Here is a 54,143-nt window from a genome sequence, read left to right on the forward strand (position 1 = left end):
GCCGAGTTCGCCCGCGCCGAAGCCGCCATCGCCGCGCTGCCCGACGGCGCCGCCACCCGCGCGCGTATCGCTGCGCTGACCGGCGATGCCGAGGCTGCGCGCGCGGCGGTCGCCACCGCCCGGGCCGAGCGCGCGGCGCACGACCGCGCCGTCTCCGACGCGCGCGCGCGCCTCGCCGCCGCCGCGGCCGAGGCGAAGAGCTGGAAGTCACGCGCCGGCGAGGCTGCGCGCCGCATCGCCGAGATGGGCACGCGCGAGGCGAGCCTGGCGGAGGAGATCGCGGCGCTGTCCACCCGCCCCGCCGCGCTCGCCGGGGAGATCGCGCGGGTCGAGGCCGGCCATGCCGAGCTGCGCGCCGCCGCGGACCGGGCGCTCGAAGGCGAGCGCGCGGCCGAGGCCGAGGTCCGCGCGCAGGAGGCGGCCGCCCGCGTCATCGCCGAGGCCCTGGCGGAAGCGCGCGAGGCCCGTGCCGGCGCGGTGGCGCGCGCGGAGAACCAGGAGGCGCGGCGGGTCGAGATGGGCCGGCTGTCGGGCGAGCGCTTCGAATGCCCGCCGCCGCTGCTGCCGGAGCGTATCGAGTTCGCCGAGGCCGATGTCGGCGCGCCCGCCGACGAATCCGCCCGCCACGAGCGGCTGCTCGCCGAGCGCGAGCGGATCGGGCCGGTCAACCTCGTCGCCGAGAGCGAGCTCGCCGAGCTGGAGGCCGCCAGCACCACCAACGCCGCCGAGCGCGACGAGTTGATCCAGGCGGTCCATCGCCTGCGCGGCTCGATCGGCACGCTGAACCGCGAGGGGCGGCAGCGGCTGCTCGCGGCGTTCGAGGCGGTGGACGGGCACTTCCGGCGGCTGTTCACGACGCTGTTCAACGGCGGCCAGGCGCATCTCGAGCTGGTCGATTCGGACGATCCGCTCGAGGCGGGGCTGGAGATCATGGCGCAGCCGCCGGGCAAGCGGCTGCAGTCGCTGACGCTGCTGTCGGGCGGCGAGCAGGCGCTGACCGCGGTCGCGCTGATCTTCGCGCTGTTCCTCACCAATCCGGCGCCGATCTGCGTGCTCGACGAGGTCGACGCGCCGCTCGACGACGCCAACGTCGACCGCTTCTGCGACCTGCTCGACCGCATGATCGAGGAGACCGATACCCGCTACCTCATCGTCACCCACAATGCTGCGACGATGAGCCGCATGCACCGGCTGTTCGGCGTGACGATGGTGGAGAAGGGCGTGAGCCGGCTGGTGTCGGTCGACCTCGGCGGCGCGGAGCGGCTGCTGGCGGCGGAGTGATCTTGTTCACGCGAGGCGCGAAGAGTTTGTTCGCGCGGAGACGCGGAGGCGCGGAGATACGTCGCCTGCCTCACTCTCAGCCGCACCAGCGGCCTTCTTGCTTACCGCTCGCTACAGGTTGAAAGGTCTCGCTGACGCGAGATGAGCACCACAGGCGAACCACCTCCGCGTCTCCGCGCCTCCGCGTGAACCTCTTATCTTTCTCTTCTTCGCGCCTTCGCGTGAACCTCAAACCTCCCGCGCTTCCCGCGCCCGCTCATGGTGGCGGATCACCTCGTCGATGATGAAGCGCAGGAACTTCTCGGAGAATTCGGGATCGAGGTCCGCCTGCACCGCCAGCGCGCGCAGGCGGGCGATCTGCTGCTCCTCGCGGCCCGGATCGGCCGGCGGCAGCCCCGCCTCGGCCTTGTAGCGGCCGACCGCCTGGGTGACCTTGAAGCGTTCGGCGAGCAGGCACACCAGCGCCATGTCGATATTGTCGATGCTCTGGCGATAGCGTTGCAGCGTCTCGTCGCTCATGCCTGTCCTCATACGCGAATGCCCGCGCCGCTTTGAAACGCCGCGCATCCCGGCGCAAGGCTTGCGTTTCCGTCCGCGCCCCGCCATCTGCCGCCCATGAGCGCAACCGTTCATCGCCTCGACGCCAAGCGCGCGCCTTCGCTCGATCCGATGATGGCGCTGGTCGCGCACGACATGAACCTGGTGAACGCGGTCATCCTCGACCGGATGCAGTCGGACATCCCGCTGATCCCCGAGCTCGCCGGCCACCTCATCGCCGGCGGCGGCAAGCGGATGCGGCCGATGCTGACGCTCGCCGGCGCGGCGCTGCTCGGCTATACCGGCAACCGCCACCACAGGCTCGCCGCCGCGGTCGAGTTCATCCACACCGCGACCCTGCTCCACGACGACGTCGTCGACAATTCGGACCTCAGGCGCGGGCGGCGCACCGCCAACATCATCTGGGGCAACCCGGCGAGCGTGCTGGTCGGCGATTTCCTGTTCAGCCGCAGCTTCGAACTGATGGTCGAGGACGGGTCGCTCAAGGCGCTCAAGATCCTGTCGAACGCGAGCGCGGTGATCGCCGAGGGCGAGGTCAACCAGCTCACCGCCGTCCGCCAGATCGAGCTGGGCGAGGAGCGCTATCTCGACATCATCGGCGCCAAGACCGCCGCGCTGTTCGCCGCCGCCTGCCGCATCGCCGCCGTCGTGGCCGAACGGCCGGAGGCGGACGAGGTCGCGCTCGACGCCTATGGCCGCAACCTCGGCATCGCCTTCCAGCTGGTCGACGACGCGCTGGATTATGTCAGCGACGCCGGCACGATGGGCAAGGAAGCCGGCGACGACTTCCGCGAGGGCAAGGTGACGCTGCCGGTGATCCTCGCCTACGCCCGCGGCGACGAGGGTGTGCGCGACTTCTGGCGCGACGCGATCGCCGGGCGCCGCGCTACCGACGCCGATTTCGCCGAGGCGGTCGATCACATCCGGCAGACCCGCGCGGTCGACGACACGCTGGCGCGCGCGCGCCATTACGGCCAGCGCGCGATCGACGCGCTCGGCCGCTTCGCGCCGTCGACCGCCAAGGACGCGATGGTCGAGGCGGTCGAGTTCGCCGTCGCCCGCGCCTATTGAGGCGCCCCTGACGACGCTTCCGATCGAAGCCGTCCTTCCCGACCTGCTGGCGGCGCTGCGGGAACGCAGCAACGCGGTGCTGGTCGCCCCGCCGGGCGCGGGCAAGACCACGGCGGTCGCGCCCGCGCTGCTCTGCGAAGGCTGGTGCACGGGCGAGGTGCTGCTGCTGAGCCCGCGCCGGCTGGCGGCGCGCGCGGCGGCGGAGCGGATGGCCGCGCTGGCAGGCGAGCCGGCCGGCAGGACCTTCGGCTACGCGACGCGGATGGACAGCAAGCGCTCGGCGGCGACGCGGGTGACGGTCGTGACCGAGGGCATCTTCGTCAACCGCATCCAGGCCGACCCCGAGCTCGCCGGCGTGTCGGCGGTGCTGTTCGACGAGGTGCACGAGCGCAGCCTCGACAGCGATTTCGCGCTGGCGCTGGCGCTCGACGCGCAGGCGGGGCTCAGGCCGGACCTGAGGCTGGTGGCGATGTCGGCGACCCTCGACGGAGCGCGCTTCTCCGCGCTGATGGACGATGTGCCGGTGATCGAGAGCGAAGGACGCAGCCATCCACTGACGATTCGCCATCTCGGCCGCGCGCCCGAGAGCCGGATCGAGGAGGCGATGGCGGCGGCGATCCGGACGGCGCTGCGCGAGGAGGACGGCGGCGTGCTCGCCTTCCTGCCCGGCGTCGCCGAGATCGAACGGACCGCCGAGCGGCTCGGCGAGCTGCCCGGCATCGCCCTGCACCGGCTGCACGGCAGCCTCGACCCCGCTGCCCAGCGTGCCGCGATCGCGCCGTCCGGCACGCGCAAGCTGGTGCTCGCCACCTCGATCGCCGAGACGTCGCTGACGCTCGACGGCATCCGGGTGGTGGTCGATTCCGGACTCGCACGGCGGCCGCGTTACGACCGGGCGGCCGGGATGACGCGGCTGGTGACCGAGCGCGCGAGCCAGGCGGCGGCCACCCAGCGCGCCGGCCGCGCGGCACGGCAGGGGCCGGGCGTCGCCTATCGGCTGTGGGAGGAGGCGGCGACCGCCGGGCTGCCGCGCTTCGATCCGCCCGAGATCCTGGAGGCCGATCTGTCGGCGCTGACGCTCGCCGCCGCGATCTGGGGCATCGCCGATCCGCGCGCGCTGCGCTGGCTCGATCCGCCGCCGGCGGCCGCGGTCGAGGAGGCCCGATCGCGACTGAAGGCTCTGGAGGCGCTCGACACCGACCTGCGGCCGACCGCGCATGGCCGGATGATCGCGAGCCTGCCGCTGCCGCCGCGGCTCGGACACATGCTGGTGCGGGCGGGCGAGATGGGGCTGGCGAGGACCGCCGCCGAGATCGCGGTGCTGCTCGGCGAGCGCGGCCTCGGGGGCAATGACGCCGATCTGGAGGCGCGTCTCCGGCGCTGGCGGAGCGAGCGCGGGCAGCGGGCCGAGAGCGCCCGGCGTCTGGCGGAGCGGTGGGCCAAGCTTCTCCCTCTCCCCTCTGGGGAGAGGGGCCGTGCCGCGGGCGACGGTCTCGGTGAGACCTCTTCCCCTCTCCCAACCCTCTCCCCAGAGGGGAGAGGGCTAAATCCGGTCGCGACCTGCGTCGCTCTCGCCTTTCCCGATCGGGTCGCGCGGCGGCGGGATGCCTCGGGCGAGAGCTGGGCATCGGTCGGGGGGCGCGGGTTCCGGCTCGATCCGGCGTCGAACCTCGCGCGGCAGGAGTGGCTGGCGGTGGCGGAGACGGCGGGCATGGCTGCCGGCGCGCGCATCCTCTCCGCCGCGCCGATCGAGCGGACGACGATCGAGGCGCTGTTCGGCGATCGGATCGAAACACGGCGGACGGTACGCTTCGACCCCGCGACGGGCGCCGTCACGGCGCTCAGGGAAACGCGGCTGGGGGCGCTGCGGCTAGCGTCCGGGCCCGATTCGGCCGCGAGCGCCGCCGAGATCGAGGCGGCGCTGCTCGAGGGGGTGCGCGAGTACGGGCTCGACCTGCTGCCGTGGCCGGAGAGCGCCAGGGCGCTCAGGGCCCGCGCCGCCTTTGCCGGGATCGAAGGGCTGGGCGAGACGGCGGTGCTCGGCCGGCTCGACGAATGGCTGCCGCCGCTGCTCGCCGGAAAGCGGCGACTCGATGCGGTGGAGGGATTGACGTCGGCACTCGAGGGCCTGCTCGGCTGGGACGCGATGCGGACGATCGACCGCCTCGCCCCGGCGCGGTTCGAGAGCCCGGCCGGCTCCAGCCATGCGATCGACTATGAGGCCGAGGGCGGACCCAAGGTGGAGCTCAGGGTGCAGGCGCTGTTCGGCCTCGCCGAGCACCCGACCGTCGGCGCGAACCGGATGCCGCTGGTGCTGAGCCTCACCTCCCCGGCGGGACGGCCGATCCAGACCACGCGCGATCTGCCGGGATTCTGGCGCGGGAGCTGGGCGGCGGTCGCCAAGGAGATGAGGGGGCGCTACCCCAAGCATCCCTGGCCCGACGATCCGGCCGGCGCGGCGGCGACGCTCAGGACCAAAAAGGCTGATGCGCGCCGCGCCGAGTCGCGATAAGGAGGCGGCCATGTCGCAGCCAGCCCGCATCTACCAGCGCCCGAAGAACGCCATGCAGTCGGGCCGTTTCCGCACCGACCGCTGGGTGCTCGAGTTCGAGCCCGCCGAGGCGCAGCGCCCCGATCCGCTCACCGGCTGGGCCGGATCGAGCGATACCCGCAACCAGCTCCGCCTCAACTTCCCGACGCTGGAGGCGGCGGTCGATTACGCCGAGCGGGAGGGCATCGCCTATCATGTGGTGCCGGCGCCGGAGCGCAGGCTGAAGCTGCAGGCCTACGCGGATAACTTCCGGTAGCACGAAGCTCCTCCCCGGGACGGGGAGGGGGACCGCCGCGCGTAGCGCGGTGGTGGAGGGGGCTTGCCGAGACGGATTCCGATGCGGAGGGCCCCCTCCACCAAGCCGCTTCGCGTCTTGGTCCCCCTCCCCGTCCCGGGGAGGAGCTTTTCGTCACCTCAGTATCGCGCTGGCCAGCAGCAGCAGGATCTTGACGTCGACCGCCATGCCCTCTGCCCGCCGGGCGGCGACATAGGCGGGGACATCGGCCAGCGGCACGCGGTGGACGACGATGCCCTCGTCCGCCGTTCCGCCGCCATCGCCGATGCGCGTCAGGCCGTGGGCGCGGACCAGCGTGAAGCTTTCGGAGACCATGCCCGGCGAGGACCAGAACTCACCGAGCGGCTCGATCCGTTCGGCGCGGTAGCCGGTCTCTTCCTCCAGCTCGCGCGCGGCGGCGGCCTCGACGCTCTCGCCGTCCTCCTCGTCGCCGATCAGGCCGGCGGGGAGCTCGAGGCAGCGGCGGCCGAGCGGCACACGATACTGGTCGACCAGGATCACCCGCCCCTCTTCGTCGATCGCGAGGATCACCGCAGCGCGGATGCCGCGGGCGCGGCCGACATATTCCCAGCGCCCGCGCGTCTTGGCGGCGAGAAAGCGGCCCTGCCAGACGGTCTCTTCTGGCGCGTCGGCGTCGATTACCATGGAATCACAACTCGATCAGGCGGTCGGGGAGTTCGTTGACGTCGTCATCGCTGCGCGGGAAATGCTCGGCGAGCACGAGGCCGATCTGGGCGACGGCATCGGCCATGCCGTCGCCGGGTCGGCCGTCCTTCACCGCCGCGATCAGCGCCGCCATCGCCGCGCCCCAGGTCTCCTGCGGCACCTTCGAATGGATCGATTCGTCGGCGATCAGCTCGGCGCGATGCTCGTCGAGCGAGAGGTAGAGCAGCACGCCGGTCGCGGCGACGGTGCGCTTCTCGGCGCCCGTGCGAAACAGCTGGAGCGCGCGGCGGCGCACCCGGCGGGTCTTGGTCGCGGCGGGCGTGAGCAGCAGGCGCAGCGGACGCCAGGCGAGCGCCAAGCGGCAGAGCAGATAGACCAGCGTCGCGAGCACCGTCGCGATCGCGATGAGGTGGCCGACATGCGGCCCACTCCAGGCATCGAACAGCCGGGCGTTGATCGCCTCGACTACGCCGGGGAAGGTCGCGAGCAGCGCCAGCGTCAGCACCATGCCGAGCACGCTCCATTGCAGCGCGACGTCGTGATAGGCGTCGGACTGGCGCGCGACGACGGTGACGATCTCGCCGTTGGTATGGGCTTCGGCAGCGGTGACCGCGGCGGTGACCCTGTCGTGATCGGCAGCGCTCAGATGCATCACCAGCTCCCCGACGCGCCGCCGCCGCCGAACGAGCCGCCGCCGCCTCCCGTGAAGCCGCCGCCGCCCCAACCACCGCCACCGCCACCGGAACCCCAACCGCCGCCGTCGCCCCAGTCGGAGCCGCCCGAGCGGCCGGCCCCACGCGAAAGCTCGTCGGCGATCGACCACAGCACGATCGGCCACACGCTGCCGCCGCCGTCGCTGTAGCGCCGCCCGCGCCGGCTGCCGGCCGCACCCAGCACCATGAAGAACAGCACGATCCCGATCGGCAGCAGGATCGGCCACGGGAAGCCACCACGCGAGGAAGACGACTGACGGCGGTGGGTGCGATCATATTCGGCGACCGCGGCATCGACCTTGGCTTTCGCCTCCTCGTCGGGAACCGACAGGACGCCGATCAGTGCGTCGGCCCCCGCAACGATCCCGCCGGGAAGGTCGTTGGCCTTGAAGCGGGGCAGGATCACGGTGTTGACGATCACGCTCGAATAGGCGTCGGTCAGGACCGGCTCCAGGCCATAGCCGACCTCGATCCCGACCTTGCGGTCGTTGGGCGCGACCAAAAGGATCGCGCCGTTGTTGGCGCCCTGGAGACCCACGCCCCAATCGCGGCCGAGACGATAGCCATATTCGCGGATATCATAGCCTTCGAGGCTGGGGACAGTCGCGACGACGAGCTGGTTGCGGTGATCGCGCTGGAGCGCTTCCAGCTTCTGCGCGAGCTGCGCTTCTTGGTCGTCGGGGATGACATTGGCAGCATCGACGACGAGACCGGTGAATTTGGGGAAGGTCTGCGCGGATGCCGGAAGCGCGGCAAGCAGCAGGCTCAGCAGAAGCAGGATGCGATTCATGCCGCGGACCTCATCGGACTGAGTTCGCGGATGATGCCGGCTGCTCCGGCGAGGATGCCTGCGGCTATGTTGCCGGCGCGGAAGCGGGGCAGGATCGCGCGATCGATGATCGACGCCGCTTCTCGATCGGTCAGCATCTTCCTTAATCCGTCGCCGACGGCGATCCGCAGCTTGCGCTCGATGGGCGCCACGACCAGCAGCACACCGTCGTTCGCTCCTTTGCGGCCGACGCCCCAATGGTTGCCGAGCGTTCGCGCGTAATTTTCGATCGGCAGGCCGCGGAGGCTCGTCACCGTGACGATGGCGAACTGGTGACCGGTCAGCCGTTGGACAAGGCCGAGGCCCTCGTTCAGCGCCCGCTCCTGATCCGGGCTCAGCACGTCGGCGGTATCCACGACATAGTTGGTGAACCTGGGGAAGGTCTGCGCGGACGCCGGCGTCGTCAGCGCGAACAGCAGCGCGCAGAGGACCGCCACCCATCCCCACGCGTTCGCCCTGAGCCTGTCGAAAGGCTGCACTTCTCTCACCTCAAAAAGGGCTTTGACGGCCCCGGATCGCCTCCGGGACCGAACGGGTCCTTTTCCTCAGCTCGCGTTGCCGAAATCGACCTTGGGCGCGGTCTCGGCCCCCGGCGTGGTCGCCGCGAACGGCACCATCGGCTTGGCGCCATAGAAGATCTTCGCGCCGATCGCGTCGGGGAAGGTGCGGATACGCGTGTTATACGCCTGCACCGCCGAATTATAGTCGTTGCGGGCGATGGTGATGCGGTTCTCGGTGCCCTCGAGCTGGCTCATCAGCGTGGTGTAGTTGGCCTGGCTCTTGAGCTCGGGATAGGCTTCCTGCAGCCGCTGCAGCGACAGCGTCACGCCTGCCTGGGCGCGCTGATAGGCCGCCATCTTGGCGGGATCGGTGAGATCGCCCTCCGACACCTGCACCTGGGTCGCCGAGGCGCGGGCCTGGGTCACCTCGGTCAGGATGTCCTTTTCCTGCGCCCCGGCCGCGCGCACGGTGGCGACCAGGTTCGGGATCAGGTCGGCGCGGCGCTGATATTGGTTCTGGACGTCGGCCCAGCGCGCCTTGGCGTTCTCCTCGGCGGTCGGGACGCTGTTGAGGCCGCACGCCGACAGCGCCAGCGCGGCCAGCCCGGCAAAGACGAGACGAAGCTTCATGTGACTTGTCCTCCAACCCTCGCGGCGGCAACATTTAGGGGTCTCGCGCGTCCGCACAATGGCAAATCGGATGGGCAAAAGAGGGAGACCAGCGAATGTTCAAGGAATTCAAGGCGTTCATCGCACGCGGCAATGTGCTCGACCTAGCGGTCGCGGTGATCATCGGCGCCGCTTTCGGCAAGATCGTGACCTCGCTCACCGAGGATGTGCTGATGCCGGTGATCGGCCGCATCTTCGGCGGGCTCGATTTCTCGAGCTATTTCGTCGCGCTGGGGCCGGTGCCGGCCAACCTCGCCGGGTCGACCGACTATCAGGCGCTGAAGAAGGCCGGCGTGCCGCTGTTCGGCTATGGCGAGTTCATCACCCAGACGGTCAATTTCGTGATCGTCGCCTTCATCATCTTCCTGCTGGTGCGCGCAGTGAACCGCGTCGTTCCCATCACCAAAGCGGAAGATGCCGCAGAGCCAGCCGACGTGGCACTGCTGAGGGAGATCAGGGACGAGCTTCGGAAGAAATAACTGGTCCCGGGGACGACGGCCGCGGATTATGCCGCGGCCAAGTCCTCGGCGATCGCGTCGGCCAGGCTGGTGCCGTCCAGGATGCGCGCGGTCTCGTCGCGCACGCGCGCCATCGCGATGCGGATCGCGCAGGCCGCCTCGTCGCGGCAGTCGTTGCACGGGCGATAGGCGGTACGGCTGACACAGGGCACCAGCGCCAGCGGCCCCTCGATCACGCGGATGATCTCGCCCAGCGAGATGAGATGCGGCGGCCGCGACAGGCAATAGCCACCCGCCTTGCCGCGATGCGAATGAAGAAAGCCCGCCTCACGCAGGTCGGCGAGGATCAGCTCAAGGAATTTCCTCGGCACATTGGCGGCGGCGGCGATCCGGTTCATCGGCACCGGCGGTCCTCCCGCCGTTTGTTCGGCCAGAAACAGCATCGCACGGAGCGCGTAACGGGAACGCTGGGTCAACATATGAGAAATCCCCATGCCGCACCATTGTGGCGGTGTGAAGGCCATATCCTTCTTTTCTTCGGGGAATATGCCCCTATATTCATGAATGCCGGCTTGCCGGCTATGGCGATAAAATGTTGCGTTCAATAGGCGCAGCGGACCCGGGGGCAGTACCCGGCGGCTCCACCACCGGAGCTGAGGCGCTCGGCGCCACGCGGTTCAAGCGTGGCGGCAGACCTCAGCCTCGATGACGGGGCCGAACCAGGATCGACGTGTGTTGAAAAGCGCAGCTTTCGCCCGGAATGGGACCACCGCAACGGCCCATTACACAAGTGCCAACGATAACGAGGCGCTCGCGATTGCCGCGTAACTGACGGCCTAACGGCCTAGGTTATTTGGACAAAAGCGCGGTCGGGCCGCACCGGGCAACAGAAGCGGATTCCAGCGGCCGCCGGAGGGGCCGGGCAACAGAACCCTCCGGACCGATTCCATTCTCCGATATCTGTCATCCCGGCGAAAGCCGGGATCTCCGGCCGTATCGCGCCGTCCATGAGATCCCGGCTTTCGCCGGGATGACGATTGGCGCCTAAGCCTTTCGGGGACATCCTTGTTTCCCATTGCCCGGATCGGGGATCGGGGGCTCTATCCGCTCGCATAAAGAGGTTGCGGGGGAGGCGCCCGTGTCGATCATCGAACGGGCAAGCAGGCGCGTCGCGCGCGGGTTCGGCTATGAGCTGAAGCGGGTGCTCGATCCCGGCGCCGCGAGCGTCAACATGCTGGCGCACGCCCGCGATCTGATGGAGACCACCGCGCCGGAGACGCGGGCGTTCCTGTCCTTCTGCCTGACCAGGCTTTCCTTGTCGAAATCGCAGATCCTGCAGGACCTGTTCGCCCTCTACGAGACGGGCGAGAAACGCAGCGGCTATTTCGTCGAGTTCGGCGCGACCGACGGGATCGTGCGCAGCAACAGCTTCATGCTGGAGACCGAGTTCGGCTGGAGCGGCATCGTCGCCGAGCCGGCGCGCGCGTGGCACGAGGCGCTCGACCGCAGCCGCCGCTGCATCGTCGACCATCGCTGCGTCACCGATCGTAGCGGTGAGGCCGTGACCTTCACCGAAGTGGGCGAGCTCGAGCTGTCGTCGATCGAGCAATATTCCGCGAACGACGACCACGCCCTCGTCCGCCGTGGCGGCAGGCGCTATGCGGTGGAGACCGTCTCCCTGAACGACCTGCTGCGCCAGCATGGGGCGCCCGGCGACATCGACTATCTGTCGGTGGACACCGAGGGCTCCGAGCTCGCGATCCTGAGCGCGCTGGATTTCGACGCCTGGCGGCCGCGCGTCATCACGGTGGAGCATAATTTCTCGCCGATGCGCGACCGGCTGTTCGCCTTGCTCGCCGGGCACGGCTATGTCCGCAAGTTCACCGACCTGTCGCAGATGGACGACTGGTACGTGCGCGCCGACTGAAACCGTACCGAAGATTTGAAGACTCGGCCGAAGCGGCGTATCCTGCCGTCAAAGCAAGACGGAGAGGTACACCCGATGGCCACGCTCGCACGCGAACCCGAAACCCGGCCCGATACCCGGATGGCGCCCGGCGAATGGGAGGCGCGGGTCGATCTCGCCGCCGCCTACCGGCTGGTCGCGCTCTACGGCTGGGACGATCTCATCTTCACCCATCTGTCGTGCCGCGTGCCGGGGCCGGAGCACCATTTCCTGATCAACCCCTACAACATGATGTTCGAGGAGATCACCGCCTCCTCGCTGGTCAAGATCGACGTCGACGGAATGCCGGTGGGCGAGGCCAAGTCACCGGTGAACCCGGCCGGCTTCACCATCCATTCGGCGATCCACATGGCGCGCGAGGATGCCGTCGCGGTGATGCACCTCCACACGCCGCACGGCCAGGCGGTGAGCGCGATGGAGTTCGGCCTGCTGCCGCATACCCAGACCGCGATGATCGCCAAGCACAACGTCGCCTACCACGACTATGAGGGGATCGCGACCGACCTCGACGAGCGCGAGCGGCTGGTCCAGGACCTCGGCGACAAGCATGCGATGATCCTCAGGAACCACGGCACGCTGGCGGTGGGCGACAGCGTGGCGTCGTGCTTCCTGCGCCTCTATTTCCTCGAGCGCGCATGCCAGGCGCAGGTGATGATGCTCTCCGCGGGCCTGGAGAACCTCAACAACCCGCCGCAGGGGACGGAGGAGAAGGTGGCGAGCCAGTCCCCGGCCGGCGGCGTGGGGATGCTGGCGAAGGGACTGGCGTGGCCGGCGCTGCTCAGGAAGCTCGACCGCATCGACCCGAGCTATCGCGACTGACCGGCGATGGCGCTGATCCCGATCGTCCGCGTGACCGACATGGCCCGGGCGGTCGAATTCTACACGCGCGTGCTCGACTTCGAGCATGAGGGGACGTGGCCGGCGATGACCGACCCATCCTACACCGTGCTGAGGCGCGGGGGACATGAGCTGCATCTCTCCAGCCATGCCGGCGACGGTGTGGCCGGGCAGGCGGTGGGCGTGCTGGTCGGCGACGTCGACGCCTTGGCCGGGCGGCTGGCGGTGCGCGGGCTAGACCAGCGGCATCTGAGCGATTCGCCGGTGCATTGCGCGCCCGTCGACCAGAGCTGGGGCACGCGCGAGTTCTACGTGGACGATCCCGACGGCAACTCCATCCGGTTCATCCAGCGGTGAGCGCGGTCGAGATCATCGGGCTCGCCGCCAGCATCAGCCTGCTTGCCGGGTGGCGGCTGTACCTGTGCGTGTTCGCGGTGGGGATGGCGATGCACTTCGGCTGGCTGGGGCTGCCCGACCAGCTGCGCAGCCTCGACGTGCTCGCCAATCCCTGGGTGATCGGCATTGCCGGCATGGGGGCGCTCGCCGAGTTCCTGGCCGACAAGGTGATGTGGATCGACAGCGCCTGGGACGCGGTGCACACGCTGGTGCGGCCGGTGGGCGGCGCGCTGCTCGCGGTGGCGATCGTCGATCCGTCCAACCCGGCGTGGCAGGTGGCGGTGCTGCTGCTCGGCGGTGGGGCGACGCTGCTGACCCACGGCGCCAAGGCGGGGACGCGCGCGGTGGTGAACGCCAGCCCCGAGCCGGTGAGCAACGCGGTGGTGTCGACCGGGGAGGATGTCGCGACCGTGGGGCTGCTGGCGCTGGTGACGGCGTTCCCGGCGGTGGCGATCGTTGTGGCGCTGGTGCTGCTGGCGGCGGCGCTGGCGGCGCTGCTGATGGTGCGGCGCGTGCTGCGGCGGCTGTTCAGCGCCCCCGCGCCAGACGTTCTTCCCCCCGGCTGAAGCGCGACCTGCCCTTGCTGTCGTCGCGGACGGCCGTGGCGAAGAAGGCGACGCCGGTGCCGGCGACAGGATCGATCCACAGACCCGAGCGCAGCGCATAGGCTTCACCCGCGTGGCCGATGCGAGGGCGGCCGTCGCCGAACAGGTCGTCGTCGCAGCCGGGGCGTTTAGTTGGGAGCGCCGTCACGGCGAGACCGTACTGGCAGTAAAAGCCACTGGAGGTGTCGCCGTTGGCGCCGTCGAACACCCAGACGGGGGTTGCGATCGCCGCGATCGACTCCGGCTTGAGGAAGCCGTCGCCGCGCTTCAGCAGCATCTGGCCGATGCGGGCGAGGTCGCGCATCGAGATGTCCATGCCGCCTTGGGGCGAGAAGATGCCGCCGTTGTCGCCGATTCGGTAAGCAGCGAGGTCGCACGGGCCTTTCGACACGGTCGGGCAGGCGGGGCGCTGGCCGCGCAGGTCGTCGCGCGCGACGTCGCCACCCGCGCGGTAGAGCACCACCGCCCGGCCGATCGCGGCGTCGCTGCACCCTGACCAGTTGTAGCAGCCGTCCAGGCCGAGCGGGCGAAACACCTCGCGTTGCATCAGGCGATCGAAGCGCTCGCCCGACGCTTTCTCCATCACCGTCGCGACGACGGGGAAGTTGAGGTTGGTATAGCGGAAATAGGCGCCGGGAGCGTGCTCCGCGTCCCAGGCCTTGGGATCGGCCAGCGCATCCCGGATGCGGACGCCGAACGGGATGATGTAGTCGATGCCGTCGGTCAGGCTCGAGCGGTGCGAGAGCAGCAGGCGCAGCGTCACGGCCGTATCCGGATAGGCGGGATTGCGCAGGCGCCAGCCGAGATAGTCGGAGACGTCGCGGTCGAGATCGAGCGTGCCGCGCTCGACCAGCCGCATCACGCCGAGCGCCACCACCAGCTTGGAGATGCTGGCGACGCGGACGGGATCGACGGGGGTGACCCTGCGGCCGGTACGGCGGTCGGCGATGCCGCGCGCCTGCTCGGCGGTGATGCGGGTGGCGTCGAAGGCGACGCGGACCTCGGCGGGGCGCGGTGTGGTCGCGCAGCCGGCGAGGAGGACAAGGAGCGGCAGGGCGAGACGCATCGCCCGGTTATGGCGGGGGCGGAGCGTCGGGGCCAGCCCGCCCCCTCCGCGTTCCGTTCGCCCTGAGCTTGTCGAAGGGCCGTACTTCTTCTTCCTAACGTTGGAGAAAGAAGGACGGCCCTTCGACAGGCTCAGGGCGAACGGGTTTGGGGAGCAGACTAACCCAAATCGCGATGGCCGCAGATCACGCCGCCTGCTTGAGCGACGCCATGTCGATCACGAAGCGGTACTTGATGTCGCTCTTCAGCATCCGGGCATAGGCGGTCTCGATTTCCTGGATCGGGATGATCTCGATGTCCGCGGTGATGCCGTGGTCGCGGCAGAAATCGAGCATCTCCTGCGTCTCGGCGATGCCGCCGATCGGCGACCCGGCGATCGAGCGGCGGCCCATCAAAAGGTTCCAGATGCTGGGCGAGGGATGCGGATGCTCGGGCGCGCCGACCAGGGTCATCGTGCCGTCGCGGCGCAGCAGCACCATGAACTGGTCGAGGTCGTGGCTGGCCGCGACGGTGTTGAGGATGAAATCGAAGCTGCCCGCATGCGCCTCCATCGCCTCGGGATCCCTGGAGATCACCACCTCATGCGCGCCGAGCCGCTTCGCGTCCTCGACCTTGTCGGCAGAGGTGGTGAAGGCGACGACATGCGCGCCCATCGCCGCGGCGAGCTTGATGCCCATATGGCCGAGCCCGCCGATGCCGACCACGCCGACCTTCTTGCCCGGGCCGGCCTGCCAGTGGCGGAGCGGCGAGTAGGTGGTGATGCCGGCGCACAGCAGCGGAGCGACGCCGGCGAGGTCCTGCTCGTCATGGCCGACCTTCACCACGAAGCGGTCCTTGACGACGATATGGTCCGAATAGCCGCCGAAGGTGTGGCCGCCCAGGACCGTGTCCGGGCCGTTGTAGGTGCCGACGAAGCCGGTGGTCTCGCAGAACTGCTCCTCGCTCGCCTGGCACGACGGGCAATGGCCGCAGCTGTCGACCATGCAGCCGACGCCGACGAGGTCGCCGACCTGGAATTTGGTGACGTCGCCGCCGACCGCGGTCACGCGGCCGACGATCTCATGGCCGGGGACGCAGGGGTAGAGCGTGCCGTCCCACTCGCCGCGCGCGGTGTGGAGGTCGGAATGGCAGACGCCGCAGAAGAGGATGTCGATCGCGACGTCGTCCGGACGGACGTCGCGGCGCTCGAAGCTGAATGGCGCGAGCGGAGTGGTGGCCGACTGGGCGGCATAGGCCTTGGCTTGGCTGGGCATAGTGTCCTCGGTGGTTTGGGGGGAAAGGTGGTTGGGAGGGAGCCGCGGCTACATGGTGTAGCCAGGCGCCTTGAAGAGAAGCTCCCGGCGCCCGACGATCTCGCGCCGATAGACCTCCGGCCAGTCGGCCGGGTCGACGTCCTCGATCGATACCGAGATGCTGTCCGCCGACGATCCGATGCTGGCGGTCACCGCCTGGGCGAGCGCCTCAGCCAGCCGTTTCTTGTCCGCCTCGGAGCGCCCCGATTGTAGCTTGAGAGTGACGTGCGGCATCAGCGGTCCTTTCCGGGGCCGGCGAGATAATCCTCGTCGCTGACATGCTCCATCCACTCGACCATGCTGCCGTCCAGCACCTCCTGGATGGCAATATGGGTCATCGCGGTTGTCGGGCTCGCGCCGTGCCAATGGCGATGGCCGGGCGGGCACCAGACCACGTCGCCCGCGCGGATCTCGACCACGGCCTCGCCTTCACATTGCGTCCAGCCGACGCCGGAGGTCACGATCAGCGTCTGGCCGAGCGGATGGGTATGCCAGGCGGTGCGCGCGCCCGGCTCGAAGGTGACGCTGGCCACGCCGAAGCGCGGCTCCGGCGCGACGGTCAGCGGATCGATGCACACCGATCCGGTGAACCATTCCGCGGGGCCCCGCTGCGACGGCTGCGTGCCGCTGCGTTGGATTCGCATGCGATGCTCCTGTGGTTGCGGCGCGTCCTCGGCGGCGGCCGCGGGGGTGGGGAGGACCAGCGCGGCGACCAGGATCAGCAGCTTCACGTGCCCACCTCATCGTCGCTTCCGGAACGCAAGGGAGATAGGGCGGCTCCGTCCCGCGATTAGACGCTGTAATCTGAAAGCGGTTGTGAGTATTTTTCAGCAATGAACCGCCAGGACCTGCCCGACCTGTCCGCTTTCGTCATGGTCGCCCGCGAACGCAGCTTCACGCGCGCCGCGGCGCGGCTGGGCGTCACGCCGTCGGCGCTCAGCCATGGCATCAGGGGCCTGGAGGAACGGCTGGGCGTCCGGCTGCTCAACCGCACCACGCGCAGCGTCACCCCGACCGAGGCGGGCGAGCGCGTGCTGCGCTCGGTCGCCTTCCATCTTGACGAGATCGAGACCCATGTCGCGGCGCTGAGCGACCTGCGCGAGCGGCCCGCCGGCACGGTGCGGATCACCGCCGACGAGCTTTCGCTCCAGACGGTGCTGTGGCCGCGGCTACGCGGGCTGCTCGCCGACCATCCCGACATCAAGGTCGAGATCGAGGCCGATTATCGCCTGACCGACATCGTCGCCGAACGGTTCGACGCCGGCGTGCGGCTCGGCGACCTCCTCGACAAGGACATGATCGCGGTGCCGATCAGCCCGCCGATGCGGATGCTGGTCGTGGCGACGCCGGGCTATTTCGCCAACCACGACAGGCCGCGCACGCCGCAGGAGCTGACCACGCATCGCTGCATCAACCTCCGGCTGCCGACCTATGGCGGCCTCTACGCCTGGGAGTTCGAGCGGAACGGGCGGGCGCTGCGGGTGCGGGTGGACGGGCAGCTCATCTTCAACAGCATCTTCCAGGTCCGCGACGCGGCGCTCGACGGATTCGGGATCGCCTATCTGATGGAGACCATGATCCGGGACGATCTCGACAGCGGGGCGCTGGAGGCGGTGCTCGAGGACTGGTCGCCGCCGTTCTCGGGCTATCATCTCTACTATCCGAGCCGCCGGCAGCCGACGCCCGCCTTCGCGGCGATCGTCGAGGCGCTGCGCTACCGGCCGGGGCGGGAGGGGTAGGGCCACCCTTCGTCACCCCGGACTTGTTCCGGGGTCCACCGGGCAGCCCAGCGCGGGCTTCTCGGTTCCATGTGCAACCTCGACGCCTGTCCTTGCGGAGACGTGGATGCCGGAACAAGTCCGGCATGACGGTGAATGTGAAAAGGGGCCCGCGTCGCCGCGAGCCCCCTTCCGTTCCTGCGTTATCGCCGGTCTTAGTCCTCGCCGGTGAGGAAGGCCGGCAGGCCGATGTCCTCGCCGCCTTCGTCCTTCGACTCCGAGCGCTCGCGGCGCGGGCCGCGATCACCACGGTCGCCGCGGTCACGGCGCGGGCCGCGATCGCCGCCCTCACGACGCGGGCCGCGGTCACCGCCACGGTCGCCACGTGGGCCTCGATCGCCGCGCTCGCCCCGCTCCCGCGGCTCGCGCGCGGGGCGCGTGTCCTCGAGCTCGGCGCCGGTCTCTTGGTCGACGACGCGCATCGACAGGCGGACCTTGCCGCGCGGATCGATCTCGAGGACCTTGACCTTGACCTCCTGGCCCTCCTTGAGGACGTCGGAGACCTTCTCGACGCGCTCGTTCTTGATCTCCGAGACGTGGACGAGACCGTCCTTGCCGCCCATGAAGTTCACGAACGCGCCGAAGTCGACGAGGTTGACGACCTTGCCGTTGTAGATCTTGCCGACCTCGGGCTCCTCGACGATGCCCTTGATCCAGTTCATCGCCGCCTCGATCTGCGCGACGTCGGACGAACTGATCTTGATCACGCCCTCGTCGTCGATGTCGACCTTGGCACCGGTGGTGGCGACGATCTCGCGGATCACCTTGCCGCCGGTGCCGATGACGTCGCGGATCTTCGACTTGTCGATCTGCATCGTCTCGATGCGCGGCGCGTGCGCCGACAGCTCGGTGCGGGTCTCGCCCAGCGCCTTGGCCATTTCGCCGAGGATGTGCGCGCGGCCGTCCTTCGCCTGGGCGAGGGCGACCTTCATGATCTCCTCGGTGATGCCGGCGATCTTGATATCCATCTGCAGGCTGGTGATGCCCTCGGACGTGCCCGCCACCTTGAAGTCCATGTCGCCGAGGTGATCCTCGTCGCCCAGGATGTCGCTGAGCACCGCGAAGTCCTTGCCCTCCAGGATCAGGCCCATCGCGATACCCGAAACCGGGCGCTTGATCGGCACGCCGGCATCCATCAGGCTCAGCGAGCCGCCGCACACCGTCGCCATCGACGACGAGCCGTTCGACTCGGTGATGTCGCTGGTGACGCGGATCGTGTAGGGGAACTCCTCCTTGGTCGGCAGCACCGGGTGCAGCGCGCGCCAGGCGAGCTTGCCGTGACCGACCTCGCGGCGGCCCGGCGCGCCGAAGCGGCCGACCTCGCCCACCGAATAGGGCGGGAAGTTATAGTGCAGCATGAAATGCTGGTAGCTGAGGCCGTCCAGCCCATCGATCATCTGCTCGGCGTCCTTGGTGCCGAGCGTGGTGGTGGCGATGGTCTGGGTCTCGCCGCGGGTGAACAGGGCGGAGCCGTGCGCGCGCGGGAGGAAGTGGACCTCGGCCTCGATCGGGCGGACCGTCTTGGTGTCGCGGCCGTCGATGCGGCGGCCTTCCTTGAGGATCGCGGTGCGGACGATGTCCGCCTCGAGCTTCTTGACCAGCTTCGACGCGACCAGCTGCTCCTGCGGGGTCTTCTCCGCCATCGCCGCCTTGGCCTTGGCGCGGGCCTCGTTGAGCGCGTTGGAGCGCTCCGACTTGTTGGTCAGCTTGTAGGCGGCCTCGATGTCCTTGCCGATCAGCTTCTTGAGCTCGGCCTTGACCGCGGCCTGATCGTCGCTCTGCTTGAGCTCCCACGGCTCCTTGGCGGCCTGCTCGGCGAGCTTGATGATCGCCTTGATCACGTCCTGCGACGCCTTGTGCGCGAACATCACCGCGCCCAGCATCACCTCTTCCGACAGCTCCTTGGCCTCGGACTCGACCATCATCACCGCGTCGTGGGTGGCGGCGACGACGAGGTCGAGCAGGCCGGCCTCGACCTGCTCGTCGGTCGGGTTGAGGATATAGCCGCTGCCGTCATAGCCGACGCGCGCGGCGCCGATCGGGCCCATGAACGGCACGCCGGACAGCGTCATCGCGGCCGAGGCGGCGATCATCGCCAGGATGTCGGGCTCGTTCTCGCCGTCGTAGGAGAGCACCTGCGCGATGCAGTTGATCTCGTTGTAGAAGCCTTCGGGGAACAGCGGGCGGATCGGGCGGTCGATGAGGCGGGAGACCAGCGTCTCCTTCTCGGTCGCGCCGCGCTCGCGCTTGAAGAAGCCGCCCGGGATGCGACCCGCGGCGGAGAACTTCTCCTGATAATGGACGGTGAGCGGGAAGAAATCCTGCCCTTCCTTGACGGTCTTCGCGGCCGTGACGGCGCAGAGGACGACGGTCTCGCCGAGGGTCGCGATCACCGCGCCGTCGGCCTGGCGGGCAACCTTGCCCGTTTCGAGCGTGAGGGTCTTGCCGCCCCACTCGATGCTTACGGTCTTCTTGTCGAACATTTGGTTTCCTTCACTCCCCGCGCCCTATGCGCGAGGGGCCTATGAACGAGCCGTTGCGGCTCTTTCGGTATCCTCCCAACCCGTTCGGGCTGAGCCTGTCGAAGCCCCGTCCTTCTTTCGGAAGAAGAAGTGCAGCCCTTCGACAAGCTCGGGGCGAACGGTAGAGGACTTGGCGGGCGGTTCGCCGGATTGCGTGCCGCCCGAATGCGAAAAGAGCGCCCGAAGGCGCCCTTCCCTTATTTGCGAAGCCCGAGCTTCGCGATCAGTGCCAGATAGCGGTCGCCATCCGATTTGCGGAGATAGTCGAGCAGCGAGCGACGCTTGTTGACCAGCATCAGCAGGCCGCGGCGCGAATGGTTGTCCTTCGCGTGGGTCTTGAAATGCTCGGTCAGGTTCTTGATGCGCTCGGTGAGGATCGCGACCTGCACCTCGGTCGAACCGGTGTCGCCGGCGGCGCGGCCATGTTCCTTGATGAGCGCGTCCTTGCGCTCGGCAGTGATCGACATAGTATTTCCTTCGACATCGGATCAAAGATTGAAGCCTCGGACGACGCGGGCCTGCCCGCTTTCCACCTCCACCAACGCCACCGGGGTCTCGCCCAGCATCGCGAAGTGGAGGCCATCGTCTCTGGCGATCCCGGCCAGCACACGCCCCTGACGGAGCGCTCCTGCCTGGTCGGGGTCGAGGAGGAGAGCCGGGATGTCGTCCAGCCCCGCCCTCAGCGGCAGGAGAATCTGTTCAAGGCGGCGCCCATTACCGAGTTCCGCCAATTTGTCCAGCGATATCGCGGAGTCGAGGCCGAACGGGCCGGCCTTGGTGCGCCGGAGCATCGTCACATGCCCCACCGTGCCGAGGGCCCGTGCGATGTCGCGGGCCAGCGATCGGATGTAGGTGCCTTTCGAGACATGGGCGGAGAGGGTGACGGATTCAAGCTCCTCCCCGGTACGGGGAGGGGGACCGCTCGCCGAAGGCGAGTGGTGGAGGGGGAGCGCCACAAGCGAATCGTTCGTGGCTGGGCCCCCTCCACCATCGCTGCGCGATGGTCCCCCTCCCCGTGCCGGGGAGGAGCTTAGGGCGTGCACCACCACGTCCCGGCTGGTCAGCGCCACCATCTCCCCTGCGCGGGCAAGGTCATAGGCACGCTTGCCGTCGACCTTGAGCGCCGAATAGGCGGGCGGCACCTGGCTGATCGGTCCGGTGAAGCGGGGCAGCACCGCCTCGACCTCCGCATGCGTCGGACGCACCTTCGAGGTCGCCACCACCTCGCCCTCGGCATCGAGCGTGTCGGTCTCCTCGCCGAAGCGGAGCGTGAAATCGTAGGCCTTGTCGCTGTCGAGCATGCGCCCGGCGAGCTTGGTCGCCTCGCCCAGCGCGACCGGGAGCACGCCTGAGGCGAGCGGATCGAGCGTGCCGCCGTGGCCAACCTTGATCTTGCCGTAGCCGCCCGCGCGCAGCGCCCGCTTGACCGCCGATACGGCTTCGGTCGAGCCCGGTCCGACCGGCTTGTCGAGGATCACCCAGCCGTGCATCACGCTCAGGCCGGAATCCCGCCGAGCGCGAGGAAAGCGCGGATGACGGTCTCGGCGATCGGGCCGACCACGCGCGCGACGATGTTCGCCTTGGGCGCGATCATCGGCAGCACCAGCAGCAGGAAGACGAGTAGCGGGAACCCGAAGCGCGCGATCTTGCGCCACCCCGGCACCAGCGCGCGCGGTAGCGCGCCCTCGACGACGTGACCGCCGTCGAAGGGCGGCAGCGGGATCAGGTTGAAGATGGCGAGAAAGACATTGATCAGCAGGAAGTTGACCAGATTGTCGGTGAGGAATCCCGCCGCGCCCGTCTCCGGCAGCTCGCCCGCGACGGCATAGGTCGCGCCGAGCGCTAGCGTCGTCAGCAGCGCCAGCACGAAATTGCTGCCCGGCCCTGCGAGCGCGACCAGCACCATGTCGCGGCGCGGGTTGCGCAGGCGCTTGGCGCGGACCGGCACCGGCTTGGCCCAGCCGAAGATCGGCGCGTGGGCGATCGCCAGCAGCAGCGGCAGCACCACCGTGCCGATCGGATCGACATGCTTGATCGGATTGAGGGTCAGCCGCCCGAGGTTCGCCGCGGTCTGGTCCCCCAGTGCGCGCGCCACCCAGCCGTGCGCGACCTCGTGGCACACGATCGCGAACACCAACGGGATCAGCCACACCGCGACGGTGTAGACCATATTCTGTTCAGCCATGGCGCGCTTCTAGCGGGTGGAAGCCTGACCGACCATCACTGCTTCTTGCCGGATTGGCGCTTGGGCGCCGCGTCGCTCTTGGTCAGGCTCGCGATCCAGCAGGCCTGGCCGTCGACATAGATGCGGCCGCTGTTGTCGAGCCGATCGCCGGCGAAGCGCGTGTCGACTGCGATGCGGGTCGCGAAGGGCAGGTTGGTGCACGGGCCGTTCAAGCTGGCGTAATACCACTGCCGCGCGCGATTCTGGAGGTAGATGCCGCGATCGCCGTCCGCCTCGAAGTCATAGATGTTGCCGAACTGGACGAAGGGGATCGACTCCTCCTTCGGCTGGGTCGGCGCCGGCTTCTGTGCGGCGGCCGGCACGGCGGCGACGGCAAGCGCCGCCAGGGCGATAAGGGTGCGGGTCATGCCGTGCTCTCTAGCCGATGCCGCCTGAACCGGCGCTGAGCGGCGGTCCGGCGTGACGTCCGGCGACCGGAAGGCGTGACTCGGCTCTTGAAATTTTATAACAAGGCTGCGCAACGCGAATCCACGCGCTCGACCGGCGCTTGAGATGTGGATCGAACGCTGGAGAGAGCATGACCGACCCCGGCGCGCGCGCCAATCTGCCCCGACTTAGCCTGCATGTGCCGGAGCCGCGGTTCCGGCCGGGGGACGAAGCCGACTTCGCCGATGTGACGGTGCCGCCCGCCGGCGCGGCTCGTCGTCCCGACACTGCCGAGAAGGCCGACGGCTTCCACGAGCTCGCCTATGGCCTCATCCGCGTGCTCGACGAATCGGCGCAGGCGGTCGGGCCCTGGGACCCGAAGCTCGATCCCGACACGCTACGCCGGATGCTGCGCTACATGGCGCTGGTCCGCGCCTTCGACGAGCGCATGTTCCGCGCCCAGCGCCAGGGCAAGACCAGCTTCTACATGAAGTCGACCGGCGAAGAGGCGGTGGCGGTCGCGGCGACGATGGCGCTCGATCCCGACGATATGTGCTTCCCGAGCTACCGTCAGCAGGGCATCCTGATCGCGCGCGAATGGTCGCTGGTCGACATGATGAACCAGATCTATTCGAACAGCGCCGACCGCCTCGGCGGCAAGCAGCTGCCGATCATGTATTCGGTGAAGGAGCGCGGCTTCTTCTCGATCTCGGGCAACCTCGCCACCCAATATCCGCAGGCGGTGGGCTGGGCGATGGCGAGTGCGGCCAAAGGCGACAGCCGCATCGCCGCGACCTGGTGCGGCGAGGGATCGACGGCGGAGGGGGACTTCCATTCCGCCTGCACCTTCGCCAGCGTCTACCGCGCGCCGGTGATCCTCAACGTCGTCAACAACCAATGGGCGATCTCGAGCTTCTCGGGCTTCGCGGGGGCGGAGGCGACCACTTTCGCCGCGCGTGCGCTCGGCTACGGCATTGCGGGCCTGAGGGTCGACGGCAACGACGCGCTCGCGGTCTATGCCGCGACGCGCTGGGCGGCCGAGCGGGCGCGCACCAACCAGGGCGCGACGCTGATCGAGCATTTCACCTATCGCGCCGAGGGCCATTCCACCTCCGACGACCCGAGCGCCTACCGCTCCGCCCAGGAATATGGGAAGTGGCCGCTCGGCGATCCGATCGTGCGGCTGAAGCAGCACCTGATCGCGCTCGGCGAATGGGACGAGGAACGCCACGCCGTGCAGGACAGGGAGGTCGCCGAACAGGTCAAGGCCGCGCAGAAGGAGGCCGAAGCCAACGGCATCCTCGGCCACGGCCTGCACCAGCCGCTCGACACGCTGTTCGACGGCGTGTTCGAGGAGATGCCCTGGCATTTGAGGGAGCAGCAAGCGCAGATGCTGGCGGAAGAGGAAGCGAGCGGACGGCCATGGGCGCGGAAGTGACGACGATGGCCGACGAGGCGCAGAACGGCGCGGGCGAGACCGTCCGCATGAACATGATCCAGGCGATCAACTCCGCCATGGACGTGATGATGGCGCGCGATCCCGACGTGATCGTGATGGGCGAGGATGTCGGCTATTTCGGCGGGGTGTTCCGCGCGACCGCGGGGCTGCAGGCCAAATACGGCAAGACGCGCGTGTTCGACACCCCGATCACCGAGATCGGCATCGTCGGCGTCGCGATCGGCATGGGCGCCTACGGCCTGCGCCCGGTGCCCGAGATCCAGTTCGCCGATTACATCTACCCCGCGCTCGACCAGCTCGTCAGCGAGGCGGCGCGCCTGCGCTACCGCTCGGCCGGCGAGTTCACCGCGCCGATCACGGTGCGCTCGCCCTTCGGCGGCGGCATCTTCGGCGGGCAGACCCACTCGCAGTCGCCGGAGGGCATCTTCACCCATGTCTCGGGGATCAAGACGGTGATCCCGTCGACGCCCTACGACGCCAAGGGGCTGCTGATCGCCGCGATCGAGGACAATGATCCCGTCCTCTTCTTCGAGCCCAAGCGCATCTACAACGGCCCGTTCAACGGCCATTGGGACCGCCCGGCGGAGAATTGGTCGAAGCACCCAGGCGGCGAGGTGCCGACCGGCTATTACCGCATCCCGCTGGGCAAGGCCGAGATCGTCCGCCCCGGCGAAGCGCTGACGATCCTCGCCTACGGCACGATGGTCCATGTCGTGCGCGGCGTGGTCGAGGAGGCCGGCGTCGACGCCGAGATCATCGACCTGCGCACGCTCGTGCCCCTCGACATCGAGGCAATCGAGGCGTCGGTGAGAAAGACCGGCCGCTGCATGATCGTGCATGAGGCGACGCGCACCTCCGGCTTCGGCGCCGAACTGTCGGCGCTGGTGCAGGAGCGCTGCTTCTACCACCTGGAAGCGCCCATCGAGCGCGTCACCGGTTTCGACACGCCTTATCCCCACAGCCTCGAATGGGCCTATTTCCCGGGGCCCGTCCGCATCGGCGAGGCGCTCCGCAAGATCATGAAGGACTGACCAGAATGGCGCGCTTCACCTTCCGCCTGCCCGACATCGGCGAGGGCATCGCCGAGGCCGAGATCGTGGCGTGGCACGTCAAGGTCGGCGACCGGGTCGAGGAGGACCAGCAGGTCGCCGACATGATGACCGACAAGGCGACCGTCGAGATGGAATCGCCGGTCGCCGGCACCGTGGTCGAGCTCGCGGGCGAGGTCGGCGACCAGGTGCCGATCGGCTCGACGCTGATGGTGATCGAGACCGATGCGGCGGAGGAGGCGGCGCCCCCGCCTGAACCCAAGGCCGAGGAGGTCGAGGAGCAGATCGAGGCGGAGACGCCGGGGGTCGAAGAAATCCTCCCCGGCACGGGGAGGGGGACTATCGGCGAAGCCGATGGTGGAGGGGGAGCGCCACAAGCGACGCCCGTTGAGGAGAGCCCCCTCCACCAGCCTGCGGCTGGTCCCCCTCCCCGTGCCGGGGAGGAGCTTGAGCACCGCCACGTCCTCGCCTCTCCCGCCGTCCGCGCTCGTGCCAGGGACCTCGGTATCGACCTCGCTCAGGTGAAAGCCGACGGCGACCGTATCCGGCACGCCGACCTCGACGCATACCTCCGCTACGGCAGCGGCGAGGGCTACCATGCTCCCCACGCCAGCCACGCCCGCGAGGACGAGCCGGTCAAGGTCATCGGCATGCGCCGCCGCATCGCCGAGAACATGGCCGCGTCGAAGCGCCACATCCCGCACTTCACCTATGTCGAGGAGATCGACGTCACCGCGCTGGAGGATATGCGCGCGGACCTCAACGCCAACCGCGGCAATCGGCCCAAGCTGACGATGCTCCCGTTCCTGATCGTCGCGATCTGCCGGACCATCCCGGTCTTTCCGATGATCAACGCCCGCTACGACGACGAGGCGGGCGTGGTCACCCGCCACGGCCGCGTCCATCTCGGCATGGCGACGCAGACCGACGCGGGCCTGATGGTGCCGGTGATCCGCGACGCGCAGGACCGGAACGTGTGGCAGCTCGCGGCCGAGATCACCCGCCTCGCCGAGGCCGCGCGCACCGGCAAGGCCAAGAGCGAGGAGCTCAGCGGCTCCACCCTCACCGTCACCTCGCTCGGCCCGCTCGGCGGCATCGCCACCACGCCGGTGATCAACCGGCCGGAGGTGGCGATCATCGGCCCCAACAAGATCGTCGAGCGACCCGTCTTCCGGGGCGACGACATCGTCCGCGCCAAGCTGATGAACCTGTCGATCAGCTGCGACCACCGCGTCGTCGACGGCTGGGACGCGGCGAGCTATGTCCAGGCAGTGAAGAAGCTGCTCGAGACCCCCGTCCTGCTGTTCGCCGAGTGATGCGCTGGCGCGCGATGGCGGCGGGCGACCTCGACGGTGTCGTCGCGGTCGCCCGCGTCGCCTTTCCCGAGCATCCCGAAGGCCGCGCCTGCTTCGCCGAGCGGCTCGCCCTCGCGCCCGGGAGCTGCTTCGTGCTGGAGGGCGAGAACGGCATCGCCGGCTACCTGATCGCCTATCCGTGGCCGCTCGAGGCGATTCCGCCGCTCGACACGCTGCTCGGCAGCCTGCCCGAAGCGCGCGAGGCCTGGTATCTCCACGATCTCGCGCTGCTGCCGGAGGCGCGCGGCGGCGGCCATGCCCGCGCCGGGCTCGATCTGCTGTTCGGCCGTATCGATGCCCCGATCGCGCTCGTCTCGGTCAACGACTCCGCCGCCTTCTGGCGAGCGCAGGGCTTCGTGCCGCAGGACAGCCCGGCACTGCGGGCCAAGCTCGCCAGCTATGGCCCGGGAGCATGTTACATGGTGCGGCGCGTCACAAAGCCGGTGTAGAGCTGCGCCATGCACTTCGATCTCCTCCAGTCGATCAGCCTCGCCGGCGATCCCGCCACGCCCAACGACGACCGCGCCGGCATGGCGCTCCGTCATGCCTGGGTGATCGACGGCGCCACCGATCTCGGCCCGCCGGGGCTGGTCGGGTCGCAGGGCGGCGCGGCGTGGCTGGCGAGCGAGGCGCAGGCCGCCTTCACCGTCGCGGCCGACGGGGCGATCGAGACGATCTTCGCCGGCGTCGCCGACCGGCTGGTCGCCGCCTATGCGCGCGACCGCACCCGCGAGCCCGAGGGACGCTGGGAACTGCCGCTGGCGTCGGGCCTGGCGGTGCGGATCGGCGGCGATGCGCTCGAATGCGGCTGGCTCGGCGACTGTTCCGGATTATTGCGGCGCGGCGGTCAGGTGGTTCGGCTCGGCCCCGTCGCGGACGATCGCGGGAAGGAGATCGCCCATGCTGCCAGCCTGGCGCAACACGGCCTCGGCAGCATCAAGAGGAACGCGCCGATCCTCGCCGACCTGCGCGCCGGTCGCGGGCGGCCCGGAATCCGCGTGCTCGGCGTACTGCCCGAGTGGATGGCGGAGGTCGAAACGCTCCGCACCCCCTGCGCGGCCGGCGACGAGCTGCTGCTGATGACCGACGGCTTCGCCGCGCTCGTCGACAGCTATGCCGCCTATGACGCCGCCGGACTGATGGCGGCGGTGGCCGAGCGCGGCCTCGCCGCCGTCGCTGCCGAGCTGCGCGAAATCGAGCGGGCGGATATTGCCTGCGCGCGCTTCCCGCGCTTCAAGGTCTCCGACGACGCCACCGCCCTGTGGCTGCGCATCGGAGGCTGAGCATGGCGCATTGCCCGTCGACCCACGCGCTGCCCGACCGCCGGCCTTGACCCTGCTCCTCTCCCTGCTGCTGGGCGCGCTCGCCGCGACCGGATTCGCGCCGCTCGACTGGTGGGCGGTGACGCTCGTCGCCTTCGCCGGATGGATGAAGCTCGTCCATGACGCGCCGAGCCTCAGGCGCGTGCTGCTGATCGGCTGGCTGTTCGGCGTCGGCCACTTCACCGTGAACAACAACTGGATCCAGCACGCCTTCGACTTCCAGGACAAGATGCCGCCAGCGCTCGGCTATGTCGCCGTGGTCCTGCTCGCGCTCTATCTCGCGGTCTATCCGATGCTCGCCGCCGGCCTCGCCTGGCGATTGGCGAGCCCCCGCGCAGCGGGCGACGCGGCCACCGTGCCCGGCGCCGCCTTCGTCCTGGTGTTCACCGCCGCCTGGATCGCGACGGAGTGGCTCCGCGCGACGATGTTCACCGGCTATGCCTGGGATCCGCTCGGCGTCGCCTGGCTGCCGCTTCCCGGCATCGCGCGGCTGGCCGCCTGGACCGGTACCTATGTCCTGTCCGGTATCGCCATCCTGGCCGCCGGTGCATTGCTCCTGCTGTTGACGGAGAGGCGCTGGCGCTTCGCCGCGGCGGTGCTCGTCCCGATCGCGCTCGCCGCGATCCTGCTCGGCGCCCCCTATGCCCCGCCGGCCGATCCCTCCCGCCGCGTCCGCGTCGTTCAGCCCAACATCGGCCAGGACGAGGTGACCGCGCCCGACTATGCGCAACGCATCCTGCGCACCATGGTCGCGCTGTCCGGCCTGCCCGGCGCGACGCCGCGGCTGGTGGTGTGGCCGGAAGGATCGGTCGATCCCTATCTCGAGGACGGCTATCCGCATTGGTGGTACTATCGCGGACATCCCGCGGCGACGCGCGGCGCCATCGCCCGGACGCTGGGCCCCCGCGATCGCGCGCTGGTCGGCAGCACCGCGCTCATGTTCGACCGGCCGGGCGAAAAGGGCCAGCTGATCGGCGCCGGCAATTCGATCTTCCTCGTCGGCCCCGACGCGCGGCTCGGCGGGCGCTACGACAAGGCGCATCTCGTCCCCTATGGCGAATATCTGCCGATGCGCCCGCTGCTCGAGCCGATCGGCCTGTCGCGCCTGGTCGCGGGCGAGATCGACTTCCTGTCCGGCCCAGGCCCGCGCACGCTCGACGTGCCGGGCTTCGGCCCGGTGGGGATGCAGATCTGCTACGAGATCATCTTCTCAGGGCAAGTGGTCGACCGCGCGCACCGTCCGGCGCTGATCTTCAATCCCTCCAACGACGGCTGGTTCGGCAATTGGGGCCCGCCGCAGCACCTCGCCCAGGCGCGGATGCGCGCGATCGAGGAGGGGTTGCCGATCATCCGCTCGACGCCGAACGGCATCTCGGCGGTGATCGCCGCCGATGGCCGCCTGCTCGGCACGATTCCCCGGTTCACCGCTGCCGCGATCGAACTGCCGATGCCGCGCCCGCTGCCCCCGACATTGTTCTCGCGCATCGGTAACTGGAGCATCGGACTCGCGCTCGTCGTGCTGCTCGCGCTTGCAGCCGCGCTCCGCCGCCGCTAGGTCGCGAGGCAGCATATAGACACATAAGCATTTCTTTATATCGCGCTCCCGCGCTCTGGATTAAGGCTGCTTCCCATGCGCAAGAACTATCTCTTCACCTCCGAATCGGTCTCCGAAGGCCATCCCGACAAGGTCGCCGACCAGATCTCCGATGCCGTCGTCGACCTGTTCCTGTCGCGCGATCCCGTCGCGCGCGTCGCCTGCGAGACGATGGTGACGACGCAGCGCATCGTTCTGGCGGGCGAGGTCCGCTGCGACCAGGACAGCTTCCCGACGCTCGACGAGATCGAGAAGGCCGCGCGCGAGACGGTGAAGCGGATCGGTTACGAGCAGCACGGCTTCCACTGGCAGACCGCCGAGTTCGCCTGCCATCTCCACGGCCAGAGCGCGCACATCGCGCAGGGCGTCGACGAGAGCGGCAACAAGGACGAGGGCGCCGGCGACCAGGGCATCATGTTCGGCTTCGCCTGCGACGAGACGCCGGACCTGATGCCGGCGACGCTCTATTACTCGCACCGCATCCTCGAGAAGCTGGCGCAGGACCGTCACGGCAAGGTCGTCGACTTCCTCGAGCCCGACGCCAAGAGCCAAGTCACGCTGAAGTTCGAGGACGGCGTGCCGACCGGCGCCACCGCGTTGGTCGTCTCGACTCAGCACTCGAAGGCGCTGTCGAGCGACGCCGGACAGAAGCAGTTGCGCGACTATGTGATGACGGTGTTCGAGGAGGTCCTGCCCAAGGGCTGGATGCCGGCCGACCAATCGCAGATCTACGTCAACCCGACCGGTCTGTTCGAGATCGGCGGTCCCGACGGCGACGCCGGCCTCACCGGCCGCAAGATCATCGTCGACACTTATGGCGGCGCGGCCCCGCACGGCGGTGGCGCCTTCTCGGGCAAGGACCCGACCAAGGTCGACCGCTCGGCGGCGTACATCAGCCGCTACCTCGCCAAGAACATCGTCGCCGCCGGCCTCGCCAAGCGTTGCACGATCCAGCTTTCCTACGCGATCGGCATCGCCGAGCCGCTGTCGCTCTACGTCGACACCCACGGCACCGGCACCGTCGAGGAGTCGAAGATCGAGGCGGTGCTGCCCAAGCTGGTGCGCCTGACGCCAAAGGGCATCCGCACCCACCTCGGCATGAACAAGCCGATCTACCAGCCGACCGCCGCCTACGGCCATTTCGGCCGCAAGGCGGACGGCGACCTGTTCACCTGGGAGCGCACCGACCTGGTCGACGCGCTCAAGGCCGAGCTCGGCTGAGGCTTGCCGGCGTGAGCCGGAGCTGACACTCTGGCGGTCGTCCAAGGGGGAGGGCCACCGGATGTCCATCACTGCCAGGCTGTGCGCGGCGCTGCTGATCTGCGCCGCGCCGCCCGCGTTCGCGCAAGGCGCGCACAATGTCGCGATCGCCGTGCCCGAGGGGCAGCCGTTCGTCCATGCCAACAGCGGCATGACGCTGCCGTCGTCGCTGACAGGGCTGCCGCGCACTCGCGCCTCGGAGCTCGAGGCGCCCCAGCTCGACATCATCTTCGAATATGCTAATGCCGACGAGAGCGACTTCGCCTCGGTCTATGTCTATCGCACCACAGCCGGCGCGGCGCCGGTATGGTTCGACCGGGCGGTCGCCGCGGTCGAGAAGCGGCCGATGTTCGGCACGCCCCATCGGCTCGACCGCCCCGTCGCCTTCGCGCCAGCCGCCGGCGCGGCGGCGTCGGGTCTGATCGCGGTCTGGTCGCTCGAAGGCAGCAGCTTCCGCAGCACCGCGCTGGCGATCGTCCCGCTCGGCGAATGGCTGGTCAAGCTACGCTATTCCTCGAAGACCCTCGACGCGCCGGCGCTGGACGAGCGGTTGCGCCAGGCGGTGGCGGCACTCGGCTGGCCGGCGGGGCTCGCGTCCGCGCCACCGGCGGCGGCGGTCGAGCCATGCTCCGCGCCGATCGCCTTCAACGGCCGGGCCAAGCCGGCGCGGCGGGACGCCACCGGGACCCTGATGGGCGCGCTGATGGCGGCAGCGGCGGCTGACGCAGAGACGGAGGGTGCGGTGAAGACGCCTGCCGTCTGGTGCCGCGATCCGGCACCGGTGGCCGACGCCGCCATCTATCGCGCCGACGCGGGCACCGACGCCTATCTGCTCGCGCTGTCGGACGCTGGCCGCGGCGTCAGCGTCGCACCCAGCCTGGCCGGCCTGATCGAGAAGAGGCGCAAGCCGAGCTGGACGGTGAGCCTGGTCCTACCCGGCCGGACGCTGGTCTATGCCGACCAGGATCGGCTGCCGCCGCCGGATCAGCTGCTGGAGATCATCGCGGGCGAGCCGCAGTCGAGCACCGGCACCTGGGGCGGCAAGCGCGAGATCGCGCTCGATCCCAAGACGCTGGGCAAGTGACGCCGGCACCCGGAGCCGCTACCACCATCCCCGATGAAGACGCTCGCCGATCCGAACAGGGCGCTGGCCGAGGGCCTCGCCAGGCTCCGCCGTGAGTTCCAGGTTCCCGCCGAGTTCCCGCCGGAGGTCGTCGCTGCCGCCAACGATGCTGCCGCTCGCGCGCCCTCCGAGCACGTCGACCGCACCGGCACCCGCTTCGTCACGCTCGATCCGGCCACTTCGACCGATCTCGACCAGGCCTTCGCGATCGAGCGCAGCGGTGCCGACCTGCTGCTCCACTATGCCATCGCCGACGTCGCCTGGTTCGTCGATGAGGGCGGCGCGCTCGATGCCGAGGCCTGGCAGCGCGGCGAGACGCTCTACCTCCCCGACGGGAAGGCCCCGCTCTATCCGCAGGTGCTGAGCCAGGGCGCCGCCAGCCTGCTTCCCGACGGTCCACGCCCGGCGGTGGTGTTCACCGTCCGCGTGCCGGCCGATGGCATCGCCCGCCTCGACGGCGCCGAGCGCGCGGTGATCCGCTCCACCGCCAAGCTCGCCTACGACACCGTCCGCGACGAAGATCTGCCGGAAGGCTTCGCCGAGCTCGCCAGGCGCATTCAGGCGGCGGAGGACCGCCGCGGCGCCGCCCGCGTCGACCCGCCCGAACAGGAGGTGATCGCGCTCGGCGACGGGCGCTATCGGCTCGCCTTCCGCCCGCGGCTCGCTTCGGAGGATCGCAACGCCGCGCTGTCGCTCGCGGCCAACCTCGCCATCGCCGCGGCGCTGCAGGAGCATCGCACCGGGCTGTTCCGGGTGATGGCCGGGCCGAGCGAGCAGGCGATCGCTCGGCTGCGCCACACCGCCCGGGCATTCGGCCTCGACTGGCCCGCCGAAACCGAGCTCAAGCAGTTCGAGCGCACGCTCGATGCCGCCGATCCGCGCCATGCCGCCTTCATGCTCGCGATCAGGCGGGCGGGGAACGGTGCTTCCTACGCCCCCTATCGCGATGGCGTGGTGCCGTGGCACGCCGCGATGGCAGCGACCTATGCCCAGGCCACCGCGCCGCTACGCCGGCTCGCCGACCGCTATGTCGTGCAGGCGGCGCTCGCGGTGGCGAACGGCCAGCCGGTGCCGGAGGGCGTCATCGCAGCGTTCGAGCGGCTGCCCAAGGTGATGGCCCGCGCCGATTCGCTGAGCGGCCGGATCGACAATGCGGTGATCGACCTTGCGGAGGCGATCATGCTCCGCGATCGGATGGGTGAGATATTCGACGCCGTCGTCACCGACATCGACGAGCGCGGCGCCCGCATCCAGCTCGCCGACCTGCCGATCGTGGCGCGGGTCTCGGCGCATCGCGTGCATCCCGGCGATGCGGTGCGGGTGCGGCTGGAGGCGGCCGATCCCGAGCATCGCAGCCTCGCTTTCGAGCGGGTGGGGTGACAGCGGGCATCGCTGCCCCTAAGCGCGCCCACCATGGTCGATCCCGCCACCCATCGTCAGCTCTACGGCCGCCGCTCGGGCCATAAGCTCCGCGCCGGACAGGCGGCGCTGGTCGAGGAGCTGCTGCCCCGGGTGTCGGTGCCCGAAACCGGCCCGCTCGACGCCCGCACCTTGTTCGGCGATGATCGCCCGCTCGAACTTGAGATCGGCTTCGGCGCCGGCGAGCATCTCGCCGGTCAGGCGGCGGCGCGGCCCGACACCGGCTTCATCGGCTGCGAGCCTTTCCTCAATGGCGTGGTCGGCGCGCTCGGTCACATCCGCGACGGCGGCCTCGACAACGTCCGTCTCCATATGGGCGACGCGGTCGACGTCATCGATCGCCTGCCCGATGCCAGCCTGGAGCGCGTCTATCTGCTCCATCCCGATCCCTGGCCCAAGGCGCGCCACGCCAAGCGGCGCATGATCAACCACGGTCCGCTCGATCTGATCGCGGCGAAGCTCAAGCCCGGTGGCGAGTTCCGCCTCGGCACCGACGATCCCACTTATTGCCGCTGGTCGATGATGGTGATGGACCAGCGCCGCGACTTCGCTTGGCAGGCGCGTCATCCGCGCGACTTCCTGACGCGGCCCGACGACTGGCCCGAGACGCGCTACGAGCGCAAGGCACGCCGTCAGGGGCATGAGGTCTGGTACTTCCGCTACCTGCGCGTCTGACGGGGCGGAGCAATCCGTTAACCATCACCGGCTATCCTCCCGTACCGGTCCATGAGACCGGACGATCAGGAGAGCCTCGATGCTCGACAAGGAAGCCAAGACCGAACGCCGCACCGGTGACCGCCGCGTTACCGACGATCCGACCTATCCCGGTCCTGAACGCCGGGTCGCGGAGCGCCGCGCCCAGTCGCCGCGCGAGGACTAAGCTCGCCGCCGTCTAGGCCCGATTGCCGCTCCGCCGCCAGGCGAACGCCAGCGCCTTGGCGGCGAGCGCGCTCAGGCCCGGCCGCACCAGTAGCCAGTCGCGGATCGCCGGGCCCTGCTCGGCGCCGATCATGCGCTTGTAGCCGCTGTCGCCCGCACCCCAGTCGACGGTGTGGATGCCATCCTCGATCCCGCGGACGAGGTTGCGGTAGTAGAGCAGCTTGCCCGGCGAATGCTTGGCATAGGCGGGGTCGTAGCTGTTCGCGATCGCATATTTGAGTGCGCCCGCGTTCATGTCGAACGAGAAGGCCGCAGGCTTGCCGGCGACGTCGAGCACCGCGGCCCACATCATCTCCGCGATCACCGGGTCGGCGGCGGCGGCGCGCCAGAACCGGCCGTGCCCCGCGTCGGTGAACTTGGCATCGCCGCCGTCGGTCCGTGCCGTGATCCAGCTCGCCTGCTCGATGCTCGCAAGGTCGTCGAATGCCTGGGACGTCCAGTCCGCGCCGGCCACGAATCGCCATTCGAGCGCACCGTGGCCGGCGAGATGCTTCTCGTGGAAGCGGTTCTTCTTGAGCGTCGAATTGCGCGGCCAGGGCCCCTCGGCCTGGCTGGCGGCGATGTCGAGCAGGTAGCTGTCGGCGACGAATCGGTCGAGCACCGCCCAGCCGCGCGCGCGGGCGGCCTCGATCAGCGGTGCCGCGCTGGCGTCGCCGTCATAGACCGGGCCGATCCGCAGCGCCGTCACCGTCTTGGCCAACTTCGCCAGCGCAACGTCGAACGCGCCCGCTGTGACGCCGACGCGGGTCGGAAAGCTGCGGAACGGCCAATAGCAGCCCGGCACCGCGGCCATGCCGAGCCATCGCGGACCAAGGCCGACCAACGGCAGCGCCAGCACCGGCGTTCCCTCGCGCTCGACGACCAGAGTGCGCGCCTCGCCGCCATAGGCCTGGAGCGCCGCGGCATACCAGCCATAGCGCAGGAAGCGGTGGCTGGGCCGCGCCCGCTCGGCGACCGCATCGATCGCGCCGGCCAGCCCGTCGCCGAGCTGCGCGCCATGGACCGGCGGCAGCCGCGCGAAATCGGCGAGCGGCATCGGCTTGTTCATGGGAAGGGCCTAGCAGGCAGGGGTTACCAAGGCGTGAGGGGCCCACGATTCCACAACGGGGTTGGGTTTGTGCCTTCACCGCCGCTCCGCCGCCCAGCGCCGCGCTTCCTCGAGCCGATCTAGCGGAAAGGTGCGGATCTCCGACGGCATCAGCGCGCCCAGCGCCCGCGCCACCGGTCCGATCCAGCCCGAATCAGTCACCACCGCCGCGCGGGCGAAGCGGTGGATGTGGCCGAAGCTCCACTTCACGTCCTGCCACCACAGGGCCGGATCGATCCCTTCGAAGTTCCGGATCACCTCGACCACGTTCAGTTGCTTGTGCGTCTCCAGCAGCCGTTCGAGCTCGGCCACCACGCGCTCGAAGTCTGCGCGGTCGATCCGCCCGTCGACGGTCAGCTCCACCAGTCCCGTGACATCGTCGGTGGTCATCGTCAGCATGATTGCCTCCTGCGCCCCTTTCGCCATAACGTCGGGCTATGGGTTTCTCTCCCGGGCTCTCGACTGTCGCCGAAACGATCCAGGCCGCGATCGCCCCGGTGTTCCTGCTGGCGGGCCTGGGCTCGATCCTGAACGTGCTCGCCGGGCGCATGTCGCGCGTGGTCGACCGCGTCCGCGCGCTGGAGGCGCTGCATCCCCGCTCGTCCGGACCGGAGCACGACCGCCACGTCTGGGAGCTGCGTATCCTCGACCGCCGTATCGTCGTCATCAACTGGGCACTGTCCTTCTGCGTCGCGAGCGCGGTCGCGATCTGCGGAGTCGTGGCGCTGATGTTCGTCGCACGGCTGGTCAACCTCCACATCGGCAGCACGGTCGCGGTGATGTTCATCTTCGCGATGGCGATGCTGATGATCGGGCTGCTGCTGTTCCTGATCGAGGTGCGCATGTCGCTGCGCGCCGTCCACGTCCGTGCCGAGCTGTTGGAGCGGGAGCGGAGCTGATTCACCCGGGCGGGCTGCCTGACGAGAGGCAGCCACTTGGCCCTCAGTACACCCGCTTCTTCGGCTTGATGTACTCGACGTCGTCGGTGAGCGTGTAGTCGTGCACCGGGCGGTAATCGAGCGTGGTCGCGCCGCCCTTGCCGCCCCAGCCGTCGAAGGTGGCGATGGTGTGCTTCATCCAATTCTTGTCGTCACGCTCGGGATGGTCCTCGTGCATGTGCGCGCCGCGGCTCTCGGTGCGGTTGATCGCGCCGCGGATCGTCACCATCGCCTGGCCGATCAGGTTGTCGAGCTCGAGCGTCTCGACGAGGTCGGTGTTCCAGATCAGCGAGCGGTCGGTGACGGCGATGTCCTGCATCGACGCATAGACCTGCTCCATCTTCTGGATGCCCTCGGCCATCAGCTCCTCGGTGCGGAACACCGCGCAATGCTTCTGCATGGTGCGTTGCATGTCGAGGCGGATGCGCGCGGTCGGGGTGCCGCCGCTGGCATTACGGAAATGGTCGAGGCGGCCGAGCGCCAGCTCCTCCGAGCCCTTGGGCAGCGGATTGTGGGGCGTGTCGGGCTTGACGATCTCGGCGATGCGCTTGCCGGTCGCGCGGCCGAACACGACCAGATCGATCAGCGAGTTGGAGCCGAGCCGGTTGGCGCCGTGCACCGAGACGCACGCCGCCTCGCCGACCGCGAACAGGCCGGGGACGACCGCGTCGGGGTTGCCGTCGCGAAGCTGCACGACCTCGCCGTGATAGTTGGTCGGGATGCCGCCCATATTGTAGTGGACGGTCGGCACCACCGGCAGCGGCTGGCGGGTCAGATCGACGCCGGCGAAGATCTTGCCGGTCTCGGTGATGCCGGGCAGCCGCTCGTGCAGCACCTTGGGGTCGATATGGTCGAGGTGGAGGAAGATATGGTCCTTCTCCGCGCCGACACCGCGGCCCTCGCGGATCTCCATCGCCATCGAGCGCGCGACGACGTCGCGGCTGGCGAGGTCCTTGGCGCTGGGGGCATAGCGCTCCATGAAGCGCTCGCCCTCGGAGTTGGTGAGATAGCCGCCCTCGCCGCGCGCACCCTCGGTGATCAGCACGCCGGCGCCGTAGATGCCGGTCGGGTGGAACTGGACGAACTCCATGTCCTGCAGCGCCAGGCCGGCGCGCAGCACCATGCCGCCGCCGTCGCCGGTGCAGGTGTGCGCCGATGTCGCCGAGAAATAGCAGCGCCCGTAGCCGCCCGTCGCCAGCACCACCGCGTGGCTGCGGAAGCGGTGGATGCTGCCGTCCTCCAAACAGAGGGCGATCACGCCGCGGCACTCGCCATTTTCCATGATCAGGTCGATGGCGAAATATTCGACGAAGAAGTCGGCGTCGTACTTGAGGCTCTGCTGGTAGAGCGCGTGCAGCATCGCATGGCCGGTGCGGTCGGCGGCGGCGCAGGTGCGCTGCGCGGGCGGGCCCTCGCCCATGTTCTGCATCATGCCGCCGAACGGGCGCTGGTAGATCTTGCCCGCCTCGGTGCGGCTGAACGGCACGCCGGCGTGCTCGAGCTCGTAGACCGCGGCCGGCGCCTCGCGGACCATATACTCGATCGCGTCCTGGTCGCCGAGCCAGTCGGAGCCCTTGACGGTGTCGAACATGTGCCAGGTCCAGTGATCCGGGCCCATGTTGCCGAGGCTGGCGGCGATGCCGCCCTGCGCCGCGACGGTGTGGCTGCGGGTCGGGAACACCTTGGTGATGCAGGCGGTCTTGAGCCCGCTCTCGGCGATGCCCATCGTCGCGCGCAGGCCCGAGCCGCCGGCACCCACGACGACGGCGTCATAGGTGTGGTCGATGATCTTGTAGGCGTCAGGCATCAGGCGGGGGTCCCGGTGAAGGCGATCTTGAGCACCGAGAAGATGGCGATCGCCGCCGCCCCCACGGTGAAGAAGTTGAGCAGGAGGAGCAGCACGAAACGGCTTTCGTCGTGCTGATAGTCCTCGATCACCACCTGGAGGCCCAGGCGGAAGTGATAGAAGACGCTGACGATCAGCAGCACCATCGGGATCGCCGCCCAGGGCGAATGCAGCCAGCGGGTGATGCTGTCGAGGTCATAGCCCGGCAGCCGGGCGAGGCTGATCACCAGCCACAGCATCAGCACCAGGTTGGAGGCGGAGGTGATCCGCTGGTTGATCCAGTGGTGCGCGCCTTCCTTGGCGCTGCCGAGGCCGCGGACGCGGCCGAGCGCGGTGCGGTTCGCCATGGTCATTTCCCCCAGATCAGATAGGCCCAATAGGCGATGGTCGCGAGGATGCCGAACGTCAGCACCGCGATCGACGACGTCTTGTTGCCCTTGAGCTCGAAATTGGCGCCGACGTCCATGAACCAGTGGCGGATGCCGTTGGCCATGTGGATGAAGAAGCAGAGGCTGAGCCCGATGCCGAGGACATAGCCGAGACCATAGAAGCCCATCACGTCGGTGAAGGTCTGATAGGCTTCCTTGCCCGAAGCGGCGGCGGCGAGCCACCACACCAGCAGCACCGTTCCCACCGTCGCCATTCCCGAGCCGGTAACGCGATGCAGGATCGAGACCAGCATGTGCGGGCCCCATTTCCAGATCTGGAGATGCGGCGAGAGCGGGCGGTTGACGTTGCGGGCGGTGGCCAAGACGGTTCCTTTCGGCAGGCGAGAGGTTCCTTACGCCGGTCGGCTGATGATGCAAGCACCTGAACGGCTCTCAGACGGCGCGCGCCTCCTCCAGCAGTCGCCGCGCGCGCAGGTACATCTCGATCCGCTGCATCGTGAACATGCCGAGCGCGAAGGCGATCAGCATGTCGGTGACCGCCATGGCGTTGAGGTGGAAGGGATTGTCGGTGGCCATCATCGTCCGCGCGCCGGTGCGCACCACGATCAGCAGCAGGATGAACAGCACCGCCCAGGGCGAGGCGTGCTGGTTGATCTCATGCGTCCCGGGATCGACATGGATGCGCATCAGCTTGCCGCGCTGCCAGCCGAAGGCGACCCCGAGCACCAGCGCCAGCGCGCAGAACGCCCAGCCCCAGCCGGCCGGCGGGTAGCGCCACATCATATAGGCCGCGAGCGCCGCATAGAGCGCGGGGAAGATCCAGAGTTGCTCGATCCGGAGCGGCCGTACCCGGCGCATCCGCCGCCAGCGGATCAGGAACACGATGCCGATCACCGCGGCGGTGACGGCATAGCTGATCCACAGATTCGGCTGCGCGGCGTGACCTTGCATGAGACCTTCCCCCCACGTCTGCGTCGGCGTCTTAGGCGAATGGCGGCAGTGCGGCCAGCGATTCGATGCTGGCGCGACTGGGCGGGTTCGCGCTATCCGCCGCCGCCATGATCAAGCACGCTCTTCCCGTCACCCGCGCCGACGATTTCGCGCAATGGTACCAGGCCGTCATCACCGAGGCCGACATGGCCGAGGATTCCGGCGTACGCGGCTGCATGGTGATCCGGCCGTGGGGCTATGGCATCTGGGAGCGGATGCAGCGCCAGCTCGACGACCGCATCCGCGCGACGGGCCACGAGAACTGCTATTTCCCGCTGTTCATCCCGCTCTCCTATTTCGAGAAGGAGGCGGAGCATGTCGAGGGCTTCGCCAAGGAGATGGCGGTGGTCACCCACCATCGGCTGATCGCCGACGGCAAGGGCGGGCTGATGCCCGACCCCGAGGCCAAGCTGGAGGAACCGCTGGTGGTGCGGCCGACCAGCGAGACGGTGATCGGCACCGCCTTCGCCCGCTGGGTGCAGTCGTGGCGCGACCTGCCGGTGCTCATCAACCAATGGGCCAACGTCGTGCGCTGGGAGATGCGCACGCGCATGTTCCTGCGCACCGCCGAGTTCCTGTGGCAGGAGGGGCATACCGCCCACGCCTCCGCCGAGGAGGCGCGCGAGGAGACGCTCAGGATGCTCGAGGTCTATCGCAGCTTCGCCGAGGAGTGCGTGGCGCTGCCGGTGATCGCGGGCGAGAAGCCCGAGAACGAGCGCTTCCCCGGCGCGGTCGAGACCTGGTCGATCGAGGCGATGATGCAGGATGGCAAGGCGCTGCAGGCCGGCACCAGCCATTTCCTCGGCACCAATTTCGCCCATGCCCAGAACATCCGCTTCCAGAACGACGCGGGCGAGCTGGAATACGCCAACACGACGAGCTGGGGCATGTCGACCCGCATGATCGGTGGGCTGATCATGACGCACGGCGACGACGACGGCCTGCGCGTGCCGCCGCGGGTGGCACCGTGGCAGGTGGTGATCGTGCCGATGCTGCGCGACGTGCCGGAGGACGAGGCGGTCGTCGCCTATTGCCGCGAGCTCCATGCCGAGCTGGCGAAGCTCAGCGCGTTCGGCGAGCCGGTGCGCGCGCTGCTGGACCTGAAGCCGATCAAGGCCGCGACCAAGCGCTGGGGGTGGGTCAAGAAGGGCGCGCCAATCGTGATCGAGGTCGGCGGCCGCGACGTCGCCGGCGGCAACGTGTCGGTGATCCGCCGCGACCGGCTCTATCGCGAGGATGGCAAGCTCGACAGCCGCGTGGTCGCGCGCGGCGAGTTCGTCGGCGAGGCGGCGGCGACGCTGGAGGACATCCAGGCGTCGCTGTTCGCCGAGGCCAGGGCGCGGCTGGATGCGGGGATCGTGCGCGATCTCGACAGCTTCGAGGCGATGGCGGCCTGGTTCGAGGGGCAGGACAATCCCGGCTGGGCCGAGGTCGCCTGGGCGCGGCCGACCGGTGCCGAACTGGAGGCGGTGGTCGAGCGGATCAAGCCGCTCAAGCTCACCATGCGCAACGTGCCGATCGGCCAGGCGCCGGTGACGGGGGCGTGCCTGTTCACCGGCAAGCCGGCGGTCGAGCGCATCCTGATCGGGCGGGCTTATTGAACGACATCCAATCCTCCCCCGCCAGGGGGAGGGGGACCGCCAAAGGCGGTGGAGGGGGAGGTCGGCGATCCGCTATCGGTGTGCTTCCTCCCCCACCGTCACGCTTCGCGTGCCACCTCCCCCTGGCGGGGGAGGATTGAAAGGGCGCCTTCGACATGAATCACGGTTGGCTGGAAGACTTCTCCAGTTCCTCCATCGCCTCGCGATCTTCGTTCGAGACGAACTCGCACGCCAGCAGCGTCTTGCCCTGCATCGCCGGCCCCTGGCGGGCGACGATGGAGATGAGGCCCAGCGCCTTCATACCCTGCTGCGCCTCCGGCAGCTGGCGCGAGAAGCCCAGCGACGACGCGCCGAGCAGATGGCCGGTTTCCGGCGTCAGCTCGTAGCGCTGGGCGAGCCGGGCCGCGACCTCTCCTTCGACCAGCACGCCGACCGCCATGCCCGCGAACACCACGTCGCGGGCGGCGAAGCCGTCCCTCTCGATCGCAGCCGGCAGGTGGTAGACCGCGGCGCCCAGCATCGACGTGTCCGGCTTGGCGAGCTTCTCAGCCGCCTCGTAGAGCGTGGTCGCGCCGTCGATCGAATAAGGCGGCTGGCAGAGCGCTGCGGCAAAGAAATCCGGCGCGGCCGGGTCGTCGGCGCTTGCGGCCGGGCCTGCGAGAAGGAGGGCGAGGGCGGCGCTCGGGAGGATCGGCATCGGCGCCGGATGCCAGAAGGGGCGCGTGTGCTCAAGGCTACCGCCGCTTGTCTGCCTCCCACCATCGCGTGAAGGCGGCGCGCTGCTCCGGCGTCAGGTGCAGGCCGACTTTCGAGCGGCGGTCGAGGGCGTCGTCGGCGGTGACCGCCCATTCGCGGGCGCGCATCCAGCGTGCTTCGGTTTCTGTGATCCCGCCGCCGAGGTCGGCGCCCAGGCCGGCTTCCTCGGTGATCCCGGCGAGCATCTCCTCCAGCATCGTGCCATAGGCGCGGGCCATGCGGATAGAGCGCTCGTCGCCAAGGAACGGCCAGCGTGCGCGGACGATGGCCAGATATTCTTCAAACCGCTTCCCCGGCGAAGGCCGGGGCCCAGCAGGGGGCCGGTTCGAGACTGGGCCCCGGCCTTCGCCGGGGCACGGATTGCCGCCCGGGAAGGGACGGTTGCGCGTGACCGGCCCCGCACCGATGCCGAGTTTCGCCATCGCGTCCTCCGCGAGCTGGCGCGCGGTGGTGATCTTGCCGCCGAACACGCTGAGCAGCGGCGGGCCGTCCGCGTCGAGTTCGAGCACATAGTCGCGCGTCACCGCCTGCGCGGCGCTGGTCCCGTCGTCGTAGAGCGGCCGCACGCCCGACCAGGTCGCGACCACGTCGGCCGGCGCGATCTGTCGGGTGAAGTGGCGGTTGATCGCATCGCAGAGATAGGCGACCTCGCCCGCGTCGATCCCGGCATCTTCGGGGCGCTCCACCGGCACGTCGGTGGTGCCGACCTCCGTCATCCCCTCATAGGGAATGGCGAAGACGATCCGCCGGTCCGGCTGCTGGAGGATATAGGCGTGGTCGCCCTCGTAGAGCCGGGGCACGACGATGTGGCTGCCCTTGACGAGGCGTACGGTGCTGCGCGTCGCGATGCCGAGCCGGTCGAGCAGAAGATGGACCCATGGGCCGGCGGCGTTGACCAGCATCCGCGCCTCGACCCGGCGGCCGTCGGACAGCACGGCCTGCCAACGATCGCCGGCGCGGTGGGCGGCCTCCAGCGCGGTGCGGGTGACGATCTCCGCCCCGTTGGCGGCGGCGTCCATCGCGTTGAGCAGCGTCAGCCGCGCGTCGTCGACGAAGGCGTCGGCATAGACGAAGCCCTTCGCCCCGCCCTTGAGCGGCGCCGCATAGGCGGCGTCGCTTGCGCTGAGGCCACGCGAGGCGGGCAGGCTGCTCTTGCCCCCGAGCCGGTCGTAGAGCCACAGGCCGAGGCGGACCATCCACCACGGCCTGAGGGCATGTTCGTGCGGCAGCACGAAGGTCAGCGGCCGGATGAGATGCGGGGCGGCGTGGAGCAGCCGCTCGCGCTCGCGCAGCCCCTCGGCGACCAGCTTGAACTCGTAATGCTCCAGGTAGCGCAGCCCGCCGTGGATCAGCTTGGTCGACGCCGACGAGGTATGGGCGGCGAGATCGTCGCGCTCGACCAGCAGCACGCTCGCGCCATGGAGCGCCGCCTCGCGCGCGATCGCGCAGCCGTTGATCCCGCCGCCGACGATCAGGAGGTCGTAGGTCACCGCGCTGAAACCCGCAGAAAACCGTCGAAGGTCACGAAAGTCATAGGTAGACGGCTCCCCCCGCCAGCGATGCGATATCGGCGGCCGGCTGGCAAGCTTGACCGGCCTATATGATGCAGATACATGATGTATATGCATCATAATCTCCATTGCGCCTGCACCGTTTTGCGCAAGGCATCGCGCGCGGTGACGCGGCTCTATGACGAGGCGCTGGAGGGGTCCGCGATGACGATCGCCCAATTCGCGCTGCTCCGGAACATCGCGCGCGCCGAGCCGGTCGAGCTGAGCCGGCTGGCCGACGCAATGGTGCTCGACCGCACCTCGCTCTACCGCGCGCTGGCGCCGCTCGAGCGGGCAGGCTGGGTGGCGGTGACGGCGGCGGGGCACGGCCGCGCCAAGCGCGCGGCGCTGACCGAGGCGGGGAGGAAGGCGATGGCGGAGACGACCCCGGCGTGGGAAGCGGCGCAGCGGCGGCTGGTCGAACGGTTCGGCGCGGCCGATTGGGATGCGCTGTACGATTCGCTCACCGGCCTCGCCGCGCTGGCGCAGGAGCCGGCGCGATGAGCGGCGCGGCCAGGATCCGCCGGGGCGAGAATTATGCCTGGGTGGTGGTGATGACCACCTTCCTCGCGCTGCTGGCCGCGGCGGGCCTCCGCGCGGCGCCGGGCGTGCTGATGCAGCCGGTCGAGCTCCATTTCGGCTGGAGCCGCGCCACCGTCTCGACCGCGGCGGCGGTGGGCATCCTGCTCTACGGCCTGGTCGGGCCGTTCGCGGCGGCGCTGATGCAGACGATCGGGCTCAGGCGCACCATGCTCGGCGGCCTCGCGCTGATGGCGGCGTCGACCTTCGCCAGCCTGTGGATGACGCAGCCCTGGCATTATGTGCTGACCTGGGGCGTGCTGTCCGGCATCGGCAGCGGCGCGATCGCGCCGGTGCTGGGCGCGGCGGTGGTCAACCGCTGGTTCGCGGCGCGGCAGGGATTGGTGATGGGGCTGCTCAGCGCCTCGACCGCGACCGGCGCGCTGGTGTTCCTGCCGGCGATGGCGTGGCTGTCGGAAGGCGGCGCGTGGCGGCCGGTGGTGCTGGCGGTGTCGATCGTCGCGCTCGCGCTGATCCCGCTGGTGGCGCTGCTGGTGCCGGAGAGCCCGGCGCACATCGGCGCGCGCCGCTTCGGCGAGGTCGAGCCGCTCGCCGCGACGCCGCCGCTCAAGGGCGCCGGGACGCCGATGCTGGCGATCCATGCGCTGGTGCGCGGCAGCCGGCATCCGATGTTCTGGCTGCTGTTCGGCACCTTCTTCGTGTGCGGGCTCACCACCAACGGGCTCATCGGCACGCATTTCATCGCCTTCTGCGGCGATCGCGGCATCGCGCCGGTGGCGGCGGCGGGGCTGCTCTCGATGATGGGCTTCTTCGACCTGATCGGCACCACCGCCTCGGGCTGGCTGACCGACCGCTATGACCCGAGGAAGCTGCTGGTCGTCTATTACGGCTTCCGTGGCCTTTCCCTGATCGCGCTGCCGTTCATAAACTTCGACGCGGTTAGCCTCACCATCTTCGCGATCTTCTATGGGCTCGACTGGATCGCGACGGTGCCGCCGACGGTGAAGCTCGCCAACCAGGCGTTCGGCGAGCGCGACGGGCCGATCCTGTTCGGCTGGGTGCTGGTCGGGCACCAGCTCGGCGCGTCGGTGGCGGCGTTCGGCGCGGGCGTGACGCGGGAGGTGCTCGGCACCTACCTGCCGGCGCTGGTGGTGGCGGGGGCGTTCGGCGTGCTTGCCGGTGCGGCGATGCTGATCAGCGTTAGGCGGATCGGGGTGACGGAAGCGGCTTAACCCCCTATCTCGGGGCATGGCCAAGCGCGCAGGGCTGCCGACGCGGCAGCAGATCCTCGACTTCATCGCCTCGTCGGACCAGCCGGCTGGCAAGCGGGAGATCGCGCGGGCGTTCGGCCTGCACGGGCAGGACAAGATCGCGCTCAAGGCGCTGCTCAAGGACATGGGCGACGAGGGGCTGATCGACGCCGGCCCCGGCCGCGCCTTCCACGCGATGGGCGGGCTGCCCAAGGTGACGGTGCTGCGCGTGGTCGATGTCGACGACGGCGGCAACGTCTGGGCGCAGCCCGAGCGCTGGGAGGCGGAGGGCGTGCCCGAGCCGCGCCTCAGGGTACGCGAGCGCAAGCACGGGCGGCTCGGCATCGGCGACCGCATCCTCGCGCGGACCGAGGAAGCGGGGAAGGGCTGGATCGCCCATCCGATGAAGACACTCCCCAACGCGTCCGAGACGATGATCGGCGTGCTGCGCGAGGAGGGTGGACGGTTGTTCCTCCAGGGTGTCGAGAAGAAGGAGCGGCGGGATTTCCTCGTCTCCGACGCCGGCGGCGCGGAGGCGGGCGACCTGGTGATGGCGGAGAAGGCGGGCCGGCCGCCACGCATGACTGCGCGGGTGGTCGAGCGGCTCGGCGATCCGTTCGCGCCGCGCAGCTTCTCGCTGATCGCGATCCACCGGCACGAAATCCCGCATGTCTTCTCCGAAGAGCTGCTCGACGAGGCGCGGCGGGTGGCGGAACTCAAGATCCTCCCCGGCACGGGGAGGGGGCGTTCGAGCGAGATCGCGTCCCCCGGACGCGATCTTGGCTTGCCGGGGACAAGCCAAAGCTCGAACGCTCGCGAAGCGAGTGGTGGAGGGGGCCCAGCCGCATCGGATTCCGGTGCGGAGGGCCCCCTCCACCAAGCCGCTGCGCGTCTTGGTCCCCCTCCCCGTGCCGGGGAGGATCTGAGGGAAGACCTGCGCCACCTCCCCATCGTCGCGATCGATCCGGTCGATGCGCGCGACCATGACGATGCGGTCTGGGCGCAGCCGAACGACGGTGGCGGCTGGGACGCGATCGTCGCGATCGCCGACGTCAGCTTCTACGTGCGGCCCGGCTCGCTGCTCGACCGCGAGGCGCGGCGGCGGGGGAACAGCGTCTACTTCCCCGACCGGGTGGTGCCGATGCTGCCCGAGGTGCTGTCGGCCGACGTCTGCTCGCTCAAGGAGGGCGTGGATCGCGCGGCGCTGGCCTGCCATTTCAAGGTGAGCAAGGCCGGTGCGATCAGCGACTTCCGCTTCACCCGCGCGGTGGTGCGGATCGCCGCCAATATTCCCTACGAGGATGCGCAGGCGGCGATCGATGGCGTCAAGCCGCACGCGCTGACCGAGACGGCGCTGAAGCCCCTGTGGGACTGCTGGCGCGCGCTCTACGCCGCGCGGGAGAAGCGCGAGCCGCTCGACCTCGACCTGCCCGAGCGGCGGGTGGTGCTCGACGAGAAAGGGCGCATCCTATCGGTCGCCCCGCGCGAACGGCTCGACGCGCACAAGCTGATCGAGGATTACATGATCGCCGCCAACGTCGCCGCGGCCAAGGCGCTGGAGGCGAAGAAGCTCCCCGTCATGTACCGCATCCACGAGCCGCCCGCGCGCGAGAAGCTGGTCGCGCTCAAGGACTATCTCGCTACCTTCGACGTCGAGTTCGCGCTGGGTCAGGTGATCCGCCCCGCGACATTCAACCGCATCCTCGACCGCATCGGCGAGGCCGATTTCCGGCCGCAGGTGATGGAGCAGGTGCTGCGCACCCAGACCCAAGCCTATTACGGGCCGCAGAACGCGGGGCATTTCGGGCTCGCGCTCGGCAGCTATGCGCATTTCACCTCGCCGATCCGCCGCTATGCCGACCTGCTGGTGCATCGTGCGCTGGTCGAGGGCTACCGGCTGGGGCCGGGCGGGCTCACCGCGGAGGAGGTCGCCAATTTCGCGCGGATCGGCGAAGGCATCAGCCAGCTCGAGCGCCGCGCGATGGAGGCGGAGCGCGAGACGATCGACCGCTACGTCGCGGCCTATCTGGCGGAGCATGTCGGCGAGGTGATGGAGGCGCGCATCACCGGCGTGCAGAGCTTCGGCTTCTTCGCGACGGTGGACGGCGTCGGCGGCGACGGGCTGGTGCCGGCACGCGATCTCGGCAGCGAATATTACCGCTGGGACGAGGCGGGACAGCGGCTGGTCGGCGAGCACAGCGGGACCGAGTTCGCACTCGGCCAGCGGCTGCAGCTGCGGCTGGTCGAGGCGAATCCCGTGTCGGGGGCGCTGCGCTTCGAGCTGCCGGAGGGCAAGGGCGCGGCCGGCGGGGGGCGCGGCGACCTGCCGAAGCGGGTGCTCAAGCGGCGCGGGCGGCCGGCCAATATCCGGCACCAGGGGCGGAAGCGGTGACTCTTAGCCCCTCCCCTTTAGGGGAGGGGTAGGGGGTGGGGCAGTGCGGCAGGCTCTATTGCTTGGGGCCAGGCCCCACCCCAACCCCTCCCCTGAAGGGGAGGGGCTTTGGCTAAGCCGTGAACGTCAGCCCCGCATTCTCCTGCAGCCGCTTGCGGAGCGGCGCCGCCATCAGCCCGCCCGGCGTGTAGATGCCGCCCTCGCCCTCCACGTCGCGGATCAGGCACAGCGCGCTCTCCGCGATCATCTTGCTGGTCGAGCCATAGCCCGGATCCCTGTCGCCGGTGACGACCGCGTCGATCCGCTCGCCGCCGGGCATCTCGCCGATGAACAGCAGGTCGTAGAAGCCGGTGTCGCGCTCCTCCTTCGACGGGCCCTCGCCCGGCTTGGGACCGTCGTCGCCGGCCATCGGGTTGAACTTGGCGATCGCCTCCGCCGCAGCCTTGCCGAGGTCGCCGAGGCCGGGCGCGATCATCATCTCATCGTAGACGAAGTCGGTGCCATAGGCGTGGCCGAGCAATGCGTTGGTGCGGTGGACGTTCTTGGTGTTGATCGGCGCCATGATGAACGGCGCCAGCCACGCGTTGAGCGCGCCGTCATATTCGGGGATCAGCCCCTTGGGCTGCTCGGGGCCGCGGAAGCCGGGGGTCAGCGCGAACGGGTCGACCAGCAGCTTGAGGATCGACGGGTCCTTGGCCGCCGCCACCATCGTCGCCTTGGCGCTGGCGAAGGTACCGCCGGAGAAGGTTCCCTTCATCTGGCGCACGCGGCCCTTGACCCGCGGCGCCGGACGCCCGAACCGCGCCTTCGCCGCTTCCTGCAAGGTCCAGACGCCGAGATCGAACGGGATCGAATCGAAGCCGCAGGAGAAGACGATGCGCGCCCCGCTCGCCTTCGCCGCGGCCTCGTGCGCGTCGATCATGTGGCGCATCCAGGCGGGCTCACCGCACAGGTCGACATAGGCGGTGCCGGTCGCAGCGCAGGCGGCGACCAACTCGCTGCCGTGGAGCTGATAGGGGCCGACCGTGGTGATCACCACCTTGGCCCGGCTTGCCATCGCCCGCAGCGCGGCGGGATCATCGGCATTGGCGGTGACCAGCGGCGTGTCGGCCGGTGCGCCGATCCCGTCGCGCACCTCCTGGAGCTTGGTCAGCGAACGGCCGCCCATCGCCCAGCTCACGCCGCTGCCGGCGCCGTAGCGCTCCGCCAGATATTCGGCCACCAGCCGGCCGGTGAACCCGGTCGCGCCATAGACGATGATGTCGAAGTCGCTCATGGCCCTCTCCTCTTTTCGCCGCAGCGTCGCGCATCGGATGCTGGCGCGCAAGCCGCCGCCATCCTAACTGGGCAGCGCCAGCAGGAGGGCAGCATATGGCCGGGTACGACTACGACCTTTTCGTCATCGGCGCGGGATCGGGCGGCGTGCGCGCGGCGCGCGTCTCGGCGGCGCACGGGGCGAAGGTGGCGATCGCCGAGGAATTCCGCGTCGGCGGCACCTGCGTGATCCGCGGCTGCGTGCCAAAGAAGCTGCTCGTGTTCGGCGCGCATTTCGCCGAGGACCTCAAGGACGCGCGCCGCTTCGGCTGGAACGTGCCCGACTGCGACTTCGAGTGGACGACGCTCAGGGACAATGTCCTGAGCGAGGTCGATCGGCTCAACCAGGCCTATACCCAGACGCTGACCAACAACAACGTCGAGATCATCCACCAGCGCGCGACCGTCACCGGTCCGCACGGTGTGCGCCTCGCCGACGGACGCGAGGTCAGCGCGAAGGTCGTCCTGGTCGCCACCGGCGCGCGGCCCGACGTCCCGGGCTGCCCCGGCCACGAGCACGGCATCACCTCCAACGAGGTGTTCCACCTCGAGGCGCTGCCGAAACGCGTGCTGATCGCGGGGGCGGGCTATATCGCCAACGAGTTCGCCGGCATCTTCCATCAGTTCGGCAGCAAGGTGACGCTGATCAACCGCACCGACGTGATCTTGCGCGGCTATGACGAATCGATCCGCGACCGGCTGCTGCAGATCGCGATGATGAAGGGCATCGACTTCCGCTTCCACGCCGAGTTCCGGGGCATCACCAAGGACAAGGACGGCTGCCTGACGGTCGAGATGACCAACCATGAGCCGATCACCGTCGACTGCGTACTGTTCGCCACCGGCCGCGTGCCGAACACCACCGACCTCGGGCTGGAGAATGCGGGCGTCGAGCTCGACGCCAAGGGCGCGGTCAAGGTCGACGAGGACAGCCGCTCGACCTGCCCCAGCATCTACGCGGTCGGCGACGTCACCAACCGCATCCAGCTGACGCCGGTGGCGATCCGCGAGGGCCATGCCTTTGCCGACACGGTGTTCGGCGGCAATCCGTGGCGGGTCGACCACGAGAACGTGCCCCATGCGGTGTTCAGCCACCCGCCGATGGCCGGCGTCGGGCTGACCGAGAGCCAGGCGCGGCAGAAGCTGGGGTCGGTCAAGGTCTATCAGTCGGACTTCCGCGCGATGAAGAACGTCCTCGCCGGCCGCAACGAGCGCGCGCTCTACAAGATGGTGTGCGACGGCGTGACCGACCGGGTGGTGGGCCTCCACATGATCGGCCCCGATGCGCCGGAGATCCTCCAGGCGGCCGCGATCGCGGTGAAGGCGGGGCTGACCAAGGCCGATTTCGATGCGACGGTGGCGCTCCATCCGACCATGGCGGAGGAGCTGGTGCTGATGCGGTAGGTTCGTGTCACCCCGGACTTGTTCCGGGGTCCACCAAGCCTCGCAGGCCGCGCTCAATCCTCCTGCCCAGTCCTTGCCTCCCGGTGGACCCCGGAACAAGTCCGGGGTGACGGCGAGGAGGCGTGGGAATGTCAGTCCTAATCGCCCTCCGCAATCAACGCGTCCACCTCCCCCGCCGGCCCCGCATCGGAGCGCCGCGCGATCGTCGCGGTGACGGCGACGTCCATGGTGACGTTGCCGATCGTGCGGAACAGGTCGGGCACCGTCTCCACCGCCACGAGCAGGCCCAGCGCCTCGATCGGTACCCCCATCGCGATCGCGACCGGCGCGGTCGAGGCGATGAAGCTGATCGTGCCCGGCAGGCTCACCGATCCCATCGTCGTGATCGCGGCGGTGGCGATGCCGGCGGCGAGCTGGGCGGGGCCGATCGGCACCCCCAGCCAGTGCGCCACGTAAAGCGCGACCGCGAGGTTCATCGCCGGACTGGTCGCGCGGAAGATCGCCACCGCGATCGGCAGCACGATCCCCGACACGCCGGCGGTGGCGCCGAGCGCCTCGCTGGCGCGCAGCATCGTCGGCAGCGTCGCGAGCGAGGACTGCGTGCTGATCGCGACCGCCTGCGCCGGCGCCACCGCGCGCGCGAAGCGGACCAGCCCGACGCGCGCGCCGATCATCGCCACCGGATAGGCGAGGATCAGCACGATCAGTCCGATCGTCGAGACGATGACGATGTAATGCGCCAGCGCGCCGAACGCCGCCGCGCCGGTACGCGCGCCGACGCCATAGGCGAGCATCAGTACGCCGACCGGCGCCAGCTTCAGCACCCAGCCGATGATGACGATCATCGCGTCGGCGATCGCCTGGAACAGCTTGGTGAGCGTGGTGCGCGGCTCGGGCGGCAGGCGGATGATCGCGAAGGCGAACACCAGCGCGAACACGGTGAGCGGCAGGAAGGCGTCGCCCGCCGCCGCCGTCACCACGTTGGTCGGTACGATCGAATCGAAGAAGGCGGCGAGCCCCGGCACCTCGCCGACCGGCTTGGCGCCCGACAGCGATCCCCTGAGCGCCGCCGCCCAATTGCTCGGCAGCGGCCACAGGCGCAGCAGCAGCGGCATCATCACCGCCGAGATCAAGGTGGTCGTCCACAGGATCGCCACGAACATGACCAGCGCGCGCCCGGCGATGCGCCCTGCCCGCGCGGCCTCGGCGCCGGCGGCGACGCCCACCACCAGCAGCGCGACGATCAGCGGGACGATCACCATCTGCAGCGCGTGCAGCCAGGCCGCGCCGATCGGATCGGTCACATGCAGCGCCGCCGCGGCGACGTCGGGCGCGAGCGAGGCGCCGGCGATGCCCGCGAGGAGCCCCACGACCAGGGCGAGCAATATTCGAGTGGCTTGCGACATGCTCGCGGTTCGCCTCCGGTCACGCTATTGGTCCGGCAACGCAAACCGACGAGACGTGCAATGGCAAGGAAATATTTCGGCACCGACGGAATTCGCGGGCTGACCAACGTCGCCCCGATGACCGCCGAGATGGCGATGAAGGTGGGAATGGCCGCGGGCAAGCACTTCCAGCGCGGCGACCACCGGCACCGGGTGGTGATCGGCAAGGACACGCGGCTGTCGGGCTATATGCTGGAAAGCGCGATGGTGGCGGGGTTCACCTCGGTCGGCATGGACGTGGTGCTGCTCGGGCCGATGCCGACCCCGGCGGTGGCGATGCTGACCACCTCGATGCGCGCCGACATCGGCGTGATGATCTCGGCCAGCCATAATCCCTATTCGGACAACGGCATCAAGCTGTTCGGACCCGATGGCTACAAGCTCTCCGACGAGGACGAGGCGGCGATCGAGGCGCTGCTGGCGAGCGAGGTGGCGCTGGCCCCCGCCCCCGACATCGGCCGCGCCCGGCGGGTCGAGGATGCGCGCGGGCGCTACATCCACTTCGCCAAATCGACCTTCCCCGACGACCTGCGCCTCGACGGGCTCAAGGTGGTGGTCGATTGCGCCAACGGCGCCGCCTATCAGGTCGCCCCCTCGGCGCTGTGGGAGCTGGGCGCCGAGGTGGTGGCGATCGGCGTCGAGCCCAACGGCAAGAACATCAACGACCAGGTCGGATCGACCGCGCCGGCCACCCTGCAGGAGACGGTGGTCGCCTCCGGCGCGGCGATCGGCATCGCGCTCGACGGCGACGCCGACCGGCTGATCGTGGTCGACGAGACCGGCGCGATCGTCGACGGCGACCAGCTGATGGCGACGATCGCCGGCGGCTGGGCGCGGCAGGGCCGGCTCGCCGGCGGCGGCGTGGTGGCGACCGTCATGTCGAACCTCGGTCTCGAGCGGCATCTCGCGGCGCAGGGGCTGGGGCTGGTGCGCACCGCGGTCGGCGACCGCTATGTGCTCGAGAAGATGCGCGCCTCCGGCTACAACCTCGGCGGCGAGCAGTCGGGCCACATCATCCTGTCGGATTATGCGACCACCGGCGACGGGCTGGTGGCGGCGCTGCAGGTGCTCGCCGAGCTGCAGCGCGCCGGCGCGCCGGCCAGCGAGGTGCTGCACCGCTTCGATCCGCTGCCGCAGCTCCTCAAGAACGTCCGCTTCAAGGGCGGCCAGCCGCTGGAGGCCGAATCGGTCAAGGCGGCGATCGCCGAGAGCGAGGCCGAGCTCGACGGCAGCGGCCGGCTGCTGATCCGCAAATCGGGCACCGAGCCGCTGATCCGCGTGATGGCGGAAGGGGAGGATCGCGCGCAGATCGAGCGCCTGGTCGACCGCATCTGCGACGCGGTGCAGAAGGCGGCCGCTTGATGCTGGAGATGCGCCCCGACTGCGAACGCTGCGGCGTCGACCTGCCGGCCGACCAGGCGGGAGCGTTCATCTGCTCGTTCGAATGCACCTTCTGCGCGGAATGCGCGGAGGCGATGGACGAGACCTGCCCCAATTGCGGCGGCGAGCTGCTCGACCGGCCGGCGCGGGTGGGTGAGACGCTGAGGCAGCATCCGGCATCGACCGAGCGAAAGTTCCAAGGATCATGAGCACAGCTTGCCATCATGTGCTCCAGCGCAAGCAGGAGCCCTGGGCCTCCGGCGGCACCTCCATGATCCAACGCTCCTGCCTTCGCAGGAGCACGAAAGCGTGATCGCCCGGGTACTCGTCATCGCTGGCTCCGATTCGGGCGGCGGCGCCGGCATCCAGGCCGATATCAAGACGATTACCATGCTCGGCGGCCATGCGATGACCGCGATCACCGCCCTCACCGCGCAGAACACGCTGGGCGTCGAGGGGGTGATGCCGGTGCCGGCGGCCTTCGTGCTCGAGCAGATCGATACGGTCGTCGCCGACATCGGGGTCGATGCCGTGAAGATCGGCATGATCGGATCGGCGGAGACCGCCCATGCCGTCGCCGATCGGCTGAAGGGGATCGGCGTGCCGGTGGTGTTCGATCCGGTGATGGTGGCGACGAGCGGATCGGTGCTCGCCGACGATGCGACCATCGCGGCGTTCGAGCGGCTGCTTGCGGTCGCCACGGTGGCGACTCCCAACGCCCCCGAGCTCGAGGCGCTCGGCGGGGTCGAGGCGGTGCTCGCCCATGGCTGCCATCTCGTCATCAAGGGCGGCCATGTCGACGGCCCGCGCGTGATCGACCGGCTGCTGTCGCCGACCGGCCAGCTGCTGCGCGAGCTCGACGGCAAGCGTATCGACACCGACGATACTCACGGCACCGGCTGCACCTTCGCCAGCGCACTCGCCACCGGGCTCGCGCAAGGGAGACCGATCGACGAGGCGTTCGCGACGGCGGTCCGGTTCGTGCGCATCGCCTTGATCAATGCGCCCGGCCTGGGCCAGGGGCGGGGGCCGATGGGACATGCGCTCGGCTACAATCCGTTCGAGGAGCTCGAAGGCT

The 54,143-nt window shown here is 69.4% G+C and carries 56 protein-coding genes and 1 other RNA gene (1 of these 57 running past the window's edge); 31 read left to right on the forward strand and 26 right to left on the reverse strand.

Annotated elements, in window-relative coordinates; all coding sequences use genetic code 11:
* Positions 1-1,281, forward strand: a 1,281-nt coding sequence (locus AC2YHA_RS17630; RefSeq protein ID WP_487402667.1) for a coiled-coil domain-containing protein, incomplete at its 5' end; no start/stop codon positions are given.
* A 228-nt stretch (positions 1,282-1,509) separates the two neighbouring features.
* On the opposite strand, the gene AC2YHA_RS17635 is transcribed toward AC2YHA_RS17630, so the two are convergent.
* The gene (locus AC2YHA_RS17635) at positions 1,510-1,800 is read right to left on the reverse strand and encodes a chorismate mutase (RefSeq protein WP_233784713.1); all 291 of its coding nucleotides are present in this window, start codon (positions 1,798-1,800) and stop codon (positions 1,510-1,512) included.
* Positions 1,801-1,896: 96 nt separating this feature from the next.
* Between AC2YHA_RS17635 and AC2YHA_RS17640 the strand changes: the two genes are divergently transcribed.
* The 3 genes from AC2YHA_RS17640 to AC2YHA_RS17650 are packed head-to-tail and all read left to right on the forward strand — an operon-like array spanning position 1,897 to position 5,717.
* Positions 1,897-2,910, forward strand: a complete 1,014-nt coding sequence (locus AC2YHA_RS17640; RefSeq protein ID WP_233784714.1) for a polyprenyl synthetase family protein — start codon at positions 1,897-1,899, stop codon at positions 2,908-2,910.
* A 7-nt stretch (positions 2,911-2,917) separates the two neighbouring features.
* Positions 2,918-5,422, forward strand: a complete 2,505-nt coding sequence (gene hrpB / locus AC2YHA_RS17645) for an ATP-dependent helicase HrpB (protein WP_487402816.1) — start codon at positions 2,918-2,920, stop codon at positions 5,420-5,422.
* Positions 5,423-5,432: 10 nt separating this feature from the next.
* Positions 5,433-5,717: an ETC complex I subunit gene (locus tag AC2YHA_RS17650; protein WP_487402668.1), complete on the forward strand. Its 285-nt coding sequence runs from the start codon at positions 5,433-5,435 to the stop codon at positions 5,715-5,717.
* 153 nt (positions 5,718-5,870) lie between these two features.
* Here AC2YHA_RS17650 and AC2YHA_RS17655 read toward each other — a convergent pair whose 3' ends face one another.
* From AC2YHA_RS17655 to AC2YHA_RS17675, 5 genes are all read right to left on the reverse strand, one after another.
* Entirely contained in the window at positions 5,871-6,401 is a 531-nt protein-coding gene (locus tag AC2YHA_RS17655) for an NUDIX hydrolase (protein WP_487402669.1), read from the reverse strand.
* A gap of 4 nt (positions 6,402-6,405) precedes the next feature.
* Positions 6,406-7,074 carry a TPM domain-containing protein gene (locus AC2YHA_RS17660; RefSeq protein WP_487402670.1) on the reverse strand — a complete coding sequence of 223 codons (669 nt, stop codon included), beginning with the start codon at positions 7,072-7,074 and terminating at the stop codon, positions 6,406-6,408.
* Positions 7,074-7,925, reverse strand: coding sequence for a TPM domain-containing protein (locus tag AC2YHA_RS17665; RefSeq protein ID WP_487402671.1), 852 nt, complete (start codon positions 7,923-7,925; stop codon positions 7,074-7,076). The genes AC2YHA_RS17660 and AC2YHA_RS17665 overlap by 1 nt, the downstream gene beginning before the upstream one ends.
* Positions 7,922-8,401 carry a TPM domain-containing protein gene (locus AC2YHA_RS17670; protein WP_487402672.1) on the reverse strand — a complete coding sequence of 160 codons (480 nt, stop codon included), beginning with the start codon at positions 8,399-8,401 and terminating at the stop codon, positions 7,922-7,924. Before AC2YHA_RS17670 ends, AC2YHA_RS17665 begins: the two co-directional genes overlap by 4 nt.
* Before the next feature lie 108 nt (positions 8,402-8,509).
* The gene (locus AC2YHA_RS17675) at positions 8,510-9,094 is read right to left on the reverse strand and encodes a LemA family protein (protein ID WP_487402673.1); all 585 of its coding nucleotides are present in this window, start codon (positions 9,092-9,094) and stop codon (positions 8,510-8,512) included.
* A 95-nt stretch (positions 9,095-9,189) separates the two neighbouring features.
* On the opposite strand from AC2YHA_RS17675, the gene mscL reads away from it, so the two are divergent.
* Complete coding sequence (gene mscL / locus AC2YHA_RS17680) at positions 9,190-9,612, forward strand: large conductance mechanosensitive channel protein MscL (RefSeq protein ID WP_487402674.1); 423 nt, start codon at positions 9,190-9,192, stop codon at positions 9,610-9,612.
* 26 nt (positions 9,613-9,638) lie between these two features.
* Here mscL and AC2YHA_RS17685 read toward each other — a convergent pair whose 3' ends face one another.
* Positions 9,639-10,070, reverse strand: a complete 432-nt coding sequence (locus AC2YHA_RS17685; protein ID WP_233784724.1) for an RrF2 family transcriptional regulator — start codon at positions 10,068-10,070, stop codon at positions 9,639-9,641.
* A gap of 48 nt (positions 10,071-10,118) precedes the next feature.
* Between AC2YHA_RS17685 and ssrA the strand changes: the two genes are divergently transcribed.
* The 5 genes from ssrA to AC2YHA_RS17710 all read left to right on the forward strand — a co-directional run bounded on the left by ssrA (position 10,119) and on the right by AC2YHA_RS17710 (position 13,356).
* Positions 10,119-10,492, forward strand: a transfer-messenger RNA (tmRNA) gene (ssrA, locus tag AC2YHA_RS17690).
* A 237-nt stretch (positions 10,493-10,729) separates the two neighbouring features.
* Positions 10,730-11,518 (forward strand): FkbM family methyltransferase, encoded by a 789-nt coding sequence (locus AC2YHA_RS17695; protein WP_487402675.1) that lies wholly within the window; start codon positions 10,730-10,732, stop codon positions 11,516-11,518.
* Positions 11,519-11,593: 75 nt separating this feature from the next.
* Positions 11,594-12,376, forward strand: coding sequence for a class II aldolase/adducin family protein (locus AC2YHA_RS17700; RefSeq protein WP_487402676.1), 783 nt, complete (start codon positions 11,594-11,596; stop codon positions 12,374-12,376).
* Between the two features lie 6 nt (positions 12,377-12,382).
* The gene (locus AC2YHA_RS17705; protein WP_233784727.1) at positions 12,383-12,751 is read left to right on the forward strand and encodes a bleomycin resistance protein; all 369 of its coding nucleotides are present in this window, start codon (positions 12,383-12,385) and stop codon (positions 12,749-12,751) included.
* Positions 12,748-13,356, forward strand: coding sequence for a DUF4126 domain-containing protein (locus AC2YHA_RS17710; RefSeq protein ID WP_487402677.1), 609 nt, complete (start codon positions 12,748-12,750; stop codon positions 13,354-13,356). The genes AC2YHA_RS17705 and AC2YHA_RS17710 overlap by 4 nt, the downstream gene beginning before the upstream one ends.
* Here the strand turns inward: AC2YHA_RS17710 and AC2YHA_RS17715 are convergent.
* From AC2YHA_RS17715 to AC2YHA_RS17730, 4 genes are all read right to left on the reverse strand, one after another.
* On the reverse strand, positions 13,319-14,461 hold the full coding sequence (locus AC2YHA_RS17715; RefSeq protein WP_487402678.1) for a serine hydrolase domain-containing protein: 1,143 nt from the start codon (positions 14,459-14,461) through the stop codon (positions 13,319-13,321). The two genes, AC2YHA_RS17710 and AC2YHA_RS17715, sit on opposite strands and share 38 nt — an antisense overlap.
* 184 nt (positions 14,462-14,645) lie before the next feature.
* On the reverse strand, positions 14,646-15,713 hold the full coding sequence (locus AC2YHA_RS17720; protein ID WP_487402679.1) for an NAD(P)-dependent alcohol dehydrogenase: 1,068 nt from the start codon (positions 15,711-15,713) through the stop codon (positions 14,646-14,648).
* 48 nt (positions 15,714-15,761) lie between these two features.
* On the reverse strand, positions 15,762-15,986 hold the full coding sequence (locus tag AC2YHA_RS17725) for a tautomerase family protein (protein WP_233784731.1): 225 nt from the start codon (positions 15,984-15,986) through the stop codon (positions 15,762-15,764).
* Positions 15,986-16,483, reverse strand: coding sequence for a (R)-mandelonitrile lyase (locus tag AC2YHA_RS17730; RefSeq protein ID WP_487402680.1), 498 nt, complete (start codon positions 16,481-16,483; stop codon positions 15,986-15,988). Before AC2YHA_RS17730 ends, AC2YHA_RS17725 begins: the two co-directional genes overlap by 1 nt.
* Before the next feature lie 102 nt (positions 16,484-16,585).
* Here AC2YHA_RS17730 and AC2YHA_RS17735 point away from each other — a divergent pair, with 102 nt between their 5' ends.
* Positions 16,586-17,491, forward strand: a complete 906-nt coding sequence (locus AC2YHA_RS17735; protein ID WP_487402681.1) for a LysR family transcriptional regulator — start codon at positions 16,586-16,588, stop codon at positions 17,489-17,491.
* 194 nt (positions 17,492-17,685) lie between these two features.
* On the opposite strand, the gene pnp is transcribed toward AC2YHA_RS17735, so the two are convergent.
* The 5 genes from pnp to AC2YHA_RS17760 form a co-directional block, all read right to left on the reverse strand.
* Positions 17,686-20,013: a polyribonucleotide nucleotidyltransferase gene (gene pnp / locus AC2YHA_RS17740; RefSeq protein WP_487402682.1), complete on the reverse strand. Its 2,328-nt coding sequence runs from the start codon at positions 20,011-20,013 to the stop codon at positions 17,686-17,688.
* A gap of 236 nt (positions 20,014-20,249) precedes the next feature.
* Complete coding sequence (rpsO, locus tag AC2YHA_RS17745) at positions 20,250-20,519, reverse strand: 30S ribosomal protein S15 (protein ID WP_233784734.1); 270 nt, start codon at positions 20,517-20,519, stop codon at positions 20,250-20,252.
* Between the two features lie 21 nt (positions 20,520-20,540).
* Positions 20,541-21,542 carry a tRNA pseudouridine(55) synthase TruB gene (gene truB / locus AC2YHA_RS17750; RefSeq protein ID WP_487402683.1) on the reverse strand — a complete coding sequence of 334 codons (1,002 nt, stop codon included), beginning with the start codon at positions 21,540-21,542 and terminating at the stop codon, positions 20,541-20,543.
* Positions 21,543-21,547: 5 nt separating this feature from the next.
* A complete protein-coding gene (locus AC2YHA_RS17755; protein WP_487402684.1) occupies positions 21,548-22,237 on the reverse strand; it encodes a site-2 protease family protein in 690 nt (229 codons plus the stop codon).
* Between the two features lie 35 nt (positions 22,238-22,272).
* On the reverse strand, positions 22,273-22,644 hold the full coding sequence (locus AC2YHA_RS17760) for a DUF6491 family protein (protein ID WP_487402685.1): 372 nt from the start codon (positions 22,642-22,644) through the stop codon (positions 22,273-22,275).
* A 170-nt stretch (positions 22,645-22,814) separates the two neighbouring features.
* Here AC2YHA_RS17760 and AC2YHA_RS17765 point away from each other — a divergent pair, with 170 nt between their 5' ends.
* The 11 genes from AC2YHA_RS17765 (at position 22,815) to AC2YHA_RS17815 (ending at position 34,124) form a co-directional block, all read left to right on the forward strand.
* Complete coding sequence (locus AC2YHA_RS17765) at positions 22,815-24,101, forward strand: thiamine pyrophosphate-dependent enzyme (protein ID WP_487402686.1); 1,287 nt, start codon at positions 22,815-22,817, stop codon at positions 24,099-24,101.
* 47 nt (positions 24,102-24,148) lie between these two features.
* Positions 24,149-25,153 (forward strand): alpha-ketoacid dehydrogenase subunit beta, encoded by a 1,005-nt coding sequence (locus tag AC2YHA_RS17770; RefSeq protein WP_487402817.1) that lies wholly within the window; start codon positions 24,149-24,151, stop codon positions 25,151-25,153.
* A 5-nt stretch (positions 25,154-25,158) separates the two neighbouring features.
* On the forward strand, positions 25,159-26,487 hold the full coding sequence (locus AC2YHA_RS17775) for a dihydrolipoamide acetyltransferase family protein (protein ID WP_487402687.1): 1,329 nt from the start codon (positions 25,159-25,161) through the stop codon (positions 26,485-26,487).
* Entirely contained in the window at positions 26,487-26,975 is a 489-nt protein-coding gene (locus AC2YHA_RS17780) for a GNAT family N-acetyltransferase (RefSeq protein WP_233784739.1), read from the forward strand. The genes AC2YHA_RS17775 and AC2YHA_RS17780 overlap by 1 nt, the downstream gene beginning before the upstream one ends.
* Before the next feature lie 9 nt (positions 26,976-26,984).
* Positions 26,985-27,809, forward strand: a complete 825-nt coding sequence (locus AC2YHA_RS17785) for a protein phosphatase 2C domain-containing protein (RefSeq protein ID WP_487402688.1) — start codon at positions 26,985-26,987, stop codon at positions 27,807-27,809.
* Between the two features lie 46 nt (positions 27,810-27,855).
* Positions 27,856-29,403 carry an apolipoprotein N-acyltransferase gene (gene lnt, locus AC2YHA_RS17790; RefSeq protein WP_487402689.1) on the forward strand — a complete coding sequence of 516 codons (1,548 nt, stop codon included), beginning with the start codon at positions 27,856-27,858 and terminating at the stop codon, positions 29,401-29,403.
* Between the two features lie 75 nt (positions 29,404-29,478).
* Positions 29,479-30,663 carry a methionine adenosyltransferase gene (gene metK, locus AC2YHA_RS17795; RefSeq protein ID WP_487402690.1) on the forward strand — a complete coding sequence of 395 codons (1,185 nt, stop codon included), beginning with the start codon at positions 29,479-29,481 and terminating at the stop codon, positions 30,661-30,663.
* Between the two features lie 61 nt (positions 30,664-30,724).
* Positions 30,725-31,786 carry a hypothetical protein gene (locus AC2YHA_RS17800; protein WP_233784743.1) on the forward strand — a complete coding sequence of 354 codons (1,062 nt, stop codon included), beginning with the start codon at positions 30,725-30,727 and terminating at the stop codon, positions 31,784-31,786.
* A gap of 33 nt (positions 31,787-31,819) precedes the next feature.
* A complete protein-coding gene (locus AC2YHA_RS17805) occupies positions 31,820-33,205 on the forward strand; it encodes an RNB domain-containing ribonuclease (protein WP_487402691.1) in 1,386 nt (461 codons plus the stop codon).
* 33 nt (positions 33,206-33,238) lie between these two features.
* Positions 33,239-33,919: a tRNA (guanosine(46)-N7)-methyltransferase TrmB gene (gene trmB / locus AC2YHA_RS17810; RefSeq protein ID WP_487402692.1), complete on the forward strand. Its 681-nt coding sequence runs from the start codon at positions 33,239-33,241 to the stop codon at positions 33,917-33,919.
* Between the two features lie 79 nt (positions 33,920-33,998).
* Positions 33,999-34,124: a hypothetical protein gene (locus AC2YHA_RS17815; protein ID WP_264757861.1), complete on the forward strand. Its 126-nt coding sequence runs from the start codon at positions 33,999-34,001 to the stop codon at positions 34,122-34,124.
* A gap of 12 nt (positions 34,125-34,136) precedes the next feature.
* Here AC2YHA_RS17815 and AC2YHA_RS17820 read toward each other — a convergent pair whose 3' ends face one another.
* Together AC2YHA_RS17820 and AC2YHA_RS17825 are read right to left on the reverse strand one after the other, a co-directional pair.
* Positions 34,137-35,231, reverse strand: coding sequence for a GNAT family N-acetyltransferase (locus AC2YHA_RS17820; protein WP_487402693.1), 1,095 nt, complete (start codon positions 35,229-35,231; stop codon positions 34,137-34,139).
* Positions 35,232-35,306: 75 nt separating this feature from the next.
* Entirely contained in the window at positions 35,307-35,669 is a 363-nt protein-coding gene (locus AC2YHA_RS17825) for a SpoIIAA family protein (protein ID WP_233784747.1), read from the reverse strand.
* Positions 35,670-35,707: 38 nt separating this feature from the next.
* Here AC2YHA_RS17825 and AC2YHA_RS17830 point away from each other — a divergent pair, with 38 nt between their 5' ends.
* On the forward strand, positions 35,708-36,169 hold the full coding sequence (locus AC2YHA_RS17830) for a DUF2721 domain-containing protein (protein WP_233784748.1): 462 nt from the start codon (positions 35,708-35,710) through the stop codon (positions 36,167-36,169).
* A 43-nt stretch (positions 36,170-36,212) separates the two neighbouring features.
* On the opposite strand, the gene sdhA is transcribed toward AC2YHA_RS17830, so the two are convergent.
* From sdhA to AC2YHA_RS17850, 4 genes are all read right to left on the reverse strand, one after another.
* Positions 36,213-38,015 (reverse strand): succinate dehydrogenase flavoprotein subunit, encoded by a 1,803-nt coding sequence (gene sdhA / locus AC2YHA_RS17835; RefSeq protein WP_487402694.1) that lies wholly within the window; start codon positions 38,013-38,015, stop codon positions 36,213-36,215.
* Positions 38,015-38,401, reverse strand: a complete 387-nt coding sequence (gene sdhD, locus AC2YHA_RS17840; RefSeq protein WP_487402695.1) for a succinate dehydrogenase, hydrophobic membrane anchor protein — start codon at positions 38,399-38,401, stop codon at positions 38,015-38,017. Before sdhD ends, sdhA begins: the two co-directional genes overlap by 1 nt.
* Before the next feature lie 2 nt (positions 38,402-38,403).
* Positions 38,404-38,805, reverse strand: a complete 402-nt coding sequence (gene sdhC, locus AC2YHA_RS17845) for a succinate dehydrogenase, cytochrome b556 subunit (protein WP_487402696.1) — start codon at positions 38,803-38,805, stop codon at positions 38,404-38,406.
* A gap of 70 nt (positions 38,806-38,875) precedes the next feature.
* Entirely contained in the window at positions 38,876-39,394 is a 519-nt protein-coding gene (locus tag AC2YHA_RS17850; protein WP_487402697.1) for a CcdC protein domain-containing protein, read from the reverse strand.
* Positions 39,395-39,501: 107 nt separating this feature from the next.
* Between AC2YHA_RS17850 and AC2YHA_RS17855 the strand changes: the two genes are divergently transcribed.
* Positions 39,502-41,034: an aminoacyl--tRNA ligase-related protein gene (locus tag AC2YHA_RS17855; RefSeq protein WP_487402698.1), complete on the forward strand. Its 1,533-nt coding sequence runs from the start codon at positions 39,502-39,504 to the stop codon at positions 41,032-41,034.
* A 160-nt stretch (positions 41,035-41,194) separates the two neighbouring features.
* On the opposite strand, the gene AC2YHA_RS17860 is transcribed toward AC2YHA_RS17855, so the two are convergent.
* Together AC2YHA_RS17860 and glpD are read right to left on the reverse strand one after the other, a co-directional pair.
* The gene (locus AC2YHA_RS17860; RefSeq protein WP_233784753.1) at positions 41,195-41,731 is read right to left on the reverse strand and encodes a hypothetical protein; all 537 of its coding nucleotides are present in this window, start codon (positions 41,729-41,731) and stop codon (positions 41,195-41,197) included.
* 37 nt (positions 41,732-41,768) lie between these two features.
* Complete coding sequence (gene glpD / locus AC2YHA_RS17865; protein ID WP_487402699.1) at positions 41,769-43,280, reverse strand: glycerol-3-phosphate dehydrogenase; 1,512 nt, start codon at positions 43,278-43,280, stop codon at positions 41,769-41,771.
* Positions 43,281-43,403: 123 nt separating this feature from the next.
* Between glpD and AC2YHA_RS17870 the strand changes: the two genes are divergently transcribed.
* From AC2YHA_RS17870 to AC2YHA_RS17880, 3 genes are read left to right on the forward strand one after another with little or no spacing between them, the layout of a single operon-like run.
* Positions 43,404-43,844, forward strand: coding sequence for a MarR family winged helix-turn-helix transcriptional regulator (locus tag AC2YHA_RS17870; RefSeq protein WP_487402700.1), 441 nt, complete (start codon positions 43,404-43,406; stop codon positions 43,842-43,844).
* Positions 43,841-45,112 (forward strand): MFS transporter, encoded by a 1,272-nt coding sequence (locus AC2YHA_RS17875; RefSeq protein ID WP_487402701.1) that lies wholly within the window; start codon positions 43,841-43,843, stop codon positions 45,110-45,112. Before AC2YHA_RS17870 ends, AC2YHA_RS17875 begins: the two co-directional genes overlap by 4 nt.
* Positions 45,113-45,128: 16 nt before the next feature.
* On the forward strand, positions 45,129-47,522 hold the full coding sequence (locus AC2YHA_RS17880) for a ribonuclease R family protein (RefSeq protein ID WP_487402702.1): 2,394 nt from the start codon (positions 45,129-45,131) through the stop codon (positions 47,520-47,522).
* 112 nt (positions 47,523-47,634) lie between these two features.
* Here the strand turns inward: AC2YHA_RS17880 and AC2YHA_RS17885 are convergent, their stop codons facing one another.
* Positions 47,635-48,798, reverse strand: a complete 1,164-nt coding sequence (locus AC2YHA_RS17885) for a saccharopine dehydrogenase family protein (protein WP_487402703.1) — start codon at positions 48,796-48,798, stop codon at positions 47,635-47,637.
* A 95-nt stretch (positions 48,799-48,893) separates the two neighbouring features.
* On the opposite strand from AC2YHA_RS17885, the gene gor reads away from it, so the two are divergent.
* Positions 48,894-50,240 carry a glutathione-disulfide reductase gene (gene gor, locus AC2YHA_RS17890; protein ID WP_487402704.1) on the forward strand — a complete coding sequence of 449 codons (1,347 nt, stop codon included), beginning with the start codon at positions 48,894-48,896 and terminating at the stop codon, positions 50,238-50,240.
* Between the two features lie 137 nt (positions 50,241-50,377).
* On the opposite strand, the gene AC2YHA_RS17895 is transcribed toward gor, so the two are convergent.
* On the reverse strand, positions 50,378-51,646 hold the full coding sequence (locus AC2YHA_RS17895) for a dicarboxylate/amino acid:cation symporter (protein ID WP_487402705.1): 1,269 nt from the start codon (positions 51,644-51,646) through the stop codon (positions 50,378-50,380).
* 60 nt (positions 51,647-51,706) lie between these two features.
* On the opposite strand from AC2YHA_RS17895, the gene glmM reads away from it, so the two are divergent.
* The 3 genes from glmM to thiD form a co-directional block, all read left to right on the forward strand.
* Positions 51,707-53,047, forward strand: coding sequence for a phosphoglucosamine mutase (glmM, locus tag AC2YHA_RS17900; protein ID WP_487402706.1), 1,341 nt, complete (start codon positions 51,707-51,709; stop codon positions 53,045-53,047).
* Positions 53,047-53,274, forward strand: coding sequence for a DUF1272 domain-containing protein (locus tag AC2YHA_RS17905; RefSeq protein ID WP_487402707.1), 228 nt, complete (start codon positions 53,047-53,049; stop codon positions 53,272-53,274). The genes glmM and AC2YHA_RS17905 overlap by 1 nt, the downstream gene beginning before the upstream one ends.
* A 100-nt stretch (positions 53,275-53,374) precedes the next feature.
* Positions 53,375-54,143 carry the 5' portion of a bifunctional hydroxymethylpyrimidine kinase/phosphomethylpyrimidine kinase gene (gene thiD / locus AC2YHA_RS17910; RefSeq protein WP_487402708.1) on the forward strand. 2 nt of this gene lie beyond the right edge of the window, so only the first 769 of its 771 coding nucleotides appear in the window; the start codon lies at positions 53,375-53,377; its stop codon straddles the right edge of the window (only 1 of its three bases is visible, at position 54,143).

The sequence above is a fragment of the Sphingomonas sp. SRI_018 genome (genome assembly GCF_057586275.1).

Excerpts from the sequence above, each read along its gene's own strand:
- AC2YHA_RS17635 (WP_233784713.1), bottom strand. The coding sequence starts at position 1,800 with ATGAGCGACGAGACGCTGCAACGCTATCGCCAGAGCATCGACAATATC.
- AC2YHA_RS17640 (WP_233784714.1), top strand. The coding sequence starts at position 1,897 with ATGAGCGCAACCGTTCATCGCCTCGACGCCAAGCGCGCGCCTTCGCTC.
- AC2YHA_RS17650 (WP_487402668.1), top strand. The coding sequence starts at position 5,433 with ATGTCGCAGCCAGCCCGCATCTACCAGCGCCCGAAGAACGCCATGCAG.
- AC2YHA_RS17655 (WP_487402669.1), bottom strand. The coding sequence starts at position 6,401 with ATGGTAATCGACGCCGACGCGCCAGAAGAGACCGTCTGGCAGGGCCGC.
- AC2YHA_RS17660 (WP_487402670.1), bottom strand. The coding sequence starts at position 7,074 with ATGCATCTGAGCGCTGCCGATCACGACAGGGTCACCGCCGCGGTCACC.
- AC2YHA_RS17665 (WP_487402671.1), bottom strand. The coding sequence starts at position 7,925 with ATGAATCGCATCCTGCTTCTGCTGAGCCTGCTGCTTGCCGCGCTTCCG.
- AC2YHA_RS17675 (WP_487402673.1), bottom strand. The coding sequence starts at position 9,094 with ATGAAGCTTCGTCTCGTCTTTGCCGGGCTGGCCGCGCTGGCGCTGTCG.
- mscL (WP_487402674.1), top strand. The coding sequence starts at position 9,190 with ATGTTCAAGGAATTCAAGGCGTTCATCGCACGCGGCAATGTGCTCGAC.
- AC2YHA_RS17685 (WP_233784724.1), bottom strand. The coding sequence starts at position 10,070 with ATGTTGACCCAGCGTTCCCGTTACGCGCTCCGTGCGATGCTGTTTCTG.
- AC2YHA_RS17700 (WP_487402676.1), top strand. The coding sequence starts at position 11,594 with ATGGCCACGCTCGCACGCGAACCCGAAACCCGGCCCGATACCCGGATG.
- AC2YHA_RS17705 (WP_233784727.1), top strand. The coding sequence starts at position 12,383 with ATGGCGCTGATCCCGATCGTCCGCGTGACCGACATGGCCCGGGCGGTC.
- AC2YHA_RS17715 (WP_487402678.1), bottom strand. The coding sequence starts at position 14,461 with ATGCGTCTCGCCCTGCCGCTCCTTGTCCTCCTCGCCGGCTGCGCGACC.
- AC2YHA_RS17720 (WP_487402679.1), bottom strand. The coding sequence starts at position 15,713 with ATGCCCAGCCAAGCCAAGGCCTATGCCGCCCAGTCGGCCACCACTCCG.
- AC2YHA_RS17725 (WP_233784731.1), bottom strand. The coding sequence starts at position 15,986 with ATGCCGCACGTCACTCTCAAGCTACAATCGGGGCGCTCCGAGGCGGAC.
- AC2YHA_RS17735 (WP_487402681.1), top strand. The coding sequence starts at position 16,586 with ATGAACCGCCAGGACCTGCCCGACCTGTCCGCTTTCGTCATGGTCGCC.
- pnp (WP_487402682.1), bottom strand. The coding sequence starts at position 20,013 with ATGTTCGACAAGAAGACCGTAAGCATCGAGTGGGGCGGCAAGACCCTC.
- rpsO (WP_233784734.1), bottom strand. The coding sequence starts at position 20,519 with ATGTCGATCACTGCCGAGCGCAAGGACGCGCTCATCAAGGAACATGGC.
- truB (WP_487402683.1), bottom strand. The coding sequence starts at position 21,542 with ATGCACGGCTGGGTGATCCTCGACAAGCCGGTCGGACCGGGCTCGACC.
- AC2YHA_RS17755 (WP_487402684.1), bottom strand. The coding sequence starts at position 22,237 with ATGGCTGAACAGAATATGGTCTACACCGTCGCGGTGTGGCTGATCCCG.
- AC2YHA_RS17760 (WP_487402685.1), bottom strand. The coding sequence starts at position 22,644 with ATGACCCGCACCCTTATCGCCCTGGCGGCGCTTGCCGTCGCCGCCGTG.
- AC2YHA_RS17765 (WP_487402686.1), top strand. The coding sequence starts at position 22,815 with ATGACCGACCCCGGCGCGCGCGCCAATCTGCCCCGACTTAGCCTGCAT.
- AC2YHA_RS17770 (WP_487402817.1), top strand. The coding sequence starts at position 24,149 with ATGAACATGATCCAGGCGATCAACTCCGCCATGGACGTGATGATGGCG.
- AC2YHA_RS17775 (WP_487402687.1), top strand. The coding sequence starts at position 25,159 with ATGGCGCGCTTCACCTTCCGCCTGCCCGACATCGGCGAGGGCATCGCC.
- AC2YHA_RS17780 (WP_233784739.1), top strand. The coding sequence starts at position 26,487 with ATGCGCTGGCGCGCGATGGCGGCGGGCGACCTCGACGGTGTCGTCGCG.
- AC2YHA_RS17785 (WP_487402688.1), top strand. The coding sequence starts at position 26,985 with ATGCACTTCGATCTCCTCCAGTCGATCAGCCTCGCCGGCGATCCCGCC.
- metK (WP_487402690.1), top strand. The coding sequence starts at position 29,479 with ATGCGCAAGAACTATCTCTTCACCTCCGAATCGGTCTCCGAAGGCCAT.
- AC2YHA_RS17800 (WP_233784743.1), top strand. The coding sequence starts at position 30,725 with ATGTCCATCACTGCCAGGCTGTGCGCGGCGCTGCTGATCTGCGCCGCG.
- AC2YHA_RS17805 (WP_487402691.1), top strand. The coding sequence starts at position 31,820 with ATGAAGACGCTCGCCGATCCGAACAGGGCGCTGGCCGAGGGCCTCGCC.
- trmB (WP_487402692.1), top strand. The coding sequence starts at position 33,239 with ATGGTCGATCCCGCCACCCATCGTCAGCTCTACGGCCGCCGCTCGGGC.
- AC2YHA_RS17815 (WP_264757861.1), top strand. The coding sequence starts at position 33,999 with ATGCTCGACAAGGAAGCCAAGACCGAACGCCGCACCGGTGACCGCCGC.
- AC2YHA_RS17820 (WP_487402693.1), bottom strand. The coding sequence starts at position 35,231 with ATGAACAAGCCGATGCCGCTCGCCGATTTCGCGCGGCTGCCGCCGGTC.
- AC2YHA_RS17825 (WP_233784747.1), bottom strand. The coding sequence starts at position 35,669 with ATGCTGACGATGACCACCGACGATGTCACGGGACTGGTGGAGCTGACC.
- AC2YHA_RS17830 (WP_233784748.1), top strand. The coding sequence starts at position 35,708 with ATGGGTTTCTCTCCCGGGCTCTCGACTGTCGCCGAAACGATCCAGGCC.
- sdhA (WP_487402694.1), bottom strand. The coding sequence starts at position 38,015 with ATGCCTGACGCCTACAAGATCATCGACCACACCTATGACGCCGTCGTC.
- sdhD (WP_487402695.1), bottom strand. The coding sequence starts at position 38,401 with ATGGCGAACCGCACCGCGCTCGGCCGCGTCCGCGGCCTCGGCAGCGCC.
- AC2YHA_RS17850 (WP_487402697.1), bottom strand. The coding sequence starts at position 39,394 with ATGCAAGGTCACGCCGCGCAGCCGAATCTGTGGATCAGCTATGCCGTC.
- AC2YHA_RS17855 (WP_487402698.1), top strand. The coding sequence starts at position 39,502 with ATGATCAAGCACGCTCTTCCCGTCACCCGCGCCGACGATTTCGCGCAA.
- AC2YHA_RS17860 (WP_233784753.1), bottom strand. The coding sequence starts at position 41,731 with ATGCCGATCCTCCCGAGCGCCGCCCTCGCCCTCCTTCTCGCAGGCCCG.
- AC2YHA_RS17870 (WP_487402700.1), top strand. The coding sequence starts at position 43,404 with ATGATGTATATGCATCATAATCTCCATTGCGCCTGCACCGTTTTGCGC.
- AC2YHA_RS17875 (WP_487402701.1), top strand. The coding sequence starts at position 43,841 with ATGAGCGGCGCGGCCAGGATCCGCCGGGGCGAGAATTATGCCTGGGTG.
- AC2YHA_RS17880 (WP_487402702.1), top strand. The coding sequence starts at position 45,129 with ATGGCCAAGCGCGCAGGGCTGCCGACGCGGCAGCAGATCCTCGACTTC.
- AC2YHA_RS17885 (WP_487402703.1), bottom strand. The coding sequence starts at position 48,798 with ATGAGCGACTTCGACATCATCGTCTATGGCGCGACCGGGTTCACCGGC.
- gor (WP_487402704.1), top strand. The coding sequence starts at position 48,894 with ATGGCCGGGTACGACTACGACCTTTTCGTCATCGGCGCGGGATCGGGC.
- AC2YHA_RS17895 (WP_487402705.1), bottom strand. The coding sequence starts at position 51,646 with ATGTCGCAAGCCACTCGAATATTGCTCGCCCTGGTCGTGGGGCTCCTC.
- glmM (WP_487402706.1), top strand. The coding sequence starts at position 51,707 with ATGGCAAGGAAATATTTCGGCACCGACGGAATTCGCGGGCTGACCAAC.
- AC2YHA_RS17905 (WP_487402707.1), top strand. The coding sequence starts at position 53,047 with ATGCTGGAGATGCGCCCCGACTGCGAACGCTGCGGCGTCGACCTGCCG.